Origin of the sequence: Marinobacterium rhizophilum DSM 18822, assembly GCF_000378045.1 — a bacterium.
Lineage (GTDB): Bacteria > Pseudomonadota > Gammaproteobacteria > Pseudomonadales > Balneatricaceae > Marinobacterium_A > Marinobacterium_A rhizophilum.
In genome coordinates this window covers 10467-65707 of record NZ_KB899115.1, presented here as the reverse complement: position 1 = coordinate 65707, position 55241 = coordinate 10467, and the positions used below count along the sequence as shown (strand labels likewise).

The following is a 55241-nucleotide window of genomic DNA, read 5'->3' as shown; positions in this document are numbered from 1 at the left end:
ACATCTACCACCACACTGAGCATCATCAGGACCAGCAGCAGGCCGCTGATCCGGTACAGGATCAGCGCCAGGCCATTGATTGCATTGATCAGCCATTTCATATCAGAAACCTCGCTCCAGGGAATAAGTGCACCGGGGCCGTGCCCACGAACGTTGGCACGGCTCTGAAACGAGCTCAGTTATTGCAGCTGACGCTGAGCTCTTTAGCCCGGGCGAAGACATCACGGGCCGGCAGCCCCCGGCCTTCAAGGCCGGCCAGGTAGTTCTCGGTGGCCTTGTCGAGCACCGGTTTCCAGGCCGCATTTTCAGTACCGCCCTCCAGCGTGATGATCTCCTGTCCTGCGGCGACGGCTTCGGCGCGGCCCTTGGTATCGAGTTCATCAAACTTGACCGCCTGCTTCTGCGCCCACTCCTTGCCGGAATGCTGATCGACGACCTGCTGCAGGTCGGCCGGCATGCTGTCGTAGACATCCTTGTTCATGGTGACCACGAAGGACAGCGTATAGAGACCGATTTCCGTATGGTGGTTTGTCTGCTCGTTCAGGCGAAAACTGGTCATGCCTTCCCAGGGCATGGCCACACCATCGATCACGCCACGTTGCAGGGATGGGTAGGTTTCCGGTGCAGGCATGCCGACAGGCTGCGCACCCAGGCCTTCCAGCAGCTCGGCTACCACGGTGGTGGGGCGGCGAATTTTCAGCCCCGCGAGGTCTTCAGGCGTGTTGATTGCCTTGTCACGGGTATGGATATCACCTGGCCCATGGGTAAACAGGAAGAGGACATGAGTATCGTCGTATTCACTGCTGATCAGGCCTTCATCGTACAGTGACTGGATCACACAGGAACCCTGCCCGGCAGTCTTCGCCAGCCCCGGCAGCTCAATCACCTGGGTCAGCGGAAAGCGGTTGGCGCTGTAACCCTGCACCGTCGCAGTAATATCGGCGATGCGGTTTTTCACCGCGTCATAGCTTTGAGGCGCCTTGGTCAGCGTCTGGGCAGGATAAAAATCCACCTTGATACGGCCATCAGACGCGCTCTCCAGCGACTTGCCCCAGGCTTCGAAACCTTCATTCACACCGGAGCTCGAAGGCCAGAAGTGGGCGAAGCGCAGATTGAAGTCGGCGGCCATAACGTTACTGTATGGCAGCAGGCTCAGCAGCGCGGTGGCGGCTGCGGTTTTGGCAACTGTGGTCAATTTTTTCATCGGATTACCTGTCTATTGTTGTTATATAAACGGCCATGATTCCCGGGCAGCACGGCGACGACAGTCGCCCTTTTATTCAACAGCCTCGTAAGGCAGGCCGACATAGTTCTCGGCAATGGTGCGCCGGCCGGCTTCAGACTGGGTGTAGTACTCCAGCTCGGCCTGCTGCATGCGCTGGGAAAATTCATCGCCATCGAAGCGGTGCAGCAGGGACGTCATCCACCAGCTGAAACGCTCGGCTTTCCAGATACGACGCAGGCAGATCTCGGAGTACTTTTCCAGCAGGTCGGCACGGCCTTCCTGGTAGGTTTTTCTCAGCGCGTGATAAAGGGTATAGACATCGCTGGATGCCAGGTTCAGCCCCTTGGCGCCGGTCGGCGGTACGATATGGGCCGCATCGCCGACCAGAAAGAGGTTGCCGAATTTCATGGGTTCCGCGACAAAACTGCGCAGCGGCGCAATGCTTTTCTCGATGGACGGACCGGTCACCAGGGCGGCAGCGGTTTCCGCCGGCAGGCGGGCCTTAAGCTCCTCCCAGAAACGTTCATCGGTCCATTCATCAAGGTTTGTATCGAGCGGGCACTGAATATAGTAGCGGCTCAGGTTTGCCGAGCGCTGACTGCACAGCGCAAAGCCGCGCTCGTGGTTGGCGTAGATCAGTTCATCGGACACTGGCGGTGTCTCGGACAGCACACCGAGCCAGCCGAAGGGATATACGCGCTCGAATGTCTTGATGGCATCCTTGGGCACGGATTTGCGTGACACGCCATGAAAACCGTCGCAGCCGGCGATGTAGTCACATTCCAGCTGCTGGGTTTTGCCGTCCTTGACGAAGGTCACGCGGGGCTTGTCGCTATAAAAGTCGTGCAGCTGCACATCGGTCGCTTCGTAGATGCTGGTGGCACCGGTTTTGGCCCGTGCTGCCATCAGGTCGCGGGTGACTTCGGTCTGACCGTAGACCATTACCGTTTTGCCGCCCGAAAGACCTTTCAGGTCGATACGTTCCGTCCGACCGCCAAAGGAAAACTCGACGCCATCGTGAACATGACCTTCAGCGTCCATGCGCTCACTTGCCTTGGCTTCGCGCAGCAAATCCACAAAGCCCTGTTCCAGCACACCGGCACGTATACGGCTCAGCACATACGCCTGGCTCTTCGCCTCGAGAATAACCGTATCAATGCCCTGCAGATGCAGTAGCTGGCCGAGTAACAACCCCGAGGGACCTGATCCGATAATCGCAACCTGGGTTTTCATGGACACCGCCTCCTGTCTGTTTCTTATTTGCGCCGGCCACCACAGTTACTGGCTGGCCGTCGGTATGACTCTATAATCGATGCAGGCGGCACTTGACGTAAGTCAAATTTTTTACAAAAACTTGTACTTTTGTTACACCCATACATCCAGCCCCTTCAGTTCAATATTCATCCATGGCCCACCAAGACCTCTGGAACTTGGACCAAAATCCCTCCACAGGCACTCAAACGAACCGAGACAGACCGAACGAAACAAGGTACAACTGCACTTTTAATCAGAGGGGCGCTTCTAATCAGACAGGCAACTCAAGAATACCAACCTCGCACAGGCCCGCACCATGGCAGCACCGACCCGCGCCAAACCACAGACGGATCCGGCCCAGATTCCCCACTTCGGCCTTTACGGCGAGGCCGGCACCATTGAAGACCCCGCTTTTGTGCATATCGAAAACATCACCAGCCGCAGCAGCGTACATGGCTGGGTAATCAAGCCGCACCGCCACGGACGCATGTTTCAGATGATCTGCATGTTTTCCGGCGGCGTGGAGGTTCGCCTGGACGAGCAGGTGCATGTACTGGAAGGCCCCTGGGCCATCACCATTCCGCCCGGCGCGGTGCATGGATTCTGCTTTCGACCCGAGACGGTCGGCATGGTACTGACGCTGGCAGAACCCATGCTCAGCGACGCGTCCTACAGCCGCAGCCTGCCCTATCTCGAGCCGCTGTTAACCACCCCCATGACCATTGCTTTCGAAAAAGACGGGCCACTCTTTGCCCAGCTGCAGCATTTTTTGCAGCAGATCGACTGGGAATTCAATCGCCCGGATACCGGTCGCGCGCTGATGTGCGAATGGCTTGCCCACGCCGTATTGATGACACTGCGCCGCCAGCTTGACCTTCACGGCATATCGGCCGAATCCAGCACAACCCCCAGCGCCACCCTGGCGGTCTTTCGCCAGCAGGTAGAGGCACACTTTCGCGATCACTGGACCCTGAGCGACTATGCCGCAGCCCTGGGCACCTCGACGGCCCGTCTCAACCGGCTGTGCAAACAGCTGCTCGACAAGACCGCCAAAGCCATCCCGCAGGAGCGCCTGCTGCTGGAAGCCAAGCGCCGCCTGATCTATACCCGCAGTAACCTGGATGAAATCGCCTATGATCTGGGCTTTCAGGATCCGGCCTACTTTTCCCGTTACTTCAAGCGCGCCACAGGATTCACCCCCGGCCGCTTTCGCAGCGAGAACAACTTCGATACAACGCCAGAATAAGAAAAAATACATGAATACAAATTATATATATAACCAATTAAACAAGCCCCCGCGACTGACACCGCATCATCAACGGCCTCCTGCATCCGCACCAATTACACCCTGAAATCCAGCATACAAAGTCCCCAGCATTCGATAATTAACCGTAAAAACAGGCCATACAGGCCGCGCGCACCAGTCAGGGTCACGCAGACCCGAACATCACCAACCAGGGCGCTTTCACCGAATCGGCACCCAAAGAGCAAAACCAAAAGACATGTATATAACTTCTGTTAACGAGCCAATCTCACCCCGGCCTGTATTATCAGTAACCAGCATGCTGACAACTTAACTCCACCCTTTTCCGAACAATAAACGGGAGAAAGCCATGAGCAGCACCCTGGAACTGAATAATCCGGCTACGCTGGGCACGATAGGCGACACCCGGCCTGCCAACACGTCACGCAAGAATGTTGTCGCCATCTCGATCGGCAATGGCCTCGAGATGTACGATTTCACCGTCTACAGCTTCTTCGCGGCCATCATTGGCCAGCTGTTTTTTAACGTTGACAGCCCGGTGGCGGCCCTGCTGCTGTCACTGGCCACCTTCGGTGTTGGCTTCGTCATGCGCCCGCTGGGTGCCGTTGTGATCGGAAACTATGCTGATCGCCATGGCCGCAAGGCCGCGCTCACCCTGACCATTGGCCTGATGACGCTGGGCACCGGCCTGATCGCCCTTACGCCAACCTACGAAAGCATCGGTGTCAGCGCTACTGTTGTTCTGGTTGTCGGCCGGCTGCTGCAGGGCCTCTCTGCCGGTGGCGAAATTGGCGCAGCTTCCGCCGCTCTGATGGAATCGGGTAACCGCCCCCGCCGCTGCTATATGGTCAGCTGGCAGCTGGCCAGCCAGGGTGCCGCTGCACTGGCCGGCGCTTTGGTGGGTTTTGCCATCAACGGCCTGCTCGATGCCGAGCAGATCCAGTCCTGGGGCTGGCGCATTCCCTTTATCATCGGCCTGCTGATCGGTCCGGTGGGGCTCTACATCCGTCGCAACCTGGATGAAACCCACGCAGGTTCCAGCGAATTGACCGCGCCTTTCAAAACCGTGCTGCGTACCCAGTGGCGCACCATCGTCTGCGGCATGCTGATGATATGGGCCGGTACCGCATCGATGTACGTCGAGGTGTTCTATATGCCCACGTACCTGATTAACGAACTCCACTATCCGGCCACCACGGCCTTTGCCGTCGCCGTACTGGCCGGCCTCACGCTGTTCCTGCTTCCCCCTGTACTCGGCCGCCTGTGCGATCGGCTGCAAAGCCGCAAAACACTGCCAATGATTGGCATGGCTCTGGCATTCATCCTGATTTATCCAGCCTTCCTGCTGCTGCACAGCACCAGCGCCCTCTGGCAGGCGCTGGCAGTCATCGGTGTGTTGATCGCGCTCTTCGCCACCTGCTCGTCTTCCCTGTTCGTGCTGATTATGGAGGCCTTTCGTCGCCAGCATCGCGCCAGCGGCATGTCAATGATCTACGGCTTCGGCGTCACGGCGTTCGGCGGCTTTACACCCCTGCTGGTTGCCTCACTGATCAGCTGGAGCGGCAATCAGATGGCGCCGGCGTTCTACCTGATGACAACGCTGGTGATCAGCGCTATCGCCATGTGGCGCTTTCCGGTACCGACCCCTGAACGCGCTTGCGACTGAGATCCTGCCATGAACGACAACACATTGATCAATAACCCGGACTTTCTGCGCAGTTGCGAAGCGTTCGTGCGCATCCGCCGCGACATCCATGCCCACCCGGAACTCGGGGCCGAGGTGCCGCGCACGGCGGCCCTGGTCGCGCAGCTGCTTGAAGAGTGGGGATACGAGACCCATACCGGCATTGGCGGCCAGGGTGTGGTCGGGGTACTGCGCAATGGCACCGGCAGCCGTTGCATCGGCCTGCGCGCCGACATGGACGCGCTGCCGATCATGGAGCACACCGGGCTTCCCCACGCCAGCACCATTGATGGCCGCATGCACGCCTGCGGTCACGACGGCCATACCGCCATCCTGCTCGCAGCCGCCCACTACCTGGCCCACAACCGCCACTTTAACGGCACGCTGAACCTGATCTTTCAGCCCGACGAAGAAGGGCTGAGCGGCGCCAAGGCGATGATTGACGACGGCCTCTTCGACCGCTTTCCCTGTGATGCCGTCTATGCACTGCACAATATGCCGGGCAAGGAGGTCGGCCACGGCGTTGCCCGCGCGGGTGTCTTCATGGCCTCGTCCGACCGCGTCACCATCCGCCTGCAGGGCAAGGGCGGTCATGCCGCCATGCCGCAGCTGTCGGCCGATCCGACCATGGCTCTGGCCGGCATTATCCTGGCACTGCAGACCATCGTCTCGCGCAACATCTCGCCCACGGAATCGGCCGCCGTCAGCATCGGCAAGATTGAAGCCGGTACGACCTCCAACGTGATTCCCGACGAGGCCGCCCTGGTACTCTCGGTACGGGCACTGACTCCCGAGAGCCGCGCACTGATTGAACGGCGTATACGCGAGATCGTGCAGGGTCAGTGCGCGGCCTACGGCGTTGACGCCCGCATCGACTACGTCCGCCTCGTGCCACCGCTACAAAACAGCGATGCCGAAGCCGAACTGATGCACCGCTGCGTCAGCGATGTGCTGGGCGACGACAAGGTCGAAGGCAACGAGGCGCTGCCGCTGATGGGCAGCGAGGATTTCGCCTGGATGCTGCAAGAGCGGCCTGGCTGCTATTTCCTGCTGGCCAACGGCACCGGCGACTGGGTCGGCTGCTCTGTACATAACCCCCACTACGACTTCAATGACCGCCTGATACCGCTCGGCGCGGCCTGCTGGGTACGGCTGGTCGAGCGCTACCTGAAGGAGTGACCCGGTGCCGGCCACGTGTAGAATAGCGTCATGAAGACGCATCAACTGAAAGCATTTCTGGCGGTTCACGAAGCCGGCAGCCTGCAGGCCGCGGCCCTGCAACTGCATATCACGCAGCCGGCCCTGAGCAAGGCGATCAAGGAACTGGAAAACCAGTATGGCGTCACCCTGTTCGATCGCAACGCCCGGGGCATTACCCTGACGGCCTATGGCGAGCGACTGCTGGGCTACGCCAGGCTGATGCATGAAACCGCGCGACGGGCGCGGCAGGATCTCGATGGCATGAAGGGCATGCTGAACAGCGAGGTAACCATCGGCATCACGCCCATTTCCTCACTGCTCAAGCCCCTGGTCGGCAGTTTCAATGAGTTTCAGCGCCGTCAGCCCGGTGCCAATCTGCGCATTCTGGAGATGCGCCCGGCGCAGTTGCTCGAACAGCTGCGCCAGGGCGGCATCGACTTTGCCGTCACCTCCCAGGTACCGGTGATGGAAAGCGCCCTCGAATGGCAGCCGATCTGCCGTATTCCCAATGTGGTCGTGGTACGCAAGGAGCACCCGCAACGCCACACCAAGTCGCTGCGCGTGCTGCAGCAGACCGACTGGCTCTCCCTTGATCCCCCCAAGGACCAGAGCACCTATTATTACCAGCTTTTCGCCGTCAATGGCCTGCCACTCCCGACCCACGTGCGCGAGTGCACGTCCATGACGCTGGCACGCATGCTGATGCAGAGCGCGGATCTGGCCGCCCTCTTCTCCCGCGAGGCACTGGAGTACGATCATCTGAAAGAGGAATTCGCCATTGTGCCGCTGGTCGAGAATATCCCCGACAGCCTGATCTCGATGGTCACACCCAAACGCGAGATCATGACCCGGGCTGCCACCGAACTCTTTCAAATCGTGCTTGAGGATATGCGCAAGCGTTATCCGGAGTTTTCCTGACGACCAACAGCAAAAAGGCCCCGCCATTACCGGTCGGGGCCTGTGGATAACTGCGTTACCCTGGCGATCAGAAGTCGAAGAATACGGTCTCGTTCTCGCCCTGCACGCGGATATCGAAGCGGTAGATCACCCGACCGTTTTCCTCCACCCGCTGCGCGATCAGCGTCTCGCGGCGGGACGGGTGCTCAATCATGTTCAGCACAGGGCACTTGGCATTCAGCTCCGCTTCGTCGGCAAAGTAGAGCCGGGTCTGCAAATGGATATTGATCCCCCGGGCAAACAGCGACAAGTTGATGTGCGGCGCCATATTCGCGCCGCTCGGGTGCGCCACGGCACCGGGCTTGACGGTATCGAGCGTCCAGACACCCTGGTCAAAGGTGGTTGCCGTGCGGCCAAAGCTGTTAAAGGGCTTTTCGACGTTATAGACCGGGTCGTATTCGCCCTGAGCATTGGCCTGCCACACCTCGATAAAGGAGTCCTTGATCAGGTTGCCGTTACCATCGAACACACGGCCTTCGATACGAATATGCTCACCATCCGCGCCGGGCTTGGCCAGCACATCGCTGATTTCCTGATCGCGGGTCGGGTTGCCGGCCGCGGCCTGATGCATGCCAATATGGACATAAGGTCCAGCGGTCTGGGACGGCGTTTCTTTCAGCAGTTCAGTAGTCATTTTCATTCCCCTCCTCAGCCCTGGTTCTCGAAATAGGTCTGCAAGCCACCGCGCACGACAATATCGAAGCGATAGGCCAGGCAGTCCATCGGATTGCTCAGCGCCATGTCGAGCTTGCCGATCAGGGTCTGGACGGCCTCTTCATCGGCAATGGTTTTGATGATGGGACATTTCGGAATCAGCGGGTCACCCTCGAAGTACATCTGGGTAATCAGACGCGTTGAGATCGACGGCCCCATGACCGAGACATGGATGTGGGACGGGCGCCAATCGTTCGGGCCATTACGCCACGGATAAGGACCCGGCTTGATGGTACGGAAGACGTAACGGCCATCTTCATCGGTGATGCAGCGACCAACGCCACCGAAATTCGGATCCAGCGGCGCGATATAACTGTCGTTCTTGTGGCGGTAGCGGCCGCCGGCATTGGCCTGCCACATCTCAACCAGGGTACCGGCCACGGGCTTGCCGAACTGATCCAGTATGCGGCCGCTCATGATGATGCGCTCACCCACCGGCAAGCCGCCGTGGTTAAAGTTCAGCAACAGGTCGTTGTCATGCGGACCCACTTTCAGCTCGCGAAAATCAGGCCCCAACAGCTCTGAGCTGGTGGACTGCTGCAGCGACACCAGCGCCTGGCGCGGCGAGCGGGCCACCGAGGTTTTATAATCCGGCGTCAGTGCCGCCGGATGCCAGTTACGATCACGGGCTACAAAGCGATTAGCAGACATAGCGATCCTCTCTCATCCTTTTAATCAGGCAGGCGGAGATTCTCTCCCCTCCCTAAACCTTGAGATCACTATAAACCTTACTAAAAGTACGTCTATTGAAAAATCCGCCGCGTCAGATACCGATATCGATATATATAGAGCAACAGGGTACGGGGCGTAAAACGCTTTATCGCAGCCGGTGGAGGATGCTCTCGCAACAGATGCCGAACGGGCTTTACCAGCCTCTGCGCGCTCAATGCGCGTCGAATAGCCGCAATCAGTAACAGGTCCGCGGTCGGTGCCGCGGCGACAGCTACTCGGCTTGCCTTTGCGGGAACAGCGTTTCTATTACGCGACTGTTGGAATGTTCGATATGCGTGCGAAGCAAGTCACAGGCGGCATCCTCGTCGCGGCGAAAGGCAGCCTCCATGATGAGTTCATGCTCATCCACCTCGACGGCCCCTTCGCGCAGGTAGAGCAGTGACAGGCGGCGAAAGCGCTCGGACTGATCGTAGAGCGTGGAGATAAAACGCAGTTGCCATTTGGACGGGCAATCGGCAATCAGCGCCAGATGAAAGCGACGGTTCTCACGAATCAGCTCACCAGCCCTTTCCTTTAGCTGACCCTGGGCACTGCGGCGTACACTCAGTTCGCGGTGCCGGGCACCGGCGATGCCGGCTTCCCAATCCAGGTCACCATGGCGAATGGACTGGCGAAACGCATCCACTTCCAGCATGACCCGCAAGCGTGCCACCTCGATGAACTCCTCCACCGAGACCGGTGCCGCCCAGTAGCCACGCTGACCCTTGCGAACCACCAGGCCTTCAGCCGCCAGGCGTGACAGGGCTTCGCGCACGGGCGCTGCACTGGAGTCGTAACGGTTGGAAAGATGACTGATGGATAACTTGCTGGCCGGCTCAATGGAGCCATCCAGAATATCATTACGCAACTGCTGACAGGTGCTGCTGTTCTCGTCGTCGGTATTCATTGGGGGTACCTGGGCCTGCGATCGGGGCGCGACATGATTTATCAAATGCTGCCACGCTGACTACAACGGAATTGAAAGCCAAGCAGCAGATTACAAACCAATAAGGCATTTTTTACAAACAACAATATATATAAACATAGATACTACAAAATCTATTAAGTAGTATCTAACCATCACAATTGTCGTGCCCTAGCGGCAAACAAGGCATACCCAGGCACAGCACCGGCGGCACAACGAGCGCCTATACTGCAGCCTGCAATGCCAGGCAGCGCCGTGCAGCCCCATCAGAATCAACCCAGGGAGACATTCAAGTCATGCCGGACTCTAGAACAAAGGCCGCCGATGATCTTCACCCCGTGCGCATTGAAGGTCTGGAATTTGTTGAATTTTCCGCCCCCGATCCGGCACAGCTGGTGCACTTTCTGGAACAACTGGGATTTCAGGCCCGTGCCCGTCATCGCAGCAAGGATGTCACCCTGTACCGCCAGGGCGATATCAACTTTATCGTCAATGCCACCCCCGGCAGTTTCGCCCAGTCCTATGCACAGCAGCATGGCACTTCCATCTGTGCTTTGGCGCTGCGCGTCAGCGATGCCAACAGCGCCTACCAGACCCTGCTGACGCGGGGTGCCTGGGAGGCCAACACGACAGCGGGTGTCATGGAGCTGAACATACCGGCGCTGGAATGCATCGGCGGTAGCCAGATCTACCTGATAGATCGCTACGGCGAGGATCTCAGCATTTATGATATTGATTTCAAGGCACTGCCAGGCAACGAGCCCCCGGCGCAGAACCTGCAGCGGGTCAGCTCGATGACACTCGCGGTCTGTCCTGGGCGCACTCGGGAGTGGAGCGACTTTTTTTGCCAGCTGTTCGGTTTCAGCACGACAGCAGACGGGACCATTACCAGCCCGGATGGATCGCTGCAGCTGAAGTTTGACGAACTCGATGCCGAGCCTGCAGACCTTGCCGACGAGGGGATATCCTGCATCGAACTGGCCGCCACCGACCTGGCCACTGCACAGGAAAACCTCGCCGCCGCCGGGCTGAAGCTCAAGCCTGCCGGCGCACAGTCGGGCAGGCAGCCGGATTCGCACTACCTGGTGCAGCATCCTCAGTTCGATTCCAGCGTTAATTTTCTTATCGGCCGGTAATTATTCATGACTCAAGGCGACAACATCACCGCACCGAACTTTTCCATCAGCAGCCTGAGCCTGACCGGCAGCCTGGATGAAAAACTCCAGGCAATTGCCCAGGCAGGCTTTGATGCTGTCGAGCTCGGCGCGCTGGACCTGTCCGGTGCCAAGGACGGTATCAGCGGTTCGGTAGAGCGCATCCGCAACAGTGGCCTGCGCATCAGTGCGCTGCAGGAAGTACGTGACTTTGGCGGGCATTCGGGCCGAATCATGGCGTACAAGGTGGAACTGGCCAAAACCTACCTGCAGCTCATGGCGCGCCTGGGCTGCCGGTTGCTGATCGTCACGCCGGCCACCTCGTCCCATGCCTCGGTGGATATCGACCGAATGGCGGCGGATTTGCGTATCCTGGCAACCCTGGCGACACCGCGCGGCATCCGCATCGGCTTCAAACCCCTCGCCTGGGCCCACGATGTGCATAACTACCCCCTGGCCTGGGAGATCGTCAGGCGTGCCGGCAATACCAACCTCAGCCTGGTGATTGACAGCTTCCACCTGCTGGCCCAGGCGCAGAGCCCGGAATCGCTCGGCGAAATTCCAGTGGAACGCATCAGCCTGGTTCAGCTGTCCGACTTTGCCATGAGCGCCATTCCGGCGCTTGAAGACCAGATCGATATCGCCCGTCACGCCCGCCTCTATCCCGGTGAAGGCAGTCACGGCCAGAGCATCCGCGAGCTGGTACGCTACTGTCAGGGCATCGGTTACCGCGGAGATTACGTGTTCGATGTGTTCAATGACAAATACCTTGCACAGAGTCCCACGGATGCCTTGCAGCACGCGGTGCAGTCGCGCCAGTGGCTGCTTGAGGGGCTGAGCTGATACGCAGCAGCGCCGCCACGGCCAGAGCTTCTATGCCGGGCGTTCAATGCCGCTGTACGGCGCATGAAGATACAGCGACAGATACCTCGCCCGCTATCCAGCGCACACGCACACCAGGGATGCCTTGCAGCACGCGGTGCAGTCGTGCCGGGGCTGTTCGATGGTTTGAACTGACCTGCGTGATCACAGCCCTGGGGTGATCAGCCAAGCACTGCTGCCATGACTGATGTCGCCTTGAATGCATGGCCGAACAATCAACCTGAGCAATGTGCGCTGGGTGCCATTACTGCCGCAGGCGGGCAATACTCAACTCGGTCTCGGCTTCGCAAACCACCCGGTTACGCCCCTGGCTCTTGGCTTCATAAAGGGCGGCGTCCGCACTCGCCAGCAACTCATTCAGCGAACCCATGCCGGGTTTTAATTCCGAAATGCCAAAGCTGGACGTGACTTTCACCACTGAGCTTATGGCGGTTACCGTGCAGTCTTCAATTTCAGCTCGCAGTCGCTCAGCCAGGGCCAGGGCGGCATCACGCTGCGTTTCGACAAGGATGACCGCGAACTCTTCGCCACCCAGGCGCGATATGATGTCCGAGTCCCGCAACACGCCGGTGAGTTTCCCGGCAATCTGCTTGATGACCTGATCGCCAACCGGGTGGCCGAAGCTGTCGTTCACAACCTTAAACCGGTCAATATCCAGCATGATAACGGACAGCGGATGCCGGTAGCGTATGGCTCGATTCACCTCCTCATTGCCGCGCTCGAAGAATGCACGGCGGTTTAAGAGGCCGGTCAAGGAATCTACGCGCGCCAGGACCTCGGCCTGCCGGCGGGCATCTTCCAGCTCCCGGGTTCGCTCCATAACCTTGGCTTCCAGTTCATCCCTCGAGCGTATCGAGGCACGCAGCTCACGCCGTTCAGCGTTAAGCTTTTCATTGCGCAGGATATTGATTCGGTCGGCCAGCGCAAAGGCCAGCACAATGCTCTGAAAGATCATGCCGAAACGGGTCATGGCAACCGTAACGGGATCGGAAGGTATGACGCCGCTAAACCGCAAAATGGCGCTGATGACGATCAGTGACCACAGGCTCCAGGCCAGGGTGTAGCCCCTGGCGATCTGATGGCCCCGATACCAGAGCCAGGCACCCAGAACCGGAAACAGCCCCAGCGCCAGCCCGATCATCAGCAGCAGGTTAATCGAGACCGCCTTGAACCCAACAAGGAAAAGTACTCCGCTGCAACCGGTCAGCAGCATCAGTGCCAGCAGCAGGCGATCAAAGCGTCGTGCTCTCACCTTTGTATCCAGGAAGCTGCGGGTAAATTGCACCGCCAGCATATAGAACAAGGCCACCGCGATATTCGGCAGGGTGTCTGCCAGTGTGTGGTTGAAGCCCCAGAGATACCGGTATCCCAGTCCGCTGAGCGCCAGATACATAACAGTGGCTGACGAGGCATAGAGCAGATACCAGAAGAACGGCGCCTCGCGCAGAGACAGCATAAGAAACAGATTATAGAGAATAACCAGCAGTGATCCGCCCAGGAAAACCCCAAGCCATATGGCCTTGAGATGCTGCGCCTGCGCATAGGCCGCGACAGTTGAGGCCTCCTGGTAAACATTGATGATCCCGGCGGACGCGTAACGGAAACGAAGGTAAATCTCGCTGCTGCCGGGCTGGGTCAGATAGGAAAAGTAAAACGTCTCGCTGGGGGTAGCGCCTGCCGCAATGGGCCGATGGTCACCTGACAGCTGAGTGACAACCGTGCCGTCCTCGCGGATCTGATAACTGTCCACGTAGTCCGTGGTGTTGTGCAGCACATCCAGGACCCACGCAACCGGCTGCCCGGTGGAATTTTGTGCCTCCAGCCGCACCCACCAGGCAGAGGCGGACACCCCAAAAGCGGTCTTGTCATTGGGCAGCGATTCAAACTGCCCCTTCCAGGGTTGGCTGCGAACATCCTCGATAGCCAGTGTACCGCCGGGATCCTCGAGCACGCTCAGGTAGGGCGTCACCACAACCCCGGTCATCACCGGCTGAAGCGGCAGCACAGCGCCAAGGGCGAACACGGGAAAACAGCCAAGCCAAAGCATCACCAGCGAGCGCAGCAAAACCTGAAAACCGAGCGGGGCTCCAGGCACTAACGCCGGGAAGCAATGCTGTCGACAAGATCCCCGGTGCGCCGAAGCAACATCCATGCGTTTGTACACCTGCTAGTCAATAAAATATCAACGTCTTAGAGCCGATCGACCGTCAATATAGCATTGATATGCAAGGAACTTGCAGCATTGATATCAGGCCAGTCCTGTACGTTCGGCCAACCCTCCCGACACGCCAACAAAAAACACTGGGGGTACAGCCGCAACTCTGTCAGGTGAATGGCGCGGAATCAGTCGCACTCTCCGCCACTGTGAAATCAGCGTGCGGTTCAAGAAGTGAAAGAGTTTGAGTCATGGGCCTCGCCGTCGCATCGTACCGCCCTGCAAGATCAGAGCCCACACCCGCCTGTTCCCGCGCCACGCTTTGTGGCAAGCGACTTTGGGACAGGATCGTGATACCCGGTGCATCTATGTATCACTGTCAGCGGCTCAAGACGTGCTCCTGCATTGACCAAATCGACTTTCTATCAAGGTTATTAAATACGCATCGTTATGGTTAAACACGTTGAGCCGGACAAGGTATTGGTCAAGATGCCCTCACTGAGGGCGGTAAAGTCTTTCGTGGCAGCAGCCAAATACCATAATTTTACCCGCGCGGCCGAAGCGCTGTGTGTCACCCAGGCGGCCATCAGCTGGCAGATTCGCGAACTCGAGGCCAGCCTGTATCGAGTCGTAGGGTGGAGCCGCAATAGCCCCGCGCTATCATTACGCGGCGGATTTGCTGCGGCGTAACCCATCAACAATGCCGGCTTGCGCAATGCTGAACTGACACCCCGGATGGGTCCTGCAGTGTCGGATTTCACACTAATTTGCGAAGAACCACAAAAAAGCCCCCCGAGCGCTGTCTGTGCTGAGGGGCTTTACTCGCTGGACTCTGTGCAAGCGCGTTGAAACGCGCGGTCCCGCACGGCTTCAGGCGATTAACCTGGCGGCTTAATACTCAGTTCAACCGTTCGATGACCGTCGCTATGCCCTGCCCCATGCCGATACACATGGTGGCCAGACCGAGGGTACCGTTTTGCTGCTCCAGCACGTTCAGCAACGTCGTGGTGATGCGCGTGCCTGAGCACCCCAGCGGGTGCCCCAGCGCAATGGCGCCCCCGTTGAGATTGACCTTCTGGTCCATCTTGTCCATTAGCTTCAGGCCTTTCATGACCGACAGCGCCTGGGCAGCAAAGGCCTCATTGAGCTCGAAGTAGTCGATATCATCGATACGCAGGCCGGCACGCTTGAGCGCCTTCTGGCTGGCCGGTACCGGACCGTAGCCCATGATGGACGGATCACAGCCGGCCACACCCATGCTGAGGATACGCGCCCGGGGCGTTAGACCCAGGTTCTGGGCGCGCTCGGCTGACATCAGCAGCATTGCACTGGCACCGTCGGACAGTGCCGAGGAAGTGCCGGCCGTGACAGTGCCGACTTTGGGGATAAAAACGGGCGGCAGTGCAGCCAGGGATTCAACCGTGGTCTCCGGGCGAATGACTTCATCGCTTTCCAGCAGCGACTTGAAGCCCTTGTCGTCATGCCCTTCGACCGGCACGATTTCATTACTGAAGCGACCGGACAGCGACGCCTCATGGGCTTTCTGGTGCGAGCGGGCGCCAAAGGCATCCTGTTGCTCGCGGGACACCCCGTTCATCTTGCCCAGCATCTCGGCGGTAACGCCCATCATCATGGCCGCCTTGGCAACCTGTTTGGACATCTGCGGATTCACATCCACGCCGTGGGTCAGGGCCACATGACCCATGTGCTCGACACCGCCCACCATAAAGAGGTCACCGTTGCCGCTCTGAATAGCCTGGGCGGCGGTATGCAACGCGGCCATGGACGAGCCACAGAGGCGGTTGACGGTCTGGGCTGCGACGGTATGGGGAATGCCCGCCAGCAGGGCCGCATTGCGGCCGACATTGAAGCCCTGCTCCAGGGTCTGGTTGACGCAGCCCCAGATAACATCTTCGATGTCGGCCGGATTGACCTGCGGATGCCGGGACAGCAGCCCCTGCATAACCGCGGCAGACAGCGCTTCGGCGCGGACATTGCGAAAGGATCCATTCTTGGAACGTCCCATGGGGGTACGCACCGCATCGACGATTACCACGTCATTGGGTTTCAGGCTCATCTGGGTATCCTCCCGTATCAGCTGTAGTAGGTTGCGCCGCTGGCGGCCATCTGTTGCATGCCCTTCGTAGGCTGGTAAAGCGGCCCAAGGTCGGCATATTTGGCAGCCATGGCACAGAAGTTGGCCAGCCCCAGCTGATCAAGATAATAGAGCGCACCGCCGCGGAACGGCGGGAAACCAATACCGTAAATGAGCCCCATGTCCGCATCGGCGGCCGAGGCCACAATGCTGTCCTCCAGACAGCGCACTGTCTCGATACAGAGCGGAATCATCATGCGTTCGATGATCTCTTCATCGGACAGATCCTGCGCCGCCCCCACGACACCGTCGAGGGCCTGGGCAATGCTGTCATCCGGCAGCTTCTTCAGCTTGCCATGACGATCCTGCGTATAGGCATAGAAACCCTTGCCGTTTTTCTGGCCAAAACGCTCCAGGCTGTACAGCCGATCAATGGCATTTTCGCCCGCGTGGGTCATACGGTCCGGAAAGCCCGCCGCCATGACCGCATCGGCATGATGCGCCGTATCGATACCCACGACATCCAGCAGATAAGCCGGGCCCATGGGCCAGCCGAAACCTTCCATCACCTTGTCAATCCTGCGAAAGTCCGCGCCATCGCGCAGCAGCAGACTGAAACCGCCGAAATAGGGAAACAACACACGGTTAACCAGGAATCCCGGGCAATCATTGACGACGATCGGTGTCTTGCCGAGGGTCTGGGCGTACGCCACGGTACGGGCAACGGCCGCATCGGAGCTCTTCTCGCCCCGAATGACTTCCACCAGCGGCATCTTGTGTACCGGGTTAAAGAAGTGCATACCGCAGAAGTTTTCGGGTTTTTTCAGCGCCGAAGCCAGTTCGGTGATCGAGATGGTCGAGGTATTGGAGGCCAGGATCGCCCCCTCCTGCAGGTGCTGTTCGGTTTCGGCCAGCACCGCCTGCTTTACCTTGACGTTTTCCACCACCGCCTCGACCACCAGGTCAACGCCGGAAAAATCGCCGTAACTCAGGGTTGGGCGGATCATGGTCAGGGTTTTGGCGACCCCGCTCGCATCCAGCCGGCCGCGCTTGAGCTGACCGCCCAGCAGTTGGGTAGCCTCATCCAGCCCCAGCTGCAGGGCCTTTTCATTGATATCCTTCATCAGAATCGGCACCCCGCGGGATGCCGACTGATAGGCCACGCCGCCGCCCATGATACCGGCGCCCAGAACCGCGGCATGACGCACCGGCGCTGCTCCGGCGGCATGCTGGCGAGCGGTCTTTTTAACCTGCTGATCTTTCATGAACAGGCCGATCAGCGCCTTGCAGACATCGGTCTTGGCCAGCTTGGCAAAGCCCTTGGCTTCCACCTGCTGGGCCGCGTCGCGCTTGAGGCTGGCGTGCTTTTGCATCGTCTTCAGCGCCGCCATGGGCGCCGGGTAATGCGGCCCGGCCTTGGCCCCGATCACGCCCTTGGCGGATTCAAAGGCCATCATCTGTTCAACCTGGTTGAGCTTGATGGGGTTCTGCTTCTCTTCCCGGCGTGCCAGGTAGTCAAACTTGCCGGCGACACAGTTACGCAGCAGATCCAGGCCAGCTTCCGTCAGCTGGTCGGCGTCAACCACGGCATCCACCGCCCCCACCTTCTGCGCCGCCGCGGCTTTTTGTTCGGCGCCACCACAGATCCACTCGTTGGCATTGTCGACACCGATCAGACGCGACAGGCGTACCGTGCCGCCCCAGCCCGGGTAGATTCCCAGCTTCACTTCCGGCAGGCCAACCTTGGCCGCCGTGCTCGCCACCCGGTAATCAGTGGCCAGGCAGAGTTCAAAACCGCCCCCCAGGGCCACACCGTTGATGGCCGTGACGGTCGGGAACGGCAGATCCTCGATGGCATTGAAGATCTGATTCATTTCCAGCAGGGCGGCTGCGATCTCGTCTTCGCTGCGCTCAAACATCTGGCTGAATTCGGTGATATCGGCACCGACGATAAACACGTCCTTGGCGCTGCTGAACAGCACGCCCTGCACATCGGCAGTACCCTGGAGCGCTGTCACGGCGTCGCGCAGCTCGGCAAGCGTCGCCTGATTGAATTTGTTAACCGATTCGCCTGCGAGATCGAAAACAACCTCGTAAAGACCGTCGCCCGCGTCCCGTACGCTGACCGCCTGTCCTGCATACACCATTCTTGTTCTCCCCGCCGGAATCTGTCCGGAGTCTGTAATCGGTCCCGCCTGAAAGCCAGGGCTTCCTGGCTTCAAACGTCTTGTTACTGTTGACCATAGTAGTCACAGCAGCGTTCGCAACAATGACAAAATCAGCCCGCATTACTGACAATAAGTTTCAACATTTTTTTTATTCTTATATTTCATATAGTTAAAATAATTAAAAACCAACAAAACAATAACACTATGTGCGTAAACAGCACCCTGCAGTAGCCCACGGGTACACCCGCGGTGTCGATTACAAACGCCAGATACAACAAGGCCGGCAACAAAGCCGGCCCTGAATAATAGCTGCTGAATTCTCGTATTTTTAGCCGCGCTGCATAAATGCCATCAAGGCGTGCTGGGCTTCCTCTGAATGCAGCCGCTCGCGGAAGGCGTCGATTTCCTCCACCAGAACCTGCTGCAACAGATCCTGCTGATGGGCTCGCAGCATCTGCTTGCTCTTGCGCACCGCCTGCTGTGGCAACGCCGCCAGCGTGCCGGCGCGTTCCCGTGCAAGCTGCAGCACCTGATCAACAGGCGTGACCTCATTGATCAGCCCTATGCTGAGGCCACAGTCCGCATCGAAGACCTCGCCCAGCACCAGCAGCTCAAACGCCTTGCGGTGTCCGACCAGCTGCGGCAGCAGCAAGCTGCTGCCGCCTTCAGGCACCAGACCAAGCCGGGCGAACGGCAGCTGCAATCGGCTGTTGTCGGCGCCATACACCAGGTCGCAGTGCAGCAGCAGCGTCGTACCAATGCCCACCGCATGGCCCTGTATGGCCGCGACCAGGGGTTTTTCGAGCCCTGCCAGCGTCTGCAGCAGGCGCAACGGTACCCGTGCCGCTTCCGCGCTGGCGCCACTGCTGACAAAGTCGGCAATATCGTTACCCGCGCAGAAGCTATCGCCCGAGCCACTCAGGAGCACGGCCTTAACCGTTTCGTCGGCATCGGCCCGCTGCAGCAATTCAGTCAGGCCGAGGTACATCTCCCGGTTCAATGCATTTTTTTTCTGCGGCCGATTCAGAGTCAATTCCAGTACGCCGTCGTCGTGCTGTCGTGTTATCAGTTCAGACATAACAATTCTCCTCAATCCCGGTATTGGACTGCATCGGCCGCAAACTGTCGGCCCGCCTCTAAATATTCTCGCTTCAAACGCGCCACCAACTCGGCGGTCGTGGGTACGTCCACAATGGAGCCAACCCCCTGTCCCGCCGACCAGACCGTTTTCCAGGCCTTGGCCTCGTCACTCAGATCCATGGCCTTGCCGGTATCATGCGCAGCATCCAGTAATCCGGCGGCCTCAAGGCTCTGGCGCATGAAACTGGCGGGAATGCCTGACACCTTGGGCGTATAGACGATATCAGCAGCATGACTGCCAATAATCATGTCCTTGTAGTCATCCGGTGCCATGCTCTCACGGGTGTTGATGAAGCGCGTGCCCATGTAGCTCAGGTCCGCCCCCAGCATGCGGGCGGCGGCCAGGTCCTGCCCAGTGGACAGGCTACCGGACAGAATCACCACGCCCTCAAAGAACTGGCGAATCTCATTCATCAGCGCAAAGGGACTCAGGGTCCCGGCATGCCCACCTGCGCCCGCACAGACGGCGATCAGCCCATCCACTCCGGCCGCGGCCGCCTTTTGGGCATGGCGCAGGTTGGTCACGTCATGAAACACCAGCCCCCCGTAGCTGTGCACGGCATCCACGACTTCTTTGACCGCACCCAGTGAAGTTATCACCACTGGCACCCGATGTTTTACGCATAACTTCAGGTCCGCGTTCAGGCGCGGGTTGGTGGGATGCACTATAAGATTAACGCCAAAAGGCGCCGCTGGCACACCCGTGGTGTGCGCGTGATCCTGCAGCACCGCGTTGATGTCCTCGAGCCATTGCTCAAAGCCTTCACTGCTGCGCTGATTCAGCGCAGGAAAGGTGCCGATCACACCGGCCTTGCAGGTCTCGGTCACCAGCCTGGGACCAGAAACCAGAAACATTGGCGCGGCAATAAGCGGCAGGCGAAGCCGCCCGTGAAAGGATTCGGGTAGGCTCATGCAGTTCTCCAGTTGTTATTTTCAGGGGGGGGGGGCCCGTACGAGGGGGCACCCGAAGGCACTCAGGCAGCCGGAGGGTCCGGTGTATAGAGCTCGGGGTATACCTGTTTCACGATCTCGGAATTCTGCGCCCAGGTATGGCAGCTGTTGAGAATGGCACCACGACGCTCCTTTTTTTCATCCGTATTTTTTAACGGCCAGAGCGTCTGAATGGCGGTTGTTGCCAGCGGCTGGAGCAACTCATTGAGGTGGGTGCAGCCCTTGACGCCCCCCACCAGCTCGCGGGTCTGGCGCAGCCAGCCAGCGCCAATACGGGTTCCCTCAAGCTGCTTGAAAACACCTGCGATACCGGCGCACATGCGTGCAGGTGCCGCGTCAATGACGCATTCCACTGCATGGATCAGAAAGTCCTGGTCGATCGTCAGGCGCATGCTGATATCGTGGAAGGCTTCACCGCCCGCCACATAACCGCCGCGCTCCTCGTTATCGACATCATAGGCCTTGGTATCCGTCATGCGGCCTTCAATATCCCAGAGCCCGTCGTCACGCAAAAAGCCCACACAGTTGACGACTCGGTGGTGATGCTGGGCACGACGTGCAGGTTTGGGTAAGGGCATATATGCTTGCTCCGGTGCTTGATTCAGGCGACTTCGACATCCTGCGCGCTGTCTTTTTTCAGTTTGCGTCGCAGGACCTTGCCGATGTTGGATTTGGGCAAATCATGGGTAAACATGATTTCGCGAGGGATCTTGTAGCGGCTCAGGCGCTCCTTGCACCAGGCCCTGATATCGGCATCCGCCAGTGCCTCGTTGCGACTCACCACAAACAATTGCACCGCTTCGCCGGTTCTTGCATCGGGAATCCCCACCGCGGCGCATTCCACCACGTCGGGATGGGAGGAGACGACATCCTCGATTTCGTTGGGGTACACATTGAAACCGGACACGATGATCAGGTCCTTGGCACGGTCGACGATACGCAGGTAACCGTCAGCCTCCTCGACGGCCACATCACCGGTACGAAAATAACCGTCATCCGTGAATGCATCCGCCGTATCCTGCTCGCGCTGCCAGTACCCCACCATGACCTGAGGCCCCCGCACGCACAGCTCTCCAGCCTCGCCCTGCGCCACGTCGGCCCCTTCAGGGGTAATCACCCGTATCTCGGTCTCCGGCAGCGGGCAGCCAATGGTTCCCACCCGCACACCGCCGGGCGGATTGATCGCGACCGCGGGCGAGGTTTCCGTCAGGCCGTAGCCTTCCATGATTTCGCAGCCGGTCACCGCGTGCCATTTATCGGCAGCATCGTGGGTCAGTGCCATGCCACCCGAAATGGTAACCTTGAGAGGACTGAAATCCAGCTGTCGAAATGCCTCCCGGTTACAGAGTGCCACAAAGAGCGTATTAAGCCCGATAAAACAGGACACTTCCCAGCGCTTGAGCTCGCGTATGAACGCATCAATGTCCCGGGGGTTGGGAATCAGCACCGTATGGCCACCGTTTTCCATCACGATCAGCGAGATGGTAAAGGCATAGATGTGATAGAGCGGCAACGGCGCCATCGTGGTGTCGCTCCAGTGGCCATCCACTCGACTGATCAGTTTGCTGCCCTGCAACATGTTGGACACCAGGTTACCGTGGCTCAACACCGCGCCCTTGGCGAGGCCTGTCGTGCCACCGGTATATTGCAGCACCGCCGGATTGCCGGTCTCACAGGCAACCGGCGCAGGCGAGAGCCCCAGGCCAGTGGCCAGCGCATGGCGCAGACTCACGGCGTCCGGCAGTGAATAGGACGGCTCCATCTTCTTGATATATTTGATGGCGGCATTGAGCAGTGTGCGCTTGAGAAAACCGTGCAAATCACCGACCTGGGTCACGAAGACATGACGTATATCGGTATTGTCGATAATTTTCTCCGCCTTGTGCGCCATGCTCTTGTGGATCACCAGCGCGCTGGCGCCGGAATCCCGGAACTGATGTTCCATCTCCCGCGGCGTGTAGAGCGGGTTGGTATTGACCACCACCAGACCTGCCCGCAGTGCACCGAACAGCACAACCGGGTACTGAATCAGGTTGGGTAGCTGCACTGCAATCCGGTCGCCGGGTTTGAGGTCGGTATTGCGCTGCACATAGACCGCAAAGGCATCGGCTAACTGATCCAGTTCGGCATAGCTCAGCGTACGGCCAAAACTGGTGAACGCCGGACGCTCCGGATAGTCCCGACAAACCCGCGCCACCACATCCAGTACGGTTTTGTAATGCCGCGGGTTGAGCTGTTGCGGAATTGAATGCCCTCGTACCTGAGCCATGACGTTATCCTTTGAATATTATTGTTATCGACTGTTGGTTTGTGTTGAGTGTACGGAATGGGCCGGCCGATCATTAAACCGCCCGGCACAGGCCCGACATCAGGCTGGCGGAAACAGGTTCGCCAGCTGGGTGGCGACCATGATGTCGCCATCGGCCCGCACACGCCCCCCCATGAAGGCACTCATGCCATCCAGCTCACCACTCATTATCTCGCCCAGAGTCCCGCTGTCCATCGACAATGTCACCGTGGGTGCCTCGCTCTCCCCTTCGGTAACCGTGCAGCAACCCTCGGCCACCGTAACAAACCAGGGGCCGGAATCGTCCAGCTGAAACTGGAACACGGCGTCCACGCCCGCTGCGGCCGCGGCATCGAACTGCTGTTCCATCTTGGAGAAAAGTACGCTTGTATCGGTCATGTTCCCTTGCTCCGGATCCGTTGTGTGTCTGTGATAGCGCCTGACACGCAGTTTCAGTAACCGGGACACCAGCATGCGCCCCGGCTTGTATTTTAGTAGCCACATCAGAAAGTGAAGTGCTCGGCATCCAGTGCCATCAGATTATCGGCGCCCGACAGCATGGTTACGCTGAGGCTGCGGGTTCGCGGCAGCAGGCGTTCAAAATAAAAGCGTGCGCACTGCAGCTTGGCTTCATAGAAGGCCGCCTCGGTCGTGCCGCGTGCAAGCTCTGCCTGTGCCACCTGAGCCATGCGGGCCCAGAAGTAACCCAGCACAACGTAGCCTGAGTACATCAGGTAATCCACCGCAGCGGCCCCGACCTCTTCGCGATCCTGCATGGCCTTCATGCCGATCTTCATGGTCAGATCACCCCATTCACGGTTCAGCTCCACCAGCGGCGCCACGAACGGCTGCATGGCCGTGTCGCCATCCTGCGCCTGGCAGAACTTGTGCAGTATCCGGGTGAAACCCTTGAGCGCTGCGCCCTGGGTCATCAGCACCTTGCGTCCGAGCAGGTCCAGCGCCTGAATCTGTGTCGTGCCCTCGTACAGCATGGAGATACGGCTATCGCGTACGTTCTGCTCCATGCCCCACTCGGCGATGTATCCATGGCCGCCATACACCTGCATGCCATGGTTGGCCGCTTCGTAACCCACTTCGGTCAGAAAGGCCTTGGCGATCGGCGTGAGAAAGGCCAGCAGCGCATCGGCTTCAGAGCGGTCCGCCTCGCTAGCCCCCTGCTTGACGCGATCCACCAGCTGGGCGCAGTAATAAATCAGCGCCCGACCGCCTTCAGCAAAGGCCTTCTGCGTCAGCAGCATGTTGCGTACCGCTGGATGAACGATAATCGGATCGGCAACGCCATCAGGATTCCTGGGCCCCGACAGCGCCCGCATCTGCAGGCGGTCACGGGCATAACTCAGCGAGTTCTGAAAGCCCCACTCTGCGTGAGCAAGGCCCTGCAATGCCGTACCCAGACGCGCCGTGTTCATGAAGGTGAACATGCAGTTCAGGCCCTTGTTGGGAGGCCCAATCAAATAACCGGTGGCGCCGTCAAAGTTCATTACGCAGGTCGCGTTGCCGTGAATGCCCATCTTGTGTTCCAGCGCACCGCATGCAAGCGCATTGCGCTCACCGGCGCCTCCCTGTGCATCCGGCAGGAACTTGGGCACGATAAACAGCGAAATGCCCTTGGTGCCGGCGGGTGCATCCGGCAGTCGAGCCAGCACGATATGAACGATATTCTCCGCCATGTCGTGCTCACCGGCGGAGATAAAGATCTTGCTACCACTGATGCGGTAACTGCCGTCGGCGGCGGGTTCTGCGCGCGTGCGCAGCAAGCCCAGATCCGTGCCGCAATGGGATTCGGTCAGGCACATGGTACCCGTCCACTCGCCACTCACCAGCTTGCTCAGGTACAGCTGCTTCTGCTCTTGCGTACCATGGGCCTCCAGTGTGTTCATGGCGCCGTGGCTCAGGCCGGGATACATGCTCCAGGCCCAGTTGGCGGTACCCACCATTTCGTTGATGACGATACCAATAGATTCGGGCAGCCCCTGGCCGCCCCACTGCGGATCATGCGCCAGTGAAGACCAGCCCCCTTCGACGAACTGGCTGTACGCCTGCTTGAAACCCTGTGGCGTTACCACTTCGCCACCCTCAAGCCGGCAGCCCTGCCGATCCCCGACCGCATTCAGCGGGGCCAGCACACGCTCGGAAAACTTGGCGCCTTCATCGATAATCGCCTCAATCATGTCCGGTGTCGCATCCTCGGCACCGGTCAGTGCCTTGTAGTGCGCATCCGCATCCAGCAGCTCGTTCAGCACAAAGTGCATCTCGCGTCGCGGGGCTTTGTACTCTGGCATGATTCCATCCTCAACTGGGTAATCGCAGGCATCCGGCCACCGGACGCTCTCGTTATTCTGTAGTCCACAGGATCACCGAATTCGCCATTGCGACCAATAACAAATGCTTCCAGTTTTAGTGACAAAAATTATCATTCGCGCTATTTACGCCTCAAAGCAGTTATTCGCCGGCTAAAGAATAAATAACAAATACGGTCAAGCCAGGCAGAAAAAAGCCCGCACAGGGTGCGGGCTAGCGGTGCGTCTGCACGAACAGACTGTTCATCAGCACAGCACCACAGCGCTCAGGTTTGATCCGTCATGACAGAACCGGCCCGCATCACCAGTACATCGGTTGCCGTGCGATCGAGAATATCCTCGGCCGTATTGCCAAACAGGGCGCCACGGACACCCCTGCGGGCACTGGTACTGATCACCAGCAGTGCCGCGTTCAGGTCGTTACTGATCTGGCTGATCCAGAATTCGGCCGGCCCCTCGCCGATATGATGCTGCTGCGGACTCAGGGCCAGCCGTTGACAGAGTGTCTGGGTGGCGTCGCGGGCTCGGGCTGCAATCAGGCTGGCCAGCTGGTCTTCCGCTTTCGCCCCCAGCATTGGCGGCGCGGTGGCAACCACCGTGTGCAACTGCGCCCCGACCAGGGTGGCGACCAGGTCCGCCGCCCGCAGTACCGATTCATCGAGTGCCGCCTGCTGCGGACCATCGTGCAACGGATTGATTGCCGCCAGCACGCAGCCACCGGCCCAGGGTTCAATGCGCTTGACCAGCAACACTGGCGCCGGCACTTCACGCAGCAGACGCCAGTCCAGTGGTGCCGTCAACGTTGCCTCACCGTGGTGCGGATCGCACCCTTTGACCAGCAATGAGTAGGGCTCGCGCGCCCATTCATTACGCAGGGTTTCGAACAGTGACGCCGTCGGGTCCAGCAGATGCACCGTTCTGTCACCGTGCAGCTGAGCCAGCGCGTCGTCCATGCCTTCCCAGGCCGGTCGCGTGCCAAACCACAGCAGATCAAGCGGCACATCGATCACCCCGGCAATCAGGCCGGCCCGGTGCAATGCCTCCCGGCAGTGCGACCCGCCATCCAGCAAAACCAGTATTCTGTTCGGTGCCAAAGGCATAGACCCGTTCCCCATCTATCCATCCCCAAATTCCCGGCAGCGCATCGGGCGCCGGATTTTGATTGACTCTTTCCAGCCCCGAAGAGCCGACTCAGGACAGCAGATCACTGGTCTCCTTTTGCCTCACCCTGGCGCCTGAATGGCGATACAGCACACAGGTCAGTGCCGGCAGCAAAATCAGCGCACCGAGCATGTTCCACAGGAACATGAAGGTCAGCAATATGCCCATGTCTGCCTGAAACTTGATGGGTGAGAACACCCAGAGCACCACACCGATCGCCAGCGTCAGGCCCGTGAAGGCAACCGACTTGCCGGTGGTACGCAACGTCGCCAGATAGGCATCGGGCAGGCTCTGGCCCTGCAGCAGGAAGCTGTTCAGCTTGGTATAGATATAGATTCCGTAGTCCACCCCGATGCCCACGCCCAGGGCGATCACCGGCAGCGTCGCCACCTTGACCCCAATACCCAGCGTGGCCATCAGCGCCTGGCAGAGCAAGGACGTCAGCGCCAGCGGCAGAATGATGCAGATCACCGTGCGCAGCGAACGAAACGTCAGCAGGCAGAGCAGACTTACCACGCCATACACCATCAGCAGCATCTTGTACTGGGCGGTGCCGATCACCTCGTTGGTGGCCGCCTCGATGCCGGAATTGCCTGCCGCCAGCCGGAACTGAATCGCATCACTGTCATGACGCGCGGCAAAGGCTTTCACGCTGGCGGTCACACGGCTGAGAGTTTCCGCCTTGTGGTCATCCAGAAACATGATCAGCGGCAATAGCGAGCAGTCTGTGTTCATCAGGCCGCCGGGCACATAGGCAAGGGATGCATTGATCACAAACTGATTGCGGCTCACTGAACGCCATTTCAGGCTGCCCTCGTTAAGCCCCGCCGTAACCCGTTCGGACACATCCGCCAGCGACAGACTGGACTGCACGCCCGGCACATTGGTCAGGTAGTGCTGCAGGCGATCCACCCGCTCTAGCGTGGCAAAGCTCGAACACTGCTCAGGCGCAGTGGTGACCATCACCACAAATACATCGCTGGACGTGGAGTAATTTTCGGTCACGAAGGCATTGTCGAGGTTGTAGCGTGAATCCTTGCGCAACTCCGGGGCGCCCGAATCCAGATCACCGATTTTCAGCCCGGTGCTCAGCTGCAATCCCGCCAGTGCCATCCCTGCGGCGACCAGCAGGGCCACAGTGGCCCCCCGCGGACGGGCAAAGACCGTCAGCAACGCCCAGGCCGAGCGCGTCGATGCCGTCGCGCGCTTCGCCCGGGCGATGGCGCGGGCGCCAACACCGCACCAGGACATCAGCAACGGCAGTAGCAACAGGTTGGTCAGAATGATCACCGCAACCCCGATGGACGCCGCGATGGCCAGATCCTGAATCACCTGAATCTGAATCACCATCAGGGTGACGAAGCCCAGCCCGTCCGACAGCAGCGCCGTGAGGCCCGGAATGTAGAGCGCACGGAAAGCCCGGCGCGCCGCCAGCACATTATCGGCGCCCTGCGCTGCCTCCTGGGCCACGGTATTGACGACCTGCACGCCGTGGCTGACCGCAATGGCAAACACCAGAAAGGGCACCAGCATCGAATAGGGATCCAGCCCGTAGCCAAGCAGACGCAACAGACCGAGCTGCCAGACCACCGCCACAAGGGAGCAGCCCAGCGGGATCAGGGTGCCGCTCAGGCTGCCGGAGTAGAGATACAGCAGCACCAGGGTGACGCCGAAGGCCACGGCAAAGAACAGGGCGACATCACGCGCCCCGTCGATCAGGTCCCCCACCACCTTGGCAAAACCGGTGATATGAATACGCACCGCGTCGGACTCATAGGGCTGACGCACCAGGGTCTCGAGCAGGTGGGACAGTTGCTGATAGTCCAGGGCGGCACCGCTTTCGGGATCCCGATCAAACAGTGGCACCTGCACAATGGCCGAGCCAAAGTCATTCGCCACCAGGCGTCCGACCTGGCCCGAACGCAAAATATTGGTACGCAGATTCTCCAGCGCCGCCGGCGAGCCATCGTAATCGTCAGGAATCACGGGGCCACCCACAAAGCCCTCTTCCGTAACTTCGGTCCAGCGCACATTGGGTGTCCAGATCGAGGCCAGCGCCGAGCGATCGACCCCCGGCAGGAAGAACAGCTCGTCGGTTACCTTGCGCAGCGTTTCCTGAAAGGAGGCCGTGAAGATATCGCCATCGGTCGCAGCCACGACCACACGCACACTGTTGCCCAACCCCGCCAGGTCATCGCGGTAATTCAGGTAGTTCTCGACGTATGGATGTTCGGTAGGAATCATCTTGACGAAGCTGGCATCGGGCCTGATCTGGCTCGCCTGCCAGCCCAGCAGCAGGGTTATGAGCGCAAACAGCGCCAGCAAGGTCCGGCGGCGATGAAACATCAGCCGCTCAATCAACTGCTCGCTGCCTTTTACCAGTCCCAGTATCGACAGGGTCAGCCTTTTCATTGTGCGCCCTCCTGCGGCATGTCCTTGCGCTGAATGCCGCCCTCACCGACCACGATCAGCCTGGCACCCGCCACGGCGGCCGCACTCAGGCTCTGGCGCGAGCGGGGTTGCTGCAGCGGCGCGAAACCCGCGCGGTTGCCGGCCTGCAACAGGCCGCCCTGCCCCAGTAGCAGCAGGGTCTTGCCCACCGCCAGCGCATTGTTAAGGGTGGCGGAGGAATCCAGCTCAAGCGCCTGCCAATGCTCACCGTCCGGACTGTGAAACAGATTGCCGCGCAGTCCCATCAGGTAGAGGCCGTCAAGCTCGGCCATGGCAAAGAATGAGCCGTCATAGGGTGATTCCAGCGCCGCCCAGGTCCGTCCCGCATCGCGCGAGCGCAGCAGCAATCCGGCTTCACCGGCGATATAGAGATCGCCGCTGCGCGTTGCCAGCAAACTGTTCAGGTGGAACCGGTCAGGGTTGGGCAACTGGTGACCGAGGGTCTGCCAGCTGCGGCCTCCGTCGAGGGTACGCAGCAGCTGACCGTAGGCTCCGAGCACAAAACCGTGCTGCGAATCAGCGAACCAGACATCCAGCAGCGGCATATGGGGGCCTTCTTCCTGCGTGAAGCGCGCATCCTCCAGCGCGTATTCAAGCGCCTCCAGCACCATGGGGGCCGCTTCGGCATCCAGACGCAGTGCCTCCAGCTCGGCCTCGAGCTGCTTGACGCGCAGCGTATTGAGCTCATTGCCATCCAGCTGCAGGCTCCAGCTGGCGCCGCCGTCTGCACTGTGCAGCACCGTGCCATCGTGCCCCACGGCCCAGCCTTGCTGCGCATCGACGAAGTGCACCGCCGTCAGCAGCACGCTGACCGGAACTGCGCCCTGACGCCAGCGCTCGCCCTGGTCATCGGACAACAGCACCACGCCCTGCTCCCCCACCGCCACCAGGCGCTCACCCGCGGTGTCGATATCCAGCAACAAGGACTGTGTCGCCCGCTGGCTCACCAGCGTGGGTACCTGCAGACGATCAAAACCCTCAGTCGCGAAACTGTCAGCTGCTAAACCAGGTAACGAAAGAGTGCTGATTCCCAGCAACATAAACAGGCGCCGGAACCGGCCTTGAACATTAAATCCCATAATTGACCCTTGAGGTCCGCCAATCGGTCTGGACAACAGATTGGCAGTGTTCCACGTTTTGTAATTATTATGCAGGGAAGCCAAACCAGGCGGTTCAGATGCAGAGACAATTTAATATGCCCGACTGCAACCCCGGTCGCCCATCGCATTCCAGACCGCGGGTCATTCGAAGCATCAGCGATTGGCGGCGCCCGCTCAATAACAATCCACACCACATATCCTGACAATATCGATCATGTGCACGCTGAGTGCGTTCTACAATTGATTTTGTCTCAAAGACAAAGTAAACGTAGGCAGCGAGCTATAACAAGAAAGACGTGGCATGCGCCATACGCAATATAAACGAAGGGGAATCTCTGCAATGAAACAGTTTTCAAGGACACTTTTGAGTGTTGGTACCGCACTGGCTATTCTGGGTTCAGCCGCAGCCGTGCAGGCCGAAACACTCAAGATCGCACTGGCAGGCCCGGCAACCGGCCCGGTTGCCCAGTACGGTGACATGCAGAAAATCGGCGTAATTGCGGCGATTGAAGATATCAACAAGGCGGGCGGCGTTAACGGCATGCAGCTCGAAGGTGTGATCTACGACGACGCCTGCGACCCCAAACAGGCCGTCGCCGTAGCCAACAAGATCGTCAATGACGGCATCACTCACGTCGTGGGCCACCTGTGCTCCAGCTCCACAGAGCCGGCCGCCGATGTATACGAGGAAGAAGGCGTGCTGATGATTACCGCCGCGTCCACCTCGCCGACCATCACCGAAAAGGGTCATCAACTGATCTTCCGCACCATCGGCCTGGACAGCCTGCAGGGCAGCATGGCAGCAGATTACATCGCCAACACCGTCAAACCCAAAACGCTGGCCATCATTCACGACAAGCAGCAGTACGGCGAAGGCCTGGCCCAGACCGTCAAGGATGGCCTGGAAGCCAAGGGTATTACGCCGGTCATGTTTGAAGGTGTGACACCGGGCGACAAGGACTTCTCCGCGCTGATTGCCAAGCTGAAGAAAGAGAACGTCGATTTCGTCTACTACGGTGGCTATCACCCGGAACTGGGTCTGATCCTGCGCCAGTCGGCTGAAAAGAGCTTCGACGCGCAGTTCATGGGCCCAGAAGGCATCGTCAACGCCGATCTGGCCAAGATCGCCGGTGATGCAACCGAAGGCGTACTGGCAACAGCGCCCAAGAGCTTTGACCAGAACCCGGAAAACAAAGCCCGCGTGGAGGCCATCCAGGCCAAGGGCGAAGACCCCTCCGGCCCCTTCGTTTTCACCGCCTACGCTGCTGTGCAGGTGATGGCTGACACCATCAATGCCACCGGTGATTCGGATCCTTTCAAAATGGCTGACTATATCCGCAGCCACAGCTTCGATACCTCCATCGGCAAGGTCGCCTACGACGAGAAAGGTGACCTGACTGAGTCCACCTTCCTGGTGTACAGCCTGCACAAGGACGGCTCGAAAACCCCTGCTGCCCAGTAAATAATTACAATAATCGGCAGTCTGGACCTCGCGTTCCGGCTGCCCCCGGCACCCAGCCCCGCGATCCGGGGCCGGGCCTCTGTCGATGGCTGACAGGCGCCCCGGGTGTCGTTTGACCTGGTTTTTACTATGTCTGAAGCATCGCTCTATTTCCTGCAACAGCTCATAAACGGGCTGACGATCGGGTCCACTTATGCCCTGATCGCCATCGGCTACACAATGGTCTATGGCATCATCGGCATGATCAATTTCGCCCACGGCGAAATTTACATGATCGGCTCCTATATTTCGTTCATCGTCATCGCCGGCCTGCTCGGCATGGGGATGGTCGCGCTACCGGTTATCCTGGTCATCGCCCTTGTGGTTGCCGTGCTGATGGCCAGCACCTACGGCTGGACCGTCGAGCGCGTGGCCTATCGCCCGCTGCGCGGGTCCAACCGGCTGATACCCCTGATATCCGCCATCGGCATGTCCATCTTTCTGCAGAACTACGTGGTTCTGGCCCAGGGTTCGCGTGATGTTGCCCTGGCCCCGCAGATTAGCGGCGGCTGGACATTTGGCGACCCGCAGCTGTTCGAAGTCTCGCTGTCCTACATGCAGCTGCTGATCTGGATCGTGACGCTGGTCTGCATGACCGTGCTGACGCTGTTCATATCGCGCTCACGCATGGGTCGTGCCTGCCGTGCCTGCTCTGAAGATCAGGGCATGACCAACCTGCTGGGCATCGATACCAACCGCACCATCGCCATGACCTTTGTCATCGGTGCAGCACTGGCGGCCGTGGCCGGCCTGTTGCTGGGCCTGTATTACGGCGTGGTGAACCCCTTTGTCGGTTTTATTGCCGGACTCAAGGCCTTTACCGCGGCAGTGCTCGGCGGTATCGGTTCGATCCCCGGTGCCATGCTCGGTGGCTTGATCCTGGGTGTCACCGAAGCCCTGACCTCGGCCTATTTCCCGTCTGAATACAAGGATGTGGTGTCCTTCGGCCTGCTGATACTGATTCTGCTGTTCCGCCCCAGCGGTCTGCTGGGCAAACCGGAAGTGGAGAAAGTATGATGCGCCAGAATTTTTACGCCGCCGTCTTTGCTGCCGGCATTACCCTGATCCTAACCTGTCTGATGGTGGGCGTTAAGCTCACCTCCGAAGGCACCGAGCTGCGCGTGGTGGGTGCCACCTCGGCGCAGTGGGCCTGGATTCTGTCCGGCATTGCCATCGTCTTCCTGTCGCAGCTGTTCCGTGATCATATCAGCGCCGCCAGTGCCGGTATTCCCCGCCCTGACTTTGGCAAACTGCTGCCCGCCGTATCCGTGCAGGCGCGGCTCAAGCCCTGGCTGATTGCGGCCGTGATCGTCGGCCTGGCTGTCTGGCCCTTCATGGTGTCCCGCGGCGCTGTGGACCTCGCCACCCTGACACTGATCTATATTATGCTGGGCCTGGGGCTCAATATCGTGGTGGGTCTGGCCGGCCTGCTGGATCTGGGCTATGTCGCCTTTTATGCCATTGGTGCCTATACCTATGCGCTGCTGTCGAGCTACTTCGGCCTGTCGTTCTGGATCTGCCTGCCGATTTCGGCGTTGCTGGCGGCCACCTTCGGCTTCGTGCTCGGGTTTCCGGTACTGCGCCTGCGCGGTGACTATCTGGCCATCGTGACCCTGGGGTTCGGCGAGATTATCCGTATCCTGCTGAACAACTGGACAAGCCTGACCGGCGGCCCCAACGGCATTTCGGGAATCGACAAGCCCACCCTGTTCGGGCTGGACTTCAACCGTCGTGCGGCAGAAGGCCAGACCACCTTCCATGAATTCATGGGTATCGACTATTCCAGCAGCTACAAGGTGATCTTTCTCTACCTGATTGCCGTGCTGCTGGTGATCTGGGTGCTGTTCGTCATCAACCGGCTCATGCGCATGCCGATCGGCCGCGCCTGGGAAGCGCTGCGCGAGGATGAAATCGCCTGTCGCTCGCTGGGGCTGAACCGCACCGTGATCAAGCTCTCGGCCTTCACCTTCGGCGCCTCCACCGCCGGTTTCGCCGGCTGTTTCTTTGCCGCGCGCCAGGGCTTTATCAGCCCCGAGTCCTTCGTCTTCATCGAATCGGCGATCATCCTGGCGATCGTGGTGCTCGGTGGCATGGGCTCGCAGTTCGGCGTTATCCTGGCGGCGATCGTCATGACCATCCTGCCGGAGTTCGCCCGCGAGTTCTCGGAATACCGCATGCTGCTGTTCGGGCTGCTGATGGTGCTGATGATGCGCTGGCGTCCACAGGGTCTGCTGCCGAGCAAGCGTCCGCACATGGAGTTGAAGCGATGAGTCAGTTACTGCTGGACGTAAACGGCCTGACCATGCGCTTTGGCGGCCTGGTGGCGGTGAATGCCGTCAATCTGGCGGTCAGGAACCGTCAGATCGTATCCGTCATCGGCCCCAATGGCGCCGGTAAAACCACCGTATTCAACTGCCTGTCCGGGTTCTATCCGCCCTCGGACGGCAGTGTGATGTTCAAGGGCGAACAGATCGCCGGCCTGAAGGATTTTCGCATCTCCCGCAAGGGACTGGTGCGCACCTTTCAGCATGTGCGGCTGTTTTCCAACATGACGGTGATCGAGAACATGCTGGTGGCCCAGCATCGTCACCTCAACACCAACATTGCAGCCGGTCTGTTCAAAACCGCCACCTACCGTCGTCTGGAGCAGGAAGCGATGGATCGCGCCGCCTTCTGGCTTGAGCAGGTCGATATGCTGTCCTTTGCCAACCGCGAAGCCGGCAACCTGTCCTACGGCCAGCAGCGGCGACTCGAGATCGCCCGCTGCATGGTGACACAGCCGGAACTGCTGCTGCTCGACGAACCGGCAGCGGGCCTCAACCCCAACGAAACCAAGCAGCTTGACGAGTTGATCGTACGCCTGCGCGATGAGCACGAGATTTCGGTATTGCTGATCGAGCATGACATGAGTCTGGTGATGGGAATCTCCGATCACATCTACGTGATCGCCCAGGGCACCCCCCTGGCCGACGGCACGCCAGATGAGATCAAGCAAAATCCCGACGTCATCAAGGCTTACCTCGGAGAGGAATGACATGCTGCAGATCAACAACATAAACACCCACTATGGGCCCATACAGGCGCTGCATGATGTCTCGGTCGAGGTCAAAAAGGGCGAAATCGTCACGCTGATCGGTGCCAACGGCGCCGGCAAAACCACCCTGATGATGACCATCTGCGGGGATCCCCAGGCCACCAGCGGAGAAATCCGCTTCGATGGTGAAGTGATCACCGGCCAGCCCACCGCACAGATCATGCGCAAGGGGCTGGCCATCGTGCCGGAAGGGCGGCGGGTCTTCGCCCGCCTTACGGTGCAGGAAAACCTGCATATGGGCGCCTATTTTCGCACCAAGGCCGAATACGAAGAGACCCTCGAACAGGTGCTGCTGTTGTTCCCGCGCCTGCGGGAACGTTTCAGCCAGCGGGCCGGCACCATGTCCGGCGGCGAACAGCAGATGCTGGCCATTGGCCGCGCCATGATGAGCCGCCCACGCATGATCCTGCTCGATGAACCCTCGCTCGGGCTGGCGCCCATCATCATTCAGCAGATCTTCCAGATCATCGAAAAGCTGCGCGACGATGGCGTCACCATCTTCCTGGTGGAACAGAATGCCAACCAGGCGCTTAAAATCGCCGATCGGGGCTATGTGCTGGAAAACGGTCGCGTGGTCCTCAGCGGCAGCGGCACTGCGCTGCTTGACGACGAAAACGTGCGCAAGGCCTACCTGGGCGGCTAAGCACAGGGTGCAGGATACCCGCCAGGGATGGCGGCAGGCCCCACACGGAGGGCCGCCCCACGGATGGCCGCCCCACGGAAATACTGCGATTGCAGGAGCCTGCATCGGTGAAGTACATGCCGGTACAACCCTGTTGCGCATAAAAAAAGAGCGCTGCCACTGGCTGCGCTCTTTTTCTTTGCTTACTCAACGTATTACGCTTGTCCCGCTCGACCTCGCTTGACGATCAAACGCCCTCTTCGCGGCGGTACTGCCGCGCCTGGGACGCCATGCGGATATGGGAATTGGCTTCCCCATAGCGGTCATAGCTGCCAGTACGCTGCACCACCTCGAAGAAGACGCCGTGGGCTTCGCGGGTATAGAAGTGAAAGAACTCTCCGTCGTCGTTTCGATCGTAAAGAATGTTCAGGCTGCGCATCCGCTGCAGTAACTCGGGATCAAGCGCAAAACGTGCATCCAGATCACGGTAGTAATTTTCCGGCATCGGCAGCAACTGGTCTGCACTCACCGCCTCGGCCGAGGCAAAGATGTCGTCACATGAAAAGGCGATCTGCTGTACACCGGAGCCCTTGGACTTGTGGATAAAGCGCTGCGCCGACGCTTCGCGCGCCGCCGTCATGTTGATCGGAATCCGTACCCGGCCATCTTTGCTCTTGGCCACCCGGCTGACCACCAGACCATAGATATCCGGCAGGTCAGTACTGGCCTCTACGTCGAACCCGAACAGCGACTTGTAGAAGAAGGACGCCGACAGGAAATCCGTGTTGGATACCGTCTGACCGAAATGGTCGATGCGCTGCAGTCCCACGGCGCTATTGCCGTCCTCGTTCAGCGGCACAAAGTCGATATCAAAGAAACGGAAGTTGCCCGGCCGTTCCACGAAGTACACCAGGCTGTCGCCAATCCCTCGAATCGCCGGAATGTTCAGCTCGCCCGGGCCCGCCTGGTTGGCAAAGCGACTGCTACGATAGCGCTCGGTACGCGCCAGCATGGCGGACAGGTCCGTGGTGGCAAACGCCAACGCACAGACAGAAACACCGTGGGCCTGGTAGTGTTCATGGGCCTGGCTCAACGGCTCACGGTTCAGCACCAGGTTGATGTCGCCCTGGCGCATCAGGCTTACATTCTTGGAGCGGTGTTTATGGGTTTCATGAAAGCCGAGATTCTGCAGCAGCTGCTCCAGCTCGGCGCCACTGTCACCCTCTACTGCAAACTCAATAAACTCGACATCGGTAATCTCGGGCTGAGGTGGTGGCGTGGCCGTCGTTTGCTCATCCAGCCAGATGAGGGAGCGCATGCCATCCACCGCCTTTTCCAGCGGCGACGATGAGCGGAATTCGTCGTTGAAGATTTCATGGGACAGGTAGTCATCGAAGCCCTTGTCCCTGAGGCACTGCACAAACTCCACCACCGGCAAGTCGCCCTGGCCCGGGAAACAGCGGAAATGCCGGCTGTAGTGCAGCACTTCCATCTGCAGGCTGGGCGCATCCGCCACCTGCACCAGCGCAATTTTTTCCAGCGGAATCTCATCACGCAGCACGTCCAGGGTGTTGCCGCGGGCGAACATGTGGAAGCTGTCCAGAATGATGCCAAGGTTCGGGTGATCACCCCGTTTAACGATATCCCAGGCGACATCGTAATCGGCGACATAACGGCCCCAGGCCAGTGCCTCGTAACCGATCATAAACCCTTCGTGACGCGCCATCTCCGCCAGTTCGTGCAGGTCGGCAGCGGCGCGGTCACGGTCGTCAATCACATGTGGGGACACATTGCTGCAGATCAGCATGCGCTTGGTGCCCAGCTCATGCATCAGCTCGAACTTGCGCTGGGCGCGATAGAAATTTTGCGTGCGCCAGGGTTCCGGCATCGCTTCGAAATCCCGGAACGGTTGCAGAGCAATGATCTCCAGCCCGAGGTCATCAGCCATTTGACGAACATCCCGTGGCGTACCGTCGAACTGGGTCAGATCGTTTTCGAAAATCTCGATGCCATCAAAGCCGGCCTTCGCCGCTGCGCGCAGCTTTTCCTGCAGTGAACCTGAAATCGTGACCGTCGCGAGTGCCGTTTTCATGTTGTATTCCCGAAGATGCCTGAGCCTTTGCCTACGTCGCCTGGGCTTCGCGGAGGGCTGATTTTGTAGTTGCTCTAACACTACCTTTTCTGCAGACGTGCTGAAAAATGAATAATGCAACTATTTAAATATCGAATTTGATATAAATATGACTATATTTAGTCAGCAATGATGCAAAATAACTATGCGTTCAACCATTTAAAAAATATCCTATATTCTAGACAACATTCCGGAGAAACCCATGCTTGAGAACCGCATCAAGTACCGCCACCTGCAGTGCTTTCTCGAAGTGGCGCGCCAGGGCAGCGTCGGTGGCGCCGCCGATGTGCTGGCACTGACCCAGCCGGCGGTGTCGAAAAAGCTCAAGGAACTGGAGGAAATGCTGGGCGTGCGGCTGATGGAACGCAGCAAGAAAGGTGTCGAACTGACCCAGTTTGGCGAAGTATTCCTCAGATACGCCGGCGCCAGCGTTGCAGCCCTGCGTGAGGGCACCGACAGCATTGCCCAGGCACAGCAACGGGGCAAATTACGCCTCAGTGTAGGCGTGCTGCCCACAGTGGCCACCAGCATTCTGCCAAGAGCAGTGCAGCGCTTTCGCCAGGGCGGCATCGACGTCACCCTGAACCTGCAGTCCGGCCCTAACGCGTTGCTGCTGAGCCAGCTGCGGGTCGGTCAGCTTGACCTGGTGGTGGGCCGGCTGGCCGAACCCGAGCTGATGTCCGGCCTGTCGTTCCAGCACCTCTATTCAGAAAAAATCGCCTTCACCGTGCGGCCAAGCCACCCGTTATTGAAACATCCGCAACTGAATGTGCGTGACCTCAACGACTACACCATACTTTACCCGCCCAAGGAGTCCATCATTGCCCCGACCGTTGAGCGCTTTCTGATCAGCCAGGGCATCGGCGCACTGCACGATCGCATCGAAACGGTATCCGACGCCTTCGGCAAGGAATATATCCGCCAGACTGATGCCATCTGGATCATTTCCAGGGGCGTGGTGGCGCGGGAAATTGCCGACGGCATTTTCAGCGAATTGCCGCTGGACACCCGTGAAACCCTTGGGCCGGTAGGCCTGACCACCCGGGCGGATACCCTTCCGTCTCCGGCGCTGCAGCTGTTAATGAATGCCGTGCGTGATGTGGCCCTGGCAATAAAGTCTGCAGACCCCAACACACATATCAATAAGAGCATATAAAAACAACAAAACCTCATTTTACATGCCGGAAGAAGTAGGCGAGAGTAAGGGCATAGACTGCAACCACACCAGGGTCAATGAATATGCAAAGCCTGTCGCTAAACGGAGAATTCATCCACTACCAGCTCGACGGTCCGTCTCATTTGCCGCTGCTGGTTTTTTCCAACTCGCTGGGGACCGACCTGCGAGTCTGGGATCCTCTGCTGCTGGAGCTGACAGACCAGTTTCGCTTCCTGCGTTACGACAAACGCGGTCACGGCCTGTCATCATGCCCACCCGCACCCTACACGCTCGACCACCATGTCGATGATCTGATCGGGTTGCTGGATGCGCTGGAACTGAACCAGGTAACGCTGTGCGGCCTGTCGGTGGGCGGCCTGATCGCCCAGGGCGTGGCAGCCAGACGGCCAGAGCTGGTGAAGAACCTGATCCTGTGTGACACCGCTCACAAGATCGGCCCCGAATCCGGCTGGGACAGCCGCATCGATACGATACGGGCGCACGGCCTGGAGTACATTGCCGATGCCGTTATGGAACGCTGGTTCGCCGCGAGCTTTCGCGAGGAAAAGGCCGCCGAAGTTGTACTGTGGCGCAACATGATGATCCGTACCCCGGTCGAAGGCTACATCGGCACCTGTACTGCCATCCGTAACGCCGACCTGACGACAAGCAGTGCGGCACTGACTCAGCCAACCCTGTGCATCGTCGGTGATGAAGATGGAGCCACTCCACCGGAGCTGGTGCGTTCCACCGCAGAACTGATTCCCGGTGCACGTTTCGAACTGCTGGCCAATGCCGGCCACCTGCCCTGCGTTGAGCAGCCCAAGGCGCTGGCCGCGCTGATCCGTGACTTCCTGGCTGAGGTCACCGAACCGCTGAGCCGCTATGAGCAGGGCATGCGGGTACGTCGCTCGGTACTGGGCAACGCCCACGTCGATCGTGCCGAAGCCAACAAAACGGCCTTTGACAAGCCGTTCCAGACCTTCATCACGGAAGGTGCCTGGGGCTCGGTCTGGAGCCGCCCGATCCTGAGCAAGCGGGACCGCAGCCTGATCACCATCGCATTGATGGCGGCCCTGGGCCACGAGGAGGAGCTGGCCATGCATATCCGCGCGACCGCCAATACCGGTGCTACGCTGGACGAAGTCCGTGAAACCCTGCTGCACCTGGGCGTATACGCCGGTGTACCAGCATCCAATGTCGCCATTCGCATTGCCAAGGAAACCTATACCGGCATGGGAATCGCTATTGATGAAGGTAAAAACTGAGATGAGCACAATAACAAAGCGCGACTGGGCCAGCCATGCGGCCTATATCAGCCCTGAATACAAATCCACCGTGCTGCGCGGCGTGTCGCAAAACCTGGTGGACATCGATCCCGAACTGTCCGAGCTGACGGGACCGGCGTATGGTCTGGAGGCTCTGGGCCCGCTGGATCACGACCTGACCAAGAACGGCCAGATCAACGGTGAGCCACTGGGCGAGCGCATCGTTGTGACCGGTCGCGTGCTGGACGAAAACGGCAACCCGGTGGCCAATACCCTGGTGGAAGTATGGCAGGCTAACGCCGCCGGCCGTTACGTGCACAAGGCCGATCAGCATGACGCACCGCTGGACCCGAACTTCCTGGGTTCCGGCCGCTGCCTGACCGATGCCAATGGCGGCTACCGCTTTTACACCATCAAACCCGGCGCCTACCCCTGGGGCAACCATCCCAACGCCTGGCGCCCAAACCATATCCACTTTTCGCTCTTTGGTGCATCCATCGCGAGCCGCCTGGTGACCCAGATGTACTTCCCGGGTGATCCACTGCTGGCACTGGACCCGATCTACACATCAGTGCCGGAAGGCGCCCGCGAGCGCATGATCGCCGATTTTTCAATCGATGTTACCGAAGAGGGTTTTGCGCTGGGTTACATCTTCGACATCGTACTGCGTGGCGTGAATGCCACCCCAATGGAGGACTGATTCATGTCACTGAAACAGACACCGTCCCAGACCGTCGGCCCCTATTTCGCCTACGGCCTCACCGCCCAGCAGTACCATTACCCCCAGACCCAGGTCGCCAGCGGCCAGATGGCCACCGACCAGACCCTGGGCGAACGTATCCGTATCGTTGGTCAGGTGTTCGATGGCCAGGGACAGCGGATCAACGATGCCATGATCGAGCTGTGGCAGGCCAATGCCGCCGGGCGCTTCAATCACCCCAACGATGCCCGTGAATCCCGCGCGCTGGAGGCGTCGTTCAAGGGATTCGGCCGCGTTGGCACCGGCACCACGCCCGACAACAGCTTTCGCTTTGACACCATCAAGCCGGGTGCGGCGCAGCAGGGCCGGGCGCCTTTCATTTCGGTGATCGTGTTTATGCGCGGCCTGCCGAATCACACCTATACCCGCCTGTACTTCAGTGACGAGGCCAGCCTCAATGCCGAGGATCCGGTGCTGAACAAGGTTGGCGCGGCACGACGCGACACCCTGATCGCGACACGACACGAAACGTCCACCGGCGTGGAGTACCGTTTCGACATTCACATGCAGGGCCCGCAAGAAACCGTGTTCTTTAATTTTTGAATCAGGAGACAGCCATGACCAATCCATGCATTATCAGCGTTGCCATCACCGGCTCCCTACCGCAGAAAGCCAACAACCCGGCGGTGCCCATCACCCCGGCCGAGCAGATTGAATCGACCCACGAAGCCTTCGAGGCCGGCGCCACCCTGGTGCACCTGCACGTGCGCAATGAAGACGGCACCACCTCGTCGGACCCGGAGCGCTTCGCCCAAGTACAGGACGGTATTCGCAAGCACTGCCCCGGCATGATCATTCAGTTCTCCACCGGCGGTCGCAGCGGCCAGGGTGACGAGCGTGGCGGCATGCTGCACCTCAAGCCCGACATGGCCTCCCTGGCCACCGGTTCCGTCAACTTCGGTTCCATCGTCTATGCCAACTCGCCGGCACTGATCGACGACCTGGCCGAGCGCATGCTGAAGTACGACATCAAGCCCGAGATCGAAGCCTTTGACCTGTCGATGGTGTTCAACACCGCCAAGCTCGTCGAACGTGGCCTGATCAAGGCACCGGTGCACCTGCAGTTCGTGACCTCCATTCCGAATGCCATTCCGGCCAATCGCGAAGTGCTGGAGTTCATGATCAAGCAATACGAAAAGGTCTGCCCCGGCGGCACCTGGACCGCCGCCGGTATCGGCAAGTACCAGCTGATTCTCAACCAATGGGCACTGGAACTGGGCGGCCATGTGCGCACCGGACTCGAAGACAACGTGCGCTTTGACAAGGACACCCTTGCCAAAAGCAATGCCCAGCTGGTCGAGCGTCTGGCCGACATGGTCGTCGAGCATGGCCGTACCGTGGCCACGCCCGCCGAAGCCCGCGCAATTCTGGGTCTGAGGCCTGCCTGAGACAGACCTGCCTGACCGTAATACAGAAGCCACCGGGGCCGCAGGCTCCGGTGGCGCAACGCCAGCTTCGCCTGACAGGCTCTAATAACGAGGGATCATTCCATGACCAAGTTTGTATCGTTAAAGGACGCAATCGCCGAAAACGTCTTTGACGGCGATGTGATCGCCCTGGAAGGTTTTACCCACCTGATTCCCTACGCCGCCGGACACGAAATCATTCGGCAGCAGAAAAAGGACCTGACCCTGATCCGCATGACCCCGGACCTGATCTACGATCAGCTGATCGGCATGGGCTGCGTGAAGAAGATGATCTTTTCCTGGGGCGGCAACCCGGGCGTCGGTTCGCTGCGCCGCTTCCGTGATGCCTACGAAAACGGCTGGCCCCGCCCGCTCGAGATCGAGGAACACAGCCACGCCGCCATGGCCAATGCCTATGAAGCCGGTGCCGCCGGCCTGCCCTGCGCCATTTTTCGCGGCTACCTTGGGGCAGGCCTGGCCGAGGTGAACCCGAACATCCGCAGTATCGAATGTCCGTTTACCGGCGAAAAACTGGCGGCCGTGCCGTCGATTCGTCCCGATGTCACCGTGATTCATGCCCAGAAGGCCAATCGCAACGGTGATGTACTGATCGAGGGCATCGTCGGCGTGCAGAAGGAAGCCGTGCTGGCCGCCAAGCGCGCCATCGTCACGGTCGAGGAGATCGTCGATAACTTCGACGACGTGCATCCCAATGCCTGCGTACTGCCGAGCTGGACCCTCAAGGCAGTCGTCCAGGTTCGCGGTGGCGCCCACCCGTCCTATGCCAAGGGCTATTACGATCGCGACAATGCCTTCTACAAGGCCTGGGACCCGATCGCCAGCGAGCGCGAGTCCTTCCAGAGCTGGATGCAGGACAATGTCCTGAACGTTGGCCCCGATGCCTTCGCCAGCCGCGTCGCCTTCACCAACGCCGAGCAGTAACAGGAACGCCGACATGAATTACACTCCGACCGAAATGATGACCGTGGCCGCGGCCCGTGCCATCCGCAACGACGATGTCTGCTTCGTCGGCATCGGCATGCCATCGGCGGCCTGCAACCTGGCCCGCCTGACCCATGCCCCCGATGTCACCCTGATCTACGAATCCGGCACCATCGGTACCAAGCCCGACGTTCTGCCGCTGTCCATCGGTGACGGTGAGCTGTGCGATACCGCTGTCACCACCGTCGCGGTACCGGAAATGTTCCGCTACTGGCTGCAGGGCGGCCGCATTTCCGTTGGCTTCCTCGGCGCCGCCCAGCTCGACAAGTTCGGCAACCTCAACACCACCGTGGTTGGCGGCGACTACCATCATCCAAAAGTGCGGCTGCCCGGCGGCGGCGGCGCGCCGGAGATTGCCACCTCCTGCGGCGAAATCTTCATCGTCATGAAGCAGTCCAAGCGCGGCTTCGTCGAGAACATCGACTTCATGACCTCGCTGGGCCATGGCAAGACCGGCAAGGAGCGCGAGGCGCTTGGCGTCAAGACCAAGGGCCCGAGCCGGCTGACCACCGACCTGTGCATCATGGAAACGGACCCCGATACTCGGGAATTCGTCGTCACCTCCATCCACCCGGGTGTGACCCGCGAACAGATTCGTGACAACACCGGCTGGGCGGTCCGTTTTGCCGAGCAGGTGGTTGAAACACCGGCACCCAACGAAATCGAACTCGGTGCCCTGCGTGCGCTGAACGAACGCACCGCCCGTGCCCACGCCGGCCAATAAGGAAACCGCCATGACCGTTGCCTACATCTGCGACTACGTGCGCACCCCGATCGGCCGCTTCGGCGGCAGCCTCGCCACCGTGCGGCCGGACGACCTCGGCGCCGTGCCGCTGAAAGCGCTGCTCGAGCGCAACCCGCAGCTCGACCCGATGGCGATCGACGATGTCATCTTCGGCTGCGCCAACCAGGCCGGCGAAGACAACCGCAATGTCGCGCGCATGTCGCTGCTGCTGGCCGGCTACCCGACCGCGGTGACCGGCACCACCATCAACCGCCTGTGCGGCTCCGGCATGGACGCCATCCTGATGGCGGCCCGCGCCATCAAGGCCGGCGAAGCTGACCTGATCATCGCCGGTGGCACCGAGAGCATGACCCGTGCCCCCTTCGTGATGCCCAAGGCCACCAGCGCCTTTTCGCGCCATAACGAGGTGCACGACACGACTATCGGCTGGCGCTTCGTCAATCCGCAGATGAAAGCCGCCTATGGCGTCGACTCGATGCCGGAAACCGGCGAGAACGTGGCCGAGCAGTTCGGCATCAGCCGCGCCGACCAGGACGCCTTTGCGCTGCGCTCCCAGCAGCGCGCCGCCAAAGCCCAGGCCGACGGCATCTTCGCCGAGGAAATCGTGCCGGTGAGCATCCCGCAGCGCAAGAAGGACCCGATCCTGTTCGCAGAAGACGAACACCCGCGCCCGGACACCACCGCCGACATTCTGGCCAAACTGGGCACACCCTTTCGCCAGAACGGCAGCGTCACCGCCGGTAATGCTTCGGGCGTCAACGACGGTGCTGCGGCGCTGATCATTGCCTCCGAAGACGCCGTGAAAAAATACGGCCTGACCCCGATCGCCAAGGTGATTGGCGGCGCGACGGCCGGCGTTGAGCCGCGTATCATGGGCTTCGGTCCGGCGCCGGCGAGCCAGAAACTGTGCCAAAAGCTTGGCATGACCATCGACCAGTTCGATGTCATCGAGCTGAACGAAGCCTTCGCGTCCCAGGCCCTGGCCACGCTGCGCGATCTGGGTCTGGCGGACGATGCCGAACAGGTCAACCCCAACGGCGGCGCCATCGCCCTGGGCCACCCGCTGGGGGCCTCGGGCGCACGCATCACCGGCACGGCAGCACTGGAGCTCAAGCGCCGCGGCAAGCGCTTTGCACTGGCCACCATGTGCATCGGTGTCGGCCAGGGCATCGCCATCGCGCTGGAAGCCGTTTAAACCAGGACACCGAACCGCTGGCGACCGGATGTCGCCGGCGCGGGAACAGGAGATCCTTCCCGGTTCGGCGTTATACATTCAGAGAGACACACCATGATTCAGGTATCACCCTTCGACTCCGTCCTCTACGGCGCCCTGCTGTCTGACAGCGAGGCCGGCGTCTGGCTGAATGATCAGGCCAAGCTAAAGGCCATGCTCAGAGTCGAGGGGGAACTCGCGCAGGCCCAGGCCGAAGCCGGTCTGATTCCGGCGGATGCGGGCGCTGCCATCGCCACGGCGGCAGCCTCGCTAACCCCTGATGCCGCTTCCCTGGCCGACGGTACAGCCTCGGCCGGTGTGCCGATCCCTGCGCTGGTCAAGGCGCTGAAAGATGCTCTGCCCGCCGACCAGGACCAGGCCCGCTGGGTTCACTTTGGCGCCACCAGCCAGGATATCGTCGATACCGCACTTATTCTGAATTGCCGCGAGCTGATCACACTGTTCGAATCACGTATCAAGGCCATGATTACAGCCCTGGCGGATCTGGCAGAACAACATCGCGACACCCTGATCGCCGGACGCACCCGCACCCAGCAGGCCGTGCCCATGAGCTTCGGCTTCAAGATCGCGCAATGGCTGTCGCCGTTGCTGCGCCAGCTCGAACAGTTGCAGGAACTCAAGCCCAGGCTGCTGAAAACCCAGCTCGGTGGTGCCGTTGGCACCCTCGCCGCCATGGGCGACAAGGCCGACCTGACCGGACAGATCCTGGCCCGCAGGCTAAATCTGGCCTGCGGCAACAACTGGCACACCCAGCGCGACAGCCTGGTGGAATTTTCCAGCTGGCTCAGCCTGACAAGCGGCGCGCTGGGCAAGGTCGCGCAGGACTGGCTGCTGATGTCCCAGACCGAAGTCGGCGAAATACGCTTCAGCAATGGCGGCGGTTCCTCCACCATGCCGCAGAAATGCAACCCGGTGAACGCCGAAATCATTTTGGCCATGGCGCGCCACAATGCCGGCCTCGTCGGCCAGATGCACCAGGCCATGCTGCATGAACACGAACGCAGCGGCAGCAGCTGGGCCCAGGAATGGCTGGTGTTGCCACAGCAACTGATGGCGACCGCCGTGGCGCTGAAACACGGCCTCGAAGCCCTGCAATACATTGAAATCAATACCGACCGCATGCTGCAGAATCTTGGTGCCTTCAATGGCGTGATCTACGCGGAAGCTGCCACTTTCGAGCTGGCGCGCAGCATGCCGCGCGACCAGGCGGCCGGTATCCTGAAACAGGCCTGTGCCCAGGCGATTCAGGGTCCGCAGCACCTTTTCGACATCGTAGCCCAACTCAGTGGTATCCAGCTGGATATCAACCAGATGCAGCAGCGTTTGCTCACCGATGGCGCCACCACGGCCTGGCTCGACGCCGTGCTGCAACGGGCGCGCACGCTGACACAGCCATAGCAGACACTACCCTATCGTTACCCTGTTGCCACGGAGGCACGCATGCTGGCTGTTCTGTCGACCACCGCGCCGATCTTTCTGCTCATTGCTCTGGGTTTTATCGCCGTACGAACACGCCTCATGCCCGCCGATGCGATACCCGGGCTCGGCCGCCTGGTGATGTATATCGCCATGCCGGCGATGATTTTCAGCACCCTGTCCAACATGAAATTCAACCAGGTCATTGATCCGACCTACCTGCTGGTGTACGGGGCAGGTTCGGCGCTGGCGCTGGCAGCCGGCCTTGGCCTCAGCAAACTGCTGTTTCGGGATTCCATCGACGCTAGCGGCGTCAAGGCCATCGGCATGGCGGTGTCCAACAGCGCCTTTTTTGGTTTCCCGGTGCTGGTACTGGTGTTCGACGACCCGCCCACCAACGCCTTTGCCATGGCCCTGATGATCGAAAACATGCTGATATTGCCGCTGGCGCTGGTAATCATCGAATACGGCGTTGGGCGCCAGAACGGCACCAGTCTGGCCAGTGTCTGGAAGTCGGTGCTGGTACGGGTCATGAAAAATCCGCTGATCATTGCCATTGTCGCCGGGGTATTGGCATCAGCCATTGAACTGCAGCTGCCCGCGGTGATGCTCAAGAGTCTGGGCATGCTGTCAGGCACGGCCGCCCCGGTGGCGCTGTTCGTGGTCGGAGGTTCCCTGGTCAACAGTTCGCTGCGCGGCAACATGTCGGAAATTGGCCTGGTGGTGGCCGGCAAGCTGGCACTCCACCCGCTGATGATGGTGCTGCTGATCTGGCTGCTGCCGGACTTCGATCCGCGCCTGCAACTGGCCGCCGTGCTGATGGCCGCCATGCCGATGATGAGCATCTACCCGATCATCGGCGGCAATTACGGCTACCGCAACCTGTGCGCCAGCACCCTGCTGGTGACCACGGTGGCATCTTTCGCCACCATCACACTGACGCTCAGACTACTGTTGTAAAGTGCCAGATCACCTTTAGAGCGGCAATTCGCTGCCCTTGCTGATGTGTTCGCTGAGTAACGCCTTGGCAGCATCCACCTGGTCGTCCAGCACCAGCTGCAGCAGCTGCTGGTGCTCATCCGCCACGGCCTCGCCACGGAACGGCCGTTTTTTCAGTGCCAGCACCTGGTAGCGCATGAAGAGCTCCAGAACGGAGGCATGGTAACGGATCAGCTGATTGGAGCCGCTGTTGGAGACGATGGTCATGTGGAAATCGCGATCTGCCTTTTCCCACTCGCTGGCATGGGCTGATTCATCTTGCATCATCAGCTTTTCCATGCAGCTGAGCCGGTAATGGGCGCCGATCAACGCAGACTTCCAGTTCATCCGGTTGCTGTGATTGGCCATGGATTTCTGCAGACCGAGAATTTCGAGTTGCACCCTGAGTTCGATCAACTCGTCCAGATCGGATACGGAAACCGGATTCACTCGAAAGCCCTTCTGATCCTCAAAGGCAACAAAACCATCGGAGACCAGCCGCATCAGGGTTTCACGCAGGGTATTCACACTCACGCCATAGCTGGCACGAAGCTCGTTGAGCTTCAGCTTCTGACCCGGTCCCAGTTTGCCGGTGACGATGTCATTACGCAGGCTCTCGTACGCCGTCTGTCCAACCAGTTTACGGTCCACCGCAGTGTTCATACGCATTCTCACAAGGTATCTGACATTCAGGATTTCGCTCAATCTTACTCCAAATACAGGCTATTTTCTGCGCTTCCAGCGCCCAGCCTGTCATTCTCACCCCCCACGACGCCCTGCGTCGCCGCTAGCAAGATCGCCACGGATGACGGAGGACCGCCCCGCGGAGGGCCGCCCCACGAAAATCCTGTAAACGAAGAAGCGGTTTACAGGGACCGCACATCCTGTACATCGCCGCTCCTGCGCATCCATGCGCCCGCGGCATACGTACATCCTGTACATAAAAAAAGACCGCGTCAGACGCGGCCAGGCTCTATGTGAGCAACACAAAAAAGAGCTGCAGGGTGCCGCCCCGGCAAAAACAGCGACCCGCACAAGAGCGGGCCGGCTGGCAATGGATCATCAGGTGATCAGGCCGCTCTGGATGTCGAACTTCTGCTTGAAACGCTGCAGGACCGCCTGGGCATCGGCGCGTATGCCGGTGAAGATTTCAAACGCATCAATACCCTGGTAAATAAACAGGTCGAACCCCGAGACGATGGCCAGGCCCCGGCGATGCGCCTGGACCAGAAATTCGGTATCGATGGGTGTATAGACCGCATCGAAGGCCCAGCGCTGCGGACCGATCAGCTCAGCCGCAATCGGCAGACCCGGGGTCTTGTAGTGTCCTACCGGCGTACAGTTCACCAGGCCATCGGCACTGGCCGCCGCAGTCGCCAGGCCCTCGGGCGAGACACAGGATGCCTTGAACCCCGCCGCATTCAGTGCCGCGGCCAGGGAGGCTGCACTGGCGGCATTGAGGTCCGCGATCATCACTTCGGTGGCACCCACTTCAAACAGCCCAAAGGCCACCGCACGACCAACTCCGCCGGCGCCAATCAGCAGTACCCGTCCTGCGGGTTGCTCGCCGACACGGCCGCGATAGCCACGAATGAAGCCGCTGTAATCGGTGTTATATGCGGCCACCGTGCCGCTCAGATTCAGGGTATTGGTCGAGCCCACCAGCCGAACCCCCTGATTGGTTTCAGCGGCATGGCTGACAGCCAGCTGCTTGTAGGGGAAGGTCACATTGGTGCCCCGATAGCCCTGCTCGCGCAGGCTGTCCAGGGTCGCGACAAAGGCGGCTTCGCTGGCATCCGCCGGCTCGTGCAGTTCGTAGGTCACAGGCTCGTCGTACATTTCACCCAGCATGACATGCAGGGCAGGCGAGCGAGACTGGGCAATGGATTGCCCGATTAGACCAAGTTTCAGCATTCTTATTCTCCAGAGCGAAGCTGCTCCGCCATAGCATTCCAGGGAGCCGCAGATAAACAGGGCAGCGGCACAGCGGTGCACGCCATCCGGACCCGGCGACAGGCAACGCTGTAGCCGGCTGCGTTTTCAGATGGACAGATAATAGCCACCACAACCAATAATCGTCAATATGTATGGTATTTACAAAAATATAGGATACTTTTGCGCATTCGGCTGAAACCCGCATGCCAGCTGGCTTGAGACGGCATGAGGCGATTAACATATCGAAATCGACATATAAAACAAACAAAATGTCATTCTTCATATCGACCTGCGTATTTCACCTTCAACACTGTCGGCCGACAGGCCACCGTGCAGACTAAGAGCCTGAAATTACTGGGTTTAAAGCACCAATCAGGCAATACCAGGGCGATAGCAAACAATGCCACCAAAAATATAGGAGATTTTTAACTTAAACCTACGAACTTGACCGTAATCAATACTGTTGCTAGCCTGCATTCCAACTCAGGGCCACCCTGATACGCGCAAGCATTCACAACAACAAGCGATGCCGGATTCATACTGAAGCCCGTCAGTGGAGAGAAGAATGAAACTTTCAACAAAAAAAATAACACTGGGTTTAGCCACTGCTGCCGCCATGTTCGCCCTGCAGGGCCAGGCTGCGGACATTGAACTGACCCTGGGTCACGTCGACCCGCAGGAATGGACAACCTCCAAAAAAGGCGCGGCCTCCAAGGTCTTCAAGGATCTGGTTGAAGCCGAGTCCGGTGGCCGCATCGCTGTTAACGTTTACCCGGCCGGCCAGCTGGGCGGTGAAACCGACCTGCTGCAATCCGCCCAGGAAGGTACCCTGAGCATGGCAATGGTGTCCGGTGCTTACTCCAAGCTCTGTGCCGAAGCGTCCGTACTGGAAATTCCCTATCTGTTCCCGTCTGCCCCCACCGCCTGGGAGGTGCTGGACGGCGAGTTTGGCCAGGCACTGGGCGAGCACTGCCTGCAGAAAACAGGCCTGCGTACCCTTGCCTACGGCGAAACAGGCTTTCGCAACTTCACCAACTCCAAACGCCCGATTAGCGAACCCAAGGACCTGGAAGGCCTGAAAATTCGCGTCATGACGACACCGTTGTACGTCGAGATGGTCAAGTCACTGGGTGGCGAGCCGACCCCGATCGCCTGGCCTGAAGTCCCTTCAGCCCTGGCAACCGGCGTGGTCGACGGTCAGGAAAACCCGGTCAGCGTTATCTATGGCAACAAGTTCTACGAAATGCAGAAGTACATCAGTCTCGATGGCCACGTCTATGGCACCGACTTTATCCTGATGAATGACGAACTGCTGCAGAGCATGAGCCCCGAGGACCAGGCGATCATCAAGCGCGCCGCCAAGGTCGCAGGTCTGGTCGGCCGCGCCATTCAGCAGGTTAATTCCGCCGAAGGCCTGGCCAAGCTGGCCGAGAATGGCATGGAAATCACTGTTCCCAATGCAGAGCAGATGGCCAAATTCCAGAGCGCTGCCCAGCCTGCCGTCATTGAGTGGCTCAAAGGCGAAATCGATCCCAGCTGGATCACCAAGGCTCAGGATGCGGTAAAAGCAGCTACTTCCAACTAGCCTTTGCTGAACGGTACGCGCTGGGAGCGCTAGGCTCCCGGCGCTTGCACACCTACCTGTTTTCCGGGATTACAGCTTATGAAGCTCATCTATAAGAACGTTCTGTCCTGGCTGACAGGCAGTTCACTGTTTATCGTCTTTGCGGTCGTGCTGGCCAGCAGCATGAGCCGTTATACCCTGAATTCCCCCATCCTTTGGAGCGAGGAAGTCGCCAAGTTCGCCATGATCTATGGCGCCATGTTTGGCAGCATTCTGTGCTATCTCGAAGGCATCCATATCAAGTTCAGCTTTGTAGAGGACAGTGTTCCGGCGCCTATTCGTCGACTGCTGGCCATCGCCGTCGACCTCGTATCCCTTGCTGCAGGCGCCGTACTGGCCTGGTCCGGCTACCTGTTTGTCCTCAAGCGCGGCGCCATCCTGGCACCCGGTACCGGCCTGCCGATGTACCTGTTTCAATCTGCCATGATCGCTGGCGGTATCGGCCTGATACTGGCGGCCCTGATCAAACTGGCCGAGCATCGAACCAGCACTTCGGCTTAGCAGCCGTACACCGACACATCTGAACAAGGCAAAGGCGCCCAGCGGCCCGGCTCTTCACTCGCCACGCCCACGCGACGCCCAATAGAGCGAATAAGACTATGGTTGGATTTCTGATACTGTTCGTACTGCTGGCGATCGGCAGTCCCATTGCGTTTGGCATTTTGCTGGCCGTATTTGGGCATGTCTCCCAGACCCCGTTTTCCTTTGGGCTGGTCAGCCAGCGCATTTTTTCAGGCCTCGATTCCTTCGCCATTCTGGCCATTCCCCTGTTTGTACTGGCGGGGGAATTAATGAACGAAAGCGGCATCACCAGTCGCATCATCAACTTTGCCAATGCCCTGGTCGGCCACATGAAAGCCGGCCTGGCACAGGTCAACATCTGGGCGTCGGTGATTTTCGCCGGGCTTTCCGGCTCCGCCGTGGCTGACACCTCTGCGCTGGGTCGCATCTTTATCCCCACCATGGAGAAGGAAGGCTATCCGCGCGATTTTGCCGCGGCACTGACGGCTGCCTCATCGGTGATCGGCCCAATGATTCCGCCCAGCATTCCAGTCATTATCTACGCCCTGATCACCTCCGGCGTGTCGGTACCGGCGCTGTTTCTGGCGGGTGTTGCCCCCGGCGTGCTGCTGGCCATTGGCCTCTCGGTCTATGTACGTTTTTTCGCCGCTCACTACGCCCCGCTGCGCGAAAAGCTGTCTGCCAAAGAGCGTATCAAGGCCTTTGTCGATGCGCTGATCCCGCTGTTTATGCCGGTCTTTATCGTCGGTTCCATCATTACCGGTATCGTCACCCCCACCGAGGCCGCAGCCCTGGCAGCCGGCTATGCCCTGATCGCCGGCATGTTCGTACTGAAGAGCCTGCACCTGAGCCAGCTGCCACGCATTTTCACCCGCGCCATGCGTGACTCCTCGGTGATTCTGATCATTATTGCCGTGGTCGCTGCGGCCAACTGGATGCTCACCTTCTCCCGTGTGCCCCAGACCGTCAGCAGCTTCGTGCTGGACGAGATATCGAGCCCCTGGGTATTCCTGATTGCAGTGAACCTGATTCTGCTGATTGTTGGTCTGTTCCTGGAAGGCATCGCCGCCATGCTGATTCTGCTGCCGATCCTGCACCCGATCGCCATGAGCCTGGGGATCGATCCGACGCACTTTGGTATCGTGGTGATCTTCAACCTGATGATCGGGCTGGTCACGCCACCCATGGGCATCTGCCTGTTCGTGTCCAACTCGATTGCCAACGTAGGCATGGGGGCGATTTCACGCCGCATTATGCCCATGTTCCTGGTCGAACTGCTGGTGTTGATCATCATCACCTTTATCCCGCAGACCGTGACCTTCATTCCCAGGCTGTTTGGCTACTGATAATCGGGGAGTTTGATATGAGTAAACGCATCTATGTACTGAATGGTCCGAACCTGAACCTGCTGGGCACCCGCCAGCCGGAGGTCTACGGCCATGAAACCCTGGACGACGTGCACAAGCGCCTGCTCAGCCGAGCGGTGGAGCTGGGTTTTGGAATCGTTTTTTTCCAGAGTAATCACGAAGGGGAAATCATCGACAAAATTCACGAAGCCCGCGGCCAGGCGGATGGCATCATCATTAATCCGGCGGCCTATAGCCACACTTCGGTGGCTATTCTGGATGCGCTGAACACCTTTGAAAAGCCGGTCATCGAGGTGCACATTTCAAACATCCACAAGCGCGAAGCCTTCCGGCATCACTCCTTTGTCTCGGCGCGGGCCGAAGGTGTGATTGCGGGGCTGGGGACGCTGGGCTACGTGCTGGCGCTGGAGTACTTCGCAAACGCCGGTTGAGCATTCAGTACTGTTAACTCGAACTTGCTGCGTGGCAGGCCAGGATGCGTGTCACGCAGGAAACAGCCAACCGATCTACCGCTTGTTATCGACGTCAGCCGGGGCCACGGAATCCCGTGGCTTCCGGCCTCCCCCCTCGTCCTGGCGACCCGTGGCAATCAGCACACTCTGATCCACGATCACCTCGGCCAGCGTGATCACCGTGCGGGCCATTTCCCGTGACAGGTTAATCATCAGCAAGCCAAAATCATCCGGAGCACTCAGGTGCAGCTCATAAAACTGGTCAGTGGAAATATCCACCAGAACAGTGGGTTCCTGAGCAACGCTGGTCGACCAGCGGTCGTGCAGGCCGATCATGTCGACGAAGCCAAGCTGTTCACCCGTACGGTACAGCCGGGTCAGTGCATCGCGATCATGATGATGCATGTAGAGGGCAATCGTGCCCTTGAGAATGACATAAAAGCCGACGGTCTTGTCACCCGGTCGGTAGAGCACTTCCCCCCGGGACAGCTCCATGACCTTGCCGGTTTGGAGCAGGCTGCGGATTGTGCTGTCCTGCAGGGCACCGAAGGTCGACAGGGCTCGAAAATAGTCGGCGCCCCATTGCTGCCACGGCTCATCCCCGGCAATAGTCTTCATTGATTATGCCCCGCAAAACTGTACAGGTATTGTTAACCTGGCTGGCACTCAGGCTCTCTACCTTATTGCCTGTCACACCACAAAACGGGCGCAAGTGCACCGACATGCGTTTTGTGTGGCGCTCGCATTGGGCCATTTTTCAAGGAAAGGCCCAATGATGAAGCATCCCTGCTCCAGCTATTAACTCACCGCGCTACTACCTCTATAGGTAGCACAGCCGGCCCAGACTTTCCCGCTCATCCACCGCCACCCAGGAGGGTGTGTACTCGTGTACTGTTGCACCCTATATGAAGCTTATAACGGCCCCTTTTCCCGCCATCCTGCGTTGTTCGTTGTCGCCAGAGCCCCACTATGACTCCGCCTCACGCCTTGACTGGCGAAAAAATGAGCGCATTCTAAAGCACCACCAAGAGTGCAACCGTACACTAGGCGAGAAACTCGGCCCGGGTGCGGGCGTTGCTTTTGAAGATACCGCCCAGTGCCGTGGTCTCCGTCTGAGAATTGGCATCCATCACACCGCGGGACTTCACGCAGTAATGCACCGCATTGATACTGACCGCCACGTTATCAGTGCCCAGCAGCGTTTGCAGCGCCACCAGAATCTGCTGCGTAAGGCGCTCCTGTACCTGCGGCCGCTGGGCGAAGAAGCGTACAATGCGGTTGATCTTGGACAGACCGATAATGGTCTGATCCGGGATATAGGCCACCTTGGCGACACCGTCGATGGTCACGAAGTGGTGCTCACAGGTGCTGACGACACTGATATCCCGCACCTTGACCATTTCCTCCACCTGCATTTTGTTCTCGATCAGCGCCATCTTGGGAAAGTGCGCATAATCGAGCCCAGCGAAGATCTCGTTGACATACATTTTGGCAATGCGATGCGGCGTTTCGGCCAGGCTGTCATCACTGAGATCCAGTCCCAGCGTACCGACCACTTCGGTCATCAGGCCTTTAATGCGCGCGTACTTTTGTTCACTGCTCATGCCATTGTCGTTCAGCGGGGTTTCCAGTCCGCGTGCAACAAGCACTTCTCGAACGAGCTTCGCTTCGTTGGATATCATTTTTCCACCCTGGGTTTGACGGGAGTACGGCGACTCACACACTCGATATGCCGTACCTTTTACACTTCTTATTGGCAGAGCAGCTTTCGCAAGAAGCCTGTTCTGACTCCGTTTTTGAGCCACAAAAGGGCTCCGTCCTAATTTAGTAACGTGATATTAACAATAGGCGGGGCGGCTGAATACTTTATATACGAAAACCGGATCAGATTGACCTGATCCGGTGCGCTAATAATGTACTGAATGCTTTACAGCGCTAGAGCTCGCCTGCGGGCGCACTCCGAACACCATGTCACATATTTACGGTTACTTACGTGCTACATAACGGCATTGACCTGATAATCTGAGCAGGACGACAGACAGTAGGACTATACGTACACCAGCCTGTCGCCCTGCTCAGATCAGGGCAACAAATTACAGATCACCGAACAGTGACCGTTTCCGCTCGCCCAGAAGGCGGACGGCACCGGCCGCCCGACTCATTTCCAGACTCAGGACGGGAACGCGAACTGCGCCCCTTCGCGCACACCGGCCGACGGCCAGCGCTGCG

The 55241-nt window shown here is 59.4% G+C and carries 48 protein-coding genes; 26 read left to right on the top strand and 22 right to left on the bottom strand.

Translation table 11 applies throughout. The annotated features are described in order from the left end of the window. Positions 1 to 175 precede the first annotated feature (175 nt). Together F451_RS0121825 and pobA are read right to left on the bottom strand one after the other, a co-directional pair. Entirely contained in the window at positions 176 to 1204 is a 1029-nt protein-coding gene (locus F451_RS0121825) for a TRAP transporter substrate-binding protein (RefSeq protein ID WP_020683549.1), read from the bottom strand. Between the two features lie 72 nt (positions 1205 to 1276). Then, positions 1277 to 2458 (bottom strand): 4-hydroxybenzoate 3-monooxygenase, encoded by a 1182-nt coding sequence (gene pobA, locus F451_RS0121820; RefSeq protein ID WP_020683548.1) that lies wholly within the window; start codon positions 2456 to 2458, stop codon positions 1277 to 1279. 337 nt (positions 2459 to 2795) lie between these two features. On the opposite strand from pobA, the gene F451_RS0121815 reads away from it, so the two are divergent. From F451_RS0121815 to F451_RS0121800, 4 genes are all read left to right on the top strand, one after another. Then, the gene (locus F451_RS0121815) at positions 2796 to 3725 is read left to right on the top strand and encodes a helix-turn-helix domain-containing protein (protein ID WP_020683547.1); all 930 of its coding nucleotides are present in this window, start codon (positions 2796 to 2798) and stop codon (positions 3723 to 3725) included. Positions 3726 to 4092: 367 nt separating this feature from the next. Continuing rightward, the gene (locus F451_RS0121810) at positions 4093 to 5409 is read left to right on the top strand and encodes an MFS transporter (RefSeq protein ID WP_020683546.1); all 1317 of its coding nucleotides are present in this window, start codon (positions 4093 to 4095) and stop codon (positions 5407 to 5409) included. Positions 5410 to 5418: 9 nt separating this feature from the next. Beyond that, positions 5419 to 6606 (top strand): M20 aminoacylase family protein, encoded by a 1188-nt coding sequence (locus F451_RS0121805; protein WP_020683545.1) that lies wholly within the window; start codon positions 5419 to 5421, stop codon positions 6604 to 6606. Between the two features lie 30 nt (positions 6607 to 6636). Then, positions 6637 to 7545, top strand: coding sequence for a LysR family transcriptional regulator (locus tag F451_RS0121800; RefSeq protein WP_020683544.1), 909 nt, complete (start codon positions 6637 to 6639; stop codon positions 7543 to 7545). A gap of 67 nt (positions 7546 to 7612) precedes the next feature. Here the strand turns inward: F451_RS0121800 and pcaG (F451_RS0121795) are convergent, their stop codons facing one another. The 3 genes from pcaG (F451_RS0121795) to F451_RS26275 form a co-directional block, all read right to left on the bottom strand. Then, a complete protein-coding gene (gene pcaG / locus F451_RS0121795; RefSeq protein WP_020683543.1) occupies positions 7613 to 8224 on the bottom strand; it encodes a protocatechuate 3,4-dioxygenase subunit alpha in 612 nt (203 codons plus the stop codon). 8 nt (positions 8225 to 8232) lie between these two features. Then, a complete protein-coding gene (gene pcaH / locus F451_RS0121790) occupies positions 8233 to 8949 on the bottom strand; it encodes a protocatechuate 3,4-dioxygenase subunit beta (protein ID WP_020683542.1) in 717 nt (238 codons plus the stop codon). 292 nt (positions 8950 to 9241) lie between these two features. Next, positions 9242 to 9916, bottom strand: a complete 675-nt coding sequence (locus tag F451_RS26275) for a GntR family transcriptional regulator (RefSeq protein WP_020683541.1) — start codon at positions 9914 to 9916, stop codon at positions 9242 to 9244. 314 nt (positions 9917 to 10230) lie between these two features. Between F451_RS26275 and F451_RS26270 the strand changes: the two genes are divergently transcribed. Both F451_RS26270 and F451_RS26265 read left to right on the top strand, forming a co-directional pair. Beyond that, positions 10231 to 11070 (top strand): VOC family protein, encoded by an 840-nt coding sequence (locus F451_RS26270; RefSeq protein ID WP_083928517.1) that lies wholly within the window; start codon positions 10231 to 10233, stop codon positions 11068 to 11070. 6 nt (positions 11071 to 11076) lie between these two features. Further along, positions 11077 to 11931: a sugar phosphate isomerase/epimerase family protein gene (locus F451_RS26265; protein WP_020683539.1), complete on the top strand. Its 855-nt coding sequence runs from the start codon at positions 11077 to 11079 to the stop codon at positions 11929 to 11931. Between the two features lie 283 nt (positions 11932 to 12214). Here F451_RS26265 and F451_RS0121770 read toward each other — a convergent pair whose 3' ends face one another. Then, entirely contained in the window at positions 12215 to 14122 is a 1908-nt protein-coding gene (locus F451_RS0121770; RefSeq protein WP_083928516.1) for a sensor domain-containing diguanylate cyclase, read from the bottom strand. Between the two features lie 492 nt (positions 14123 to 14614). On the opposite strand from F451_RS0121770, the gene F451_RS28650 reads away from it, so the two are divergent. Continuing rightward, complete coding sequence (locus tag F451_RS28650; protein WP_276202614.1) at positions 14615 to 14815, top strand: LysR family transcriptional regulator; 201 nt, start codon at positions 14615 to 14617, stop codon at positions 14813 to 14815. 208 nt (positions 14816 to 15023) lie between these two features. On the opposite strand, the gene fadA is transcribed toward F451_RS28650, so the two are convergent. From fadA to F451_RS0121710, 11 genes are all read right to left on the bottom strand, one after another. Then, positions 15024 to 16202: an acetyl-CoA C-acyltransferase FadA gene (fadA, locus tag F451_RS0121760; protein ID WP_020683536.1), complete on the bottom strand. Its 1179-nt coding sequence runs from the start codon at positions 16200 to 16202 to the stop codon at positions 15024 to 15026. Between the two features lie 17 nt (positions 16203 to 16219). Next, positions 16220 to 18367: a fatty acid oxidation complex subunit alpha FadB gene (gene fadB / locus F451_RS0121755; RefSeq protein WP_020683535.1), complete on the bottom strand. Its 2148-nt coding sequence runs from the start codon at positions 18365 to 18367 to the stop codon at positions 16220 to 16222. A 349-nt stretch (positions 18368 to 18716) separates the two neighbouring features. Beyond that, on the bottom strand, positions 18717 to 19466 hold the full coding sequence (locus F451_RS0121750; RefSeq protein WP_020683534.1) for an enoyl-CoA hydratase: 750 nt from the start codon (positions 19464 to 19466) through the stop codon (positions 18717 to 18719). Positions 19467 to 19477: 11 nt separating this feature from the next. Beyond that, positions 19478 to 20440: an NAD(P)H-dependent flavin oxidoreductase gene (locus tag F451_RS0121745; RefSeq protein ID WP_020683533.1), complete on the bottom strand. Its 963-nt coding sequence runs from the start codon at positions 20438 to 20440 to the stop codon at positions 19478 to 19480. Positions 20441 to 20502: 62 nt separating this feature from the next. Continuing rightward, complete coding sequence (locus tag F451_RS0121740) at positions 20503 to 21057, bottom strand: DUF2889 domain-containing protein (RefSeq protein WP_020683532.1); 555 nt, start codon at positions 21055 to 21057, stop codon at positions 20503 to 20505. A 23-nt stretch (positions 21058 to 21080) separates the two neighbouring features. Next, entirely contained in the window at positions 21081 to 22748 is a 1668-nt protein-coding gene (locus F451_RS0121735) for a long-chain-fatty-acid--CoA ligase (RefSeq protein WP_020683531.1), read from the bottom strand. 99 nt (positions 22749 to 22847) lie between these two features. Continuing rightward, positions 22848 to 23165, bottom strand: a complete 318-nt coding sequence (locus F451_RS0121730) for an SCP2 sterol-binding domain-containing protein (protein WP_020683530.1) — start codon at positions 23163 to 23165, stop codon at positions 22848 to 22850. A 104-nt stretch (positions 23166 to 23269) separates the two neighbouring features. Further along, positions 23270 to 25069, bottom strand: a complete 1800-nt coding sequence (locus F451_RS0121725) for an acyl-CoA dehydrogenase C-terminal domain-containing protein (RefSeq protein WP_026291966.1) — start codon at positions 25067 to 25069, stop codon at positions 23270 to 23272. 284 nt (positions 25070 to 25353) lie between these two features. Further along, positions 25354 to 26187, bottom strand: coding sequence for a universal stress protein (locus F451_RS26950; protein ID WP_020683528.1), 834 nt, complete (start codon positions 26185 to 26187; stop codon positions 25354 to 25356). A gap of 91 nt (positions 26188 to 26278) precedes the next feature. Further along, positions 26279 to 28660 carry an efflux RND transporter permease subunit gene (locus F451_RS26255; RefSeq protein ID WP_020683527.1) on the bottom strand — a complete coding sequence of 794 codons (2382 nt, stop codon included), beginning with the start codon at positions 28658 to 28660 and terminating at the stop codon, positions 26279 to 26281. Continuing rightward, positions 28657 to 29778 carry a WD40/YVTN/BNR-like repeat-containing protein gene (locus tag F451_RS0121710; protein ID WP_020683526.1) on the bottom strand — a complete coding sequence of 374 codons (1122 nt, stop codon included), beginning with the start codon at positions 29776 to 29778 and terminating at the stop codon, positions 28657 to 28659. Before F451_RS0121710 ends, F451_RS26255 begins: the two co-directional genes overlap by 4 nt. Before the next feature lie 361 nt (positions 29779 to 30139). On the opposite strand from F451_RS0121710, the gene F451_RS0121705 reads away from it, so the two are divergent. The 5 genes from F451_RS0121705 (at position 30140) to F451_RS0121685 (ending at position 35037) form a co-directional block, all read left to right on the top strand. Next, the gene (locus F451_RS0121705; RefSeq protein ID WP_026291964.1) at positions 30140 to 31261 is read left to right on the top strand and encodes a high-affinity branched-chain amino acid ABC transporter substrate-binding protein; all 1122 of its coding nucleotides are present in this window, start codon (positions 30140 to 30142) and stop codon (positions 31259 to 31261) included. Positions 31262 to 31390: 129 nt separating this feature from the next. Further along, positions 31391 to 32317 (top strand): high-affinity branched-chain amino acid ABC transporter permease LivH, encoded by a 927-nt coding sequence (gene livH, locus F451_RS0121700; protein ID WP_026291963.1) that lies wholly within the window; start codon positions 31391 to 31393, stop codon positions 32315 to 32317. Further along, entirely contained in the window at positions 32317 to 33570 is a 1254-nt protein-coding gene (locus F451_RS0121695; protein WP_026291962.1) for a high-affinity branched-chain amino acid ABC transporter permease LivM, read from the top strand. The genes livH and F451_RS0121695 overlap by 1 nt, the downstream gene beginning before the upstream one ends. After that, the gene (livG, locus tag F451_RS0121690; protein WP_020683522.1) at positions 33567 to 34334 is read left to right on the top strand and encodes a high-affinity branched-chain amino acid ABC transporter ATP-binding protein LivG; all 768 of its coding nucleotides are present in this window, start codon (positions 33567 to 33569) and stop codon (positions 34332 to 34334) included. The genes F451_RS0121695 and livG overlap by 4 nt, the downstream gene beginning before the upstream one ends. A 1-nt stretch (position 34335) precedes the next feature. After that, entirely contained in the window at positions 34336 to 35037 is a 702-nt protein-coding gene (locus F451_RS0121685; protein ID WP_020683521.1) for an ABC transporter ATP-binding protein, read from the top strand. Between the two features lie 226 nt (positions 35038 to 35263). Here F451_RS0121685 and F451_RS0121680 read toward each other — a convergent pair whose 3' ends face one another. Next, entirely contained in the window at positions 35264 to 37108 is a 1845-nt protein-coding gene (locus tag F451_RS0121680; protein WP_020683520.1) for a bifunctional sugar phosphate isomerase/epimerase/4-hydroxyphenylpyruvate dioxygenase family protein, read from the bottom strand. A gap of 241 nt (positions 37109 to 37349) precedes the next feature. Here F451_RS0121680 and pcaQ point away from each other — a divergent pair, with 241 nt between their 5' ends. The 10 genes from pcaQ (at position 37350) to F451_RS0121630 (ending at position 47094) form a co-directional block, all read left to right on the top strand. Further along, positions 37350 to 38303, top strand: a complete 954-nt coding sequence (pcaQ, locus tag F451_RS0121675) for a pca operon transcription factor PcaQ (RefSeq protein ID WP_020683519.1) — start codon at positions 37350 to 37352, stop codon at positions 38301 to 38303. A 77-nt stretch (positions 38304 to 38380) separates the two neighbouring features. Next, positions 38381 to 39571: a bifunctional 3-oxoadipate enol-lactonase/4-carboxymuconolactone decarboxylase PcaDC gene (gene pcaDC / locus F451_RS0121670; RefSeq protein WP_156826590.1), complete on the top strand. Its 1191-nt coding sequence runs from the start codon at positions 38381 to 38383 to the stop codon at positions 39569 to 39571. Position 39572: 1 nt separating this feature from the next. Then, complete coding sequence (gene pcaH, locus F451_RS0121665; RefSeq protein ID WP_205624054.1) at positions 39573 to 40271, top strand: protocatechuate 3,4-dioxygenase subunit beta; 699 nt, start codon at positions 39573 to 39575, stop codon at positions 40269 to 40271. 3 nt (positions 40272 to 40274) lie between these two features. Next, a complete protein-coding gene (gene pcaG / locus F451_RS0121660) occupies positions 40275 to 40874 on the top strand; it encodes a protocatechuate 3,4-dioxygenase subunit alpha (protein ID WP_020683516.1) in 600 nt (199 codons plus the stop codon). A gap of 14 nt (positions 40875 to 40888) precedes the next feature. Beyond that, on the top strand, positions 40889 to 41719 hold the full coding sequence (locus F451_RS0121655) for a 3-oxoadipate:acetyl-CoA acetyltransferase (protein WP_020683515.1): 831 nt from the start codon (positions 40889 to 40891) through the stop codon (positions 41717 to 41719). 102 nt (positions 41720 to 41821) lie between these two features. After that, complete coding sequence (locus F451_RS0121650; RefSeq protein ID WP_020683514.1) at positions 41822 to 42679, top strand: CoA transferase subunit A; 858 nt, start codon at positions 41822 to 41824, stop codon at positions 42677 to 42679. Positions 42680 to 42692: 13 nt separating this feature from the next. Continuing rightward, positions 42693 to 43463: a CoA-transferase subunit beta gene (locus F451_RS0121645; RefSeq protein ID WP_020683513.1), complete on the top strand. Its 771-nt coding sequence runs from the start codon at positions 42693 to 42695 to the stop codon at positions 43461 to 43463. A gap of 10 nt (positions 43464 to 43473) precedes the next feature. Then, positions 43474 to 44679: a 3-oxoadipyl-CoA thiolase gene (gene pcaF, locus F451_RS0121640; RefSeq protein WP_020683512.1), complete on the top strand. Its 1206-nt coding sequence runs from the start codon at positions 43474 to 43476 to the stop codon at positions 44677 to 44679. Between the two features lie 93 nt (positions 44680 to 44772). Beyond that, positions 44773 to 46116, top strand: a complete 1344-nt coding sequence (locus F451_RS0121635; protein ID WP_020683511.1) for a class-II fumarase/aspartase family protein — start codon at positions 44773 to 44775, stop codon at positions 46114 to 46116. Positions 46117 to 46158: 42 nt separating this feature from the next. Then, positions 46159 to 47094 carry an AEC family transporter gene (locus F451_RS0121630; RefSeq protein WP_020683510.1) on the top strand — a complete coding sequence of 312 codons (936 nt, stop codon included), beginning with the start codon at positions 46159 to 46161 and terminating at the stop codon, positions 47092 to 47094. Positions 47095 to 47109: 15 nt separating this feature from the next. Here the strand turns inward: F451_RS0121630 and F451_RS0121625 are convergent, their stop codons facing one another. Both F451_RS0121625 and F451_RS0121620 read right to left on the bottom strand, forming a co-directional pair. Then, positions 47110 to 47775: a GntR family transcriptional regulator gene (locus F451_RS0121625; RefSeq protein ID WP_026291961.1), complete on the bottom strand. Its 666-nt coding sequence runs from the start codon at positions 47773 to 47775 to the stop codon at positions 47110 to 47112. 399 nt (positions 47776 to 48174) lie between these two features. Continuing rightward, positions 48175 to 49026: a shikimate dehydrogenase family protein gene (locus F451_RS0121620; RefSeq protein WP_020683508.1), complete on the bottom strand. Its 852-nt coding sequence runs from the start codon at positions 49024 to 49026 to the stop codon at positions 48175 to 48177. Positions 49027 to 49612: 586 nt separating this feature from the next. On the opposite strand from F451_RS0121620, the gene F451_RS0121615 reads away from it, so the two are divergent. From F451_RS0121615 to aroQ, 4 genes are all read left to right on the top strand, one after another. Further along, positions 49613 to 50632 (top strand): DctP family TRAP transporter solute-binding subunit, encoded by a 1020-nt coding sequence (locus F451_RS0121615; RefSeq protein WP_020683507.1) that lies wholly within the window; start codon positions 49613 to 49615, stop codon positions 50630 to 50632. A 78-nt stretch (positions 50633 to 50710) separates the two neighbouring features. Continuing rightward, entirely contained in the window at positions 50711 to 51172 is a 462-nt protein-coding gene (locus F451_RS0121610; protein ID WP_020683506.1) for a TRAP transporter small permease, read from the top strand. Between the two features lie 98 nt (positions 51173 to 51270). Beyond that, the gene (locus F451_RS0121605; protein WP_020683505.1) at positions 51271 to 52539 is read left to right on the top strand and encodes a TRAP transporter large permease; all 1269 of its coding nucleotides are present in this window, start codon (positions 51271 to 51273) and stop codon (positions 52537 to 52539) included. 17 nt (positions 52540 to 52556) lie between these two features. Beyond that, positions 52557 to 52991 (top strand): type II 3-dehydroquinate dehydratase, encoded by a 435-nt coding sequence (gene aroQ / locus F451_RS0121600; protein WP_020683504.1) that lies wholly within the window; start codon positions 52557 to 52559, stop codon positions 52989 to 52991. A 75-nt stretch (positions 52992 to 53066) separates the two neighbouring features. On the opposite strand, the gene F451_RS0121595 is transcribed toward aroQ, so the two are convergent. Both F451_RS0121595 and folE read right to left on the bottom strand, forming a co-directional pair. Beyond that, complete coding sequence (locus tag F451_RS0121595) at positions 53067 to 53630, bottom strand: Crp/Fnr family transcriptional regulator (protein ID WP_020683503.1); 564 nt, start codon at positions 53628 to 53630, stop codon at positions 53067 to 53069. A 425-nt stretch (positions 53631 to 54055) separates the two neighbouring features. Next, a complete protein-coding gene (gene folE / locus F451_RS0121590) occupies positions 54056 to 54694 on the bottom strand; it encodes a GTP cyclohydrolase I FolE (RefSeq protein ID WP_020683502.1) in 639 nt (212 codons plus the stop codon). Positions 54695 to 55241: the final 547 nt, after the last annotated feature.

Coding starts and splice junctions, on each gene's coding strand:
- fadA (WP_020683536.1), bottom strand. CDS start 16,202: ATGAGCCTGAAACCCAATGACGTGGTAATCGTCGATGCGGTGCGTACC.
- F451_RS26265 (WP_020683539.1), top strand. CDS start 11,077: ATGACTCAAGGCGACAACATCACCGCACCGAACTTTTCCATCAGCAGC.
- F451_RS0121770 (WP_083928516.1), bottom strand. CDS start 14,122: ATGGATGTTGCTTCGGCGCACCGGGGATCTTGTCGACAGCATTGCTTC.
- pcaDC (WP_156826590.1), top strand. CDS start 38,381: ATGAATATGCAAAGCCTGTCGCTAAACGGAGAATTCATCCACTACCAG.
- F451_RS0121745 (WP_020683533.1), bottom strand. CDS start 20,440: ATGAGCCTACCCGAATCCTTTCACGGGCGGCTTCGCCTGCCGCTTATT.
- F451_RS0121605 (WP_020683505.1), top strand. CDS start 51,271: ATGGTTGGATTTCTGATACTGTTCGTACTGCTGGCGATCGGCAGTCCC.
- F451_RS0121595 (WP_020683503.1), bottom strand. CDS start 53,630: ATGAAGACTATTGCCGGGGATGAGCCGTGGCAGCAATGGGGCGCCGAC.
- F451_RS0121625 (WP_026291961.1), bottom strand. CDS start 47,775: ATGAACACTGCGGTGGACCGTAAACTGGTTGGACAGACGGCGTACGAG.
- F451_RS0121655 (WP_020683515.1), top strand. CDS start 40,889: ATGACCAATCCATGCATTATCAGCGTTGCCATCACCGGCTCCCTACCG.
- F451_RS0121630 (WP_020683510.1), top strand. CDS start 46,159: ATGCTGGCTGTTCTGTCGACCACCGCGCCGATCTTTCTGCTCATTGCT.
- pcaH (WP_020683542.1), bottom strand. CDS start 8,949: ATGTCTGCTAATCGCTTTGTAGCCCGTGATCGTAACTGGCATCCGGCG.
- F451_RS0121750 (WP_020683534.1), bottom strand. CDS start 19,466: ATGTCTGAACTGATAACACGACAGCACGACGACGGCGTACTGGAATTG.
- F451_RS0121650 (WP_020683514.1), top strand. CDS start 41,822: ATGACCAAGTTTGTATCGTTAAAGGACGCAATCGCCGAAAACGTCTTT.
- F451_RS0121725 (WP_026291966.1), bottom strand. CDS start 25,069: ATGCCAGAGTACAAAGCCCCGCGACGCGAGATGCACTTTGTGCTGAAC.
- F451_RS0121695 (WP_026291962.1), top strand. CDS start 32,317: ATGCGCCAGAATTTTTACGCCGCCGTCTTTGCTGCCGGCATTACCCTG.
- F451_RS0121615 (WP_020683507.1), top strand. CDS start 49,613: ATGAAACTTTCAACAAAAAAAATAACACTGGGTTTAGCCACTGCTGCC.
- pcaF (WP_020683512.1), top strand. CDS start 43,474: ATGACCGTTGCCTACATCTGCGACTACGTGCGCACCCCGATCGGCCGC.
- fadB (WP_020683535.1), bottom strand. CDS start 18,367: ATGGTGTATGCAGGACAGGCGGTCAGCGTACGGGACGCGGGCGACGGT.
- aroQ (WP_020683504.1), top strand. CDS start 52,557: ATGAGTAAACGCATCTATGTACTGAATGGTCCGAACCTGAACCTGCTG.
- pcaH (WP_205624054.1), top strand. CDS start 39,573: ATGAGCACAATAACAAAGCGCGACTGGGCCAGCCATGCGGCCTATATC.
- F451_RS0121705 (WP_026291964.1), top strand. CDS start 30,140: ATGAAACAGTTTTCAAGGACACTTTTGAGTGTTGGTACCGCACTGGCT.
- F451_RS0121800 (WP_020683544.1), top strand. CDS start 6,637: ATGAAGACGCATCAACTGAAAGCATTTCTGGCGGTTCACGAAGCCGGC.
- F451_RS0121815 (WP_020683547.1), top strand. CDS start 2,796: ATGGCAGCACCGACCCGCGCCAAACCACAGACGGATCCGGCCCAGATT.
- F451_RS0121645 (WP_020683513.1), top strand. CDS start 42,693: ATGAATTACACTCCGACCGAAATGATGACCGTGGCCGCGGCCCGTGCC.
- F451_RS0121680 (WP_020683520.1), bottom strand. CDS start 37,108: ATGAAAACGGCACTCGCGACGGTCACGATTTCAGGTTCACTGCAGGAA.
- F451_RS0121730 (WP_020683530.1), bottom strand. CDS start 23,165: ATGACCGATACAAGCGTACTTTTCTCCAAGATGGAACAGCAGTTCGAT.
- F451_RS0121805 (WP_020683545.1), top strand. CDS start 5,419: ATGAACGACAACACATTGATCAATAACCCGGACTTTCTGCGCAGTTGC.
- F451_RS28650 (WP_276202614.1), top strand. CDS start 14,615: ATGCCCTCACTGAGGGCGGTAAAGTCTTTCGTGGCAGCAGCCAAATAC.
- F451_RS0121685 (WP_020683521.1), top strand. CDS start 34,336: ATGCTGCAGATCAACAACATAAACACCCACTATGGGCCCATACAGGCG.
- F451_RS26950 (WP_020683528.1), bottom strand. CDS start 26,187: ATGCCTTTGGCACCGAACAGAATACTGGTTTTGCTGGATGGCGGGTCG.
- F451_RS0121635 (WP_020683511.1), top strand. CDS start 44,773: ATGATTCAGGTATCACCCTTCGACTCCGTCCTCTACGGCGCCCTGCTG.
- livG (WP_020683522.1), top strand. CDS start 33,567: ATGAGTCAGTTACTGCTGGACGTAAACGGCCTGACCATGCGCTTTGGC.
- pcaQ (WP_020683519.1), top strand. CDS start 37,350: ATGCTTGAGAACCGCATCAAGTACCGCCACCTGCAGTGCTTTCTCGAA.
- pcaG (WP_020683543.1), bottom strand. CDS start 8,224: ATGAAAATGACTACTGAACTGCTGAAAGAAACGCCGTCCCAGACCGCT.
- F451_RS0121620 (WP_020683508.1), bottom strand. CDS start 49,026: ATGCTGAAACTTGGTCTAATCGGGCAATCCATTGCCCAGTCTCGCTCG.
- F451_RS26255 (WP_020683527.1), bottom strand. CDS start 28,660: ATGAAAAGGCTGACCCTGTCGATACTGGGACTGGTAAAAGGCAGCGAG.
- pcaG (WP_020683516.1), top strand. CDS start 40,275: ATGTCACTGAAACAGACACCGTCCCAGACCGTCGGCCCCTATTTCGCC.
- F451_RS26275 (WP_020683541.1), bottom strand. CDS start 9,916: ATGAATACCGACGACGAGAACAGCAGCACCTGTCAGCAGTTGCGTAAT.
- F451_RS0121740 (WP_020683532.1), bottom strand. CDS start 21,057: ATGCCCTTACCCAAACCTGCACGTCGTGCCCAGCATCACCACCGAGTC.
- F451_RS0121825 (WP_020683549.1), bottom strand. CDS start 1,204: ATGAAAAAATTGACCACAGTTGCCAAAACCGCAGCCGCCACCGCGCTG.
- livH (WP_026291963.1), top strand. CDS start 31,391: ATGTCTGAAGCATCGCTCTATTTCCTGCAACAGCTCATAAACGGGCTG.
- F451_RS0121810 (WP_020683546.1), top strand. CDS start 4,093: ATGAGCAGCACCCTGGAACTGAATAATCCGGCTACGCTGGGCACGATA.
- F451_RS0121610 (WP_020683506.1), top strand. CDS start 50,711: ATGAAGCTCATCTATAAGAACGTTCTGTCCTGGCTGACAGGCAGTTCA.
- pobA (WP_020683548.1), bottom strand. CDS start 2,458: ATGAAAACCCAGGTTGCGATTATCGGATCAGGTCCCTCGGGGTTGTTA.
- F451_RS0121735 (WP_020683531.1), bottom strand. CDS start 22,748: ATGGCTCAGGTACGAGGGCATTCAATTCCGCAACAGCTCAACCCGCGG.
- F451_RS0121710 (WP_020683526.1), bottom strand. CDS start 29,778: ATGGGATTTAATGTTCAAGGCCGGTTCCGGCGCCTGTTTATGTTGCTG.
- folE (WP_020683502.1), bottom strand. CDS start 54,694: ATGATATCCAACGAAGCGAAGCTCGTTCGAGAAGTGCTTGTTGCACGC.
- F451_RS26270 (WP_083928517.1), top strand. CDS start 10,231: ATGCCGGACTCTAGAACAAAGGCCGCCGATGATCTTCACCCCGTGCGC.